Raw genomic sequence first — 57,671 nt, 5'->3', positions numbered from 1 at the left:
AAAGTCATTATCTAATGCAGAAATATGCACTAGCCCATCAATATGGAACTCGGATAAACGCACGAAAAAGCCAAAACTGGTTACCGATGCAATAACGCCATCAAATGTATCTCCAACATGGTCCAGCATAAATTCACATTTGAGCCAATCGGATACATCGCGTGTTGCATCGTCGGCGCGTCGCTCTGTCATAGAACACTGCTCGCCTAATGCATCCACCTCTTCTGCTGTATACGCTTTACCGCCAGTCTTACTTTTGCGCTGTTGCTTTTTATCTATCGTGGCTTTTAAAGCACGATGCACAACTAAATCGGGGTAGCGACGAATGGGTGATGTGAAATGCGCGTAAGCTTCTAATGCTAAACCAAAGTGGCCAATGTTTTCATGGCTGTACACTGCTTGCTTCATAGAACGCAGCAACATGGTTTGAATTAGCTCTTGATCGGCCCTGCCCTGAATTTTGCTGATCACCTCAGTAAATTCTTGTGGCGAAGCATCTTTGCTGATGTGATGGGTAATTCCGACCTCTGCCAAATAAGACAAAAACGCACTTAATCGATCCGAGTCCGGCTCATCATGTATACGGTACAAGGCTTCAGCTTTTTGCTTGCTTAAGGTTTTGGCCGCAGCTACGTTGGCCAAAATCATACACTCTTCTATCAGTTTGTGAGCATCATTACGCGTGACAGGCACAATGGTGTCTATTTTACGCTGCGCATTGAACACGAACTTACTTTCTTGAGTTTCAAATTCAATAGCCCCTCGCTGACTACGTCTGCGTTTCAACGTGCGGTACATGTCGTGTAAATTTTTAAGATGTGGGACCTGCTCTGCGTAGCGATTTTTCAGTTCAGGGTGAGTCTGGCCGTCATCTTTCAATATATCCCATACTTTTGTGTAAGTAAGGCGCGCTTTTGAGTTCATAACAGCTTCATAGAATTGGTGTTCTGCTAGCTCTCCGTTTGCGCTGATGGTCATTTCACAGACCATACATAATCGGTCTACTTGGGGGTTCAATGAACACAATCCGTTGGAGAGTACTTCAGGCAGCATGGGAATAACCTGCTCTGGGAAATAAACCGAGTTACCACGGTTTTGCGCTTCGCTATCAAGCGCCGTACCTGGTCTGACATAATAACTTACATCAGCAATCGCCACCCACAACTGCCAACCACCGTCATCTAGCGGTTCACAAAATACAGCGTCATCGAAATCACGTGCGTCTTCACCATCTATCGTGACTAATGGTAATTGACGTAAATCGATTCTATTTTCTTTCGCTTCTTCGGGTACTTGCTCATTGAGGTCGGCAATCTGTTTGGTAACACCTTTGGGCCAAACGTGAGGAATATCGAAAGTGCGCAGTGCCATGTCGATTTCCATGCCCGGCGCCATATGCTCACCTAGCACTTCTAATACTTTACCAATCGCGTTCACGCGACGTCTTGGGCGTTGAACAATCTCTACAACAACGATGAAGCCTTGACGGGCACCGTTAACATACTCAGCAGGAATACTGATTTCATGATTGATACGGCTGTCATCGGGAATAACGATACCGGCACCATTTTCAAAAAAGTAACGACCAACAATGGGTTCGCTACGCGGCTCGATAATTTTAGCTATGCGTGCTTCTCGGCGGCCTCGATTATCGGTGCCGCTTTCTTTGACCAGCACTATGTCGCCGTGCAGCACCGTCGCCATTTGTGCGTTGTGAATAAACAGGTCTTTTTCGCCGTCATCACGCTTTAAAAATCCAAAACCGTCACGGTGGCCAATCACACGCCCTTGAATTAGCTCTTCTAACTTAAGCTTGGCGTATTTTTTATCACGATTGAATTCGATTTGCCCTTCGCGCTCCATTGCACGCAAGCGACGTTGAATGCCAATTCGGCTATCTTCATCTTCTGCATTTAATAGGTGACAAAATTCAAGAAAGGACAACGGTTTTTTGGCTTTGGTGAGTAATTCAAGTAAATACTCACGGCTCGCTACTGGATTTTCGTATTTTTCTTTCTCGCGCTGGTAAAAGGGATCGTCGCTCATAGAGGTGATGGCGTTTCCAAGTTAGGTAAATGTTGCGCCTAGTATAACGAAGCTGGCGCAATTAAAAACGCTTAATTGACAACGACAAGGCGCAAGTTGTTCTACATAGATAAAACGACCGATTTAATGGGGAAATAAGTTATGAATCCAAAGGACGTTTCGCTTTACGTACCGCTTTAGGATGCATCAGTTTTTCTAGATCAGACAAGCAAGACGCAATTTTTTGATGGGTTTTCTTATCGTTCGTCACGGCGTTATACAACCAATGGTAAGCATCTTCATAATCGTAAGGGCTGCCATAACCATCTATGAACAATTCCACTAACTCTATTTGCGCTTTTTGGTTACCCAACATTGATGCTTCGCGTAAAAACACCACCGCGCGCTCTTTATCTTGCTGCACCAACTTGCCTTGAGCATAATAACGGCCCAGCTGCTCTAGCCCTTCTGGTAAACCTTGGTCGGCAGCTTGACGCATAAAGCTAATACCACGCTCAGGCTCAGCAGTTACGCATACCCCCCAAGCAAGCATGTCACCCCATAAAAACTGATAGGCAGGTATTTTTAAGGTTTGCGCTCTGGCCTCAATGTCTTGCACCAATTGACAATCATCTAGCACAACTTGGCTTAAATGCTCATTACGGTGAATGAGCCGAAGCAACTCATCTTGGGAATAAAGTTGCACCGCTTTGATTTCGTCTGCAGCGAGGCTAGTAGACATACCAGAGGTAGTTAAAATAAGCAGTCCAGCCAGTAGGCCAGCATGAGACAATTTAGGGAGTGAAACTTTCATATGGGATCTATCTGCTGTGGCGTATAACATTTTTATCGGCAGCATCTGGATTTTGTAAACCCCTAACTGCCGAATCTGATCCGTAATTACTCAGACTAGAACAGACAAATATGAATTAACTCGCTAACGCTGACTGAACGACCTGGGCGTGTTCAATTAAATCATGACCAAGGTCTGTCAAGTAACCACCATCTGGCAAGGTCACTATTCCTTTTTCAAACAGGCGCTTGGCGGCATCGATCACAGCTGGCTCTGCGTCATGGTGTATTTTTAAGCCCTGCATCAGGCTTGTGGTAGGGAATTTTAATAACAAATTAAACTCGCTAACCATTTCGTTTGTAAGTGACATAAGCATTCCTCGATGATTATTGTGTAGTAAAGACAATACATTCAGGTTTGCTCAGCTTACTTTCACCAACGACGTTTGCGCACAGAGTTTGAAGATAAAGACCCACTCGATGCGCGACAAAAAGTATGTCGAGCTAACCCGTTAAATTTGCACATCATGCAAGCTCAATAAACCACTAGACGTTAATAAAATCAAGCCAAAAACAACAAAGAGTTTTCATTATCTGGAAATTGGTAAAAGAGAAATAGCTAAAAATAACAAGGTCTAACGATCCATCTCGTAACTTAGCACTGAGCAGTTTATACTCTGACAAAATAGATATTACTTTTAATGCTCTTCACTTATATTGAGACATTAATCGAAGTACACCTAAGCAGTTTGAACCACTCGTTATTCTGCACATTTTCGGAAGGACGCATAAGCGCCAATATGTCGCTGTTAAAGCACCTTCTCTCACATTTTAATTATTTGCGCCAACAGCAGCGCAATTTGATATAGCGCAGAACATTATTATGCATCACACCCCTTGTAAGGTTGATTCCATTGTTGCTCTCAACCCAGTCGTCAGTTTAGTCACCCTGATCCCACAGCAGCCTTTTACACATCAAGCTGGTCAGTATTTGAAAGTCGTCATGGATGAAGGCGATCAGCGTCCATTCAGTATCGCTACAGCACCGCGAGAAGACGGTAAAATTCAATTGCATATTGGCGCGGAGCCAGGCAATAGTTATGCAGGTGAAGTTCTTGAAAAAATGCGAACTGAGGGTGAAATTGCCGTTAATGGCGGTTTAGGAAATGCCTACGTTCAACTGGAAGATAGCATGCCGACCATTTTACTCGCAGGGGGAACAGGGTTTTCCTATACCCAAGCTATCTTGCAAAAAATGCTCGAATCTTCTAGCCAGGTCAAAGGCCACAAGGATCCAATTTTCCTATATTGGGGAACGCGCTCAACCGCTGATATGTACGCATACGATGAACTTGTCGCTCTGGATAAAAAACACGAGCACTTTACCTTTGTTCCCGTGGTGGAACATCCGGGTCATCAATGGTCAGGCAAAACCGGTTGGGTGCATAAAGCAGTACTCGAAGATTTTGTCAGCCTAGAGCCTTATCGGGTTTACGTAGCTGGTCGCTTTGAAATGGCTGGCGTGGCAAGAGAAGACTTTCATCAGCAAGGGTTAATCTTGAAAAACTTGTACGGCGACGCATTCGAATTTATTTAACACCTGAGCACGGTGCATTGTAAAAAGCCTATTGGGTAAACGAAACGCTTACCCAATAGGCTGAATATTTATACGTTTTGCTAGCTCGCAGCTAAACCGCGCCGCTGAAATCCAATTGCCGCCACGCTTCATAAACAAAAACAGATACCGCATTCGATAAATTCATGCTGCGACTGTCAGGTAACATAGGAATGCGTACTCGTTGTTCAGGCGGCAAGCTTTGAATAACGTCATCAGGTAATCCTCGCGTTTCGGGCCCAAACAACAAGGCATCACCCAATTGATATTCAGCTTTGGCAAAAAAAGTAGTGCCTTTAGTGGTGCAAGCAAAAATGCGCTTAGGTTGGCGTGATTCCATATAGGCCTGTAGTGACGCATGCCTTACCACATTGGCAAATTCATGGTAATCAAGGCCTGCGCGACGAACGCGTTTATCGTCCCATTCAAACCCTAAAGGCTCAATTAAATGTAGGGCAAATCCAGTGTTTGCGCATAAACGAATAATGTTGCCAGTATTCGGCGGAATTTCAGGTTGATATAAAACAATGTCTAGCATTTAGGTGATCACGATAAAGTCAGATTAAGCGCAATGCTAACAAATTGCGCTTACTGCAGTAAGGTCTATCTGTCATTTGCCAGTCGCAGAAACGCTAGAATAGCTTCTAAACAGGGGCGACGATATTGGTCTTCTTCAAGCAGCATTTCGTGCCGAGCACCAAAAATTTGTTGTACTTCGCAATGGGGCAATTTGGCTAATACACGGCTTTGCCTTTTGTTGTCCACCACTGTATCCGCCCCTGCTTGAATGGCCCAAACGGGGATCGATATTTGACTCGCTTGAGCTTCGATGGCATCCATCGCTTTTAGGGCTGCTCGCAACCAATGCCCGGTCACACCTCCTAATTGCACTTCTGGTTGCAAATTATACTCGTCTCTGAAGAGGCGATAACGTATTTCGCTGTGGGTGAGCTCATTAAGCGCGAAGTCGGTTTCCTGATAATTTTTTTGGCCAAGAAAATAACTCGCGTCATGACCTAAACCGCGACTAATAAGCAAGTTTGCGCCTATTAAAATACTCGCCAGCCAATTAGGTAACGCGGGGCGAATGCCAAACATGGGGGCACACACAATCAGTTGAGCGAAATCTTGCGGATGCGCTAAAACATACAAAGCCCCAATTGCACACCCCATAGAGTGGCACAATAACTGCGGCTTATGCTGCGTGTTAGGCTCAATGATTTTCTGGTAAAACAGCTTAAAGTCAGCAACGTAATCGGTAAAATCGTCCACAAAACCCATATGGGGGTTGCGGGTCATGCGCCCTGACAAGCCTTGACCACGGTGATCATGAATGAACACCGAATATCCATTTTGATATAAGTCGAACATGACTTCTTGATATTTAACCCAAGACTCAATTCGCCCTGTAGAGATAGCCACGGCACCAATCGCGTGCGGATGACACAAATAGGCATAACTAATGTTTACACCTGAATGCCCCATAAAATCGCCTTTGGTCAGAGAACGCATTAAGGGTTTTATTTTCTCTTGATACGTCCGTTCCAGTTGCTTTTCTGAACTTATTTGGTATTCACTCAACGGTTATTACTCTATTTATCACTCTATGGGATTAGCTTACCAGAGGTTAATAGTGCAGAACACAAAGGTAGACTGTGCAAAAAAACAATGGGGCTCACCAAATTCGAGTGAAAAAGTAATTGGTCAAGGCGCTAAGCCATTATCGGCAATCGAATATGCACGCTCAAGCCACCCTTAACTTGGTTGCGGGCTTCGATTGTGCCCTCATGCGCAGCAATGGCGCGACTGGCAATTGCCAAGCCTAACCCTATTCCACCACTGTCTCGCTCTCTTGCGCTTGAAACACGGTAAAAGGGCTGAAAGATATGCTCTAAATCTGAATCCGGTATGCCTTTGCCGTCATCACAAATAACTAAGTTAACGTCAGGGCCGTCAATTTTCAGGGTGAAAGACACCTGCTGATTTGCGTATTTCACGGCGTTGCGCAGAACATTTTCAATGCCGCTCGTTAACAAATCTTCGTCAGCATTTATTTTCGCATCAGAATCAATATCTACCGTTAACGTTTTGCCTTGTGATTGGGCTTCGAACTCGCAGTCAGCTAATAGCTCTGTTAAAAGTGTATCAAAACTCACCGGCTGCTTTTTCGAATCCCGAGCGTTATTATCTAATCGCGACAGCATCAACACTTGAGCGACCATATGCTCCATCTGATGAGCTTCTTTTTCAATTCTAGCTAATGCTTGCTCGTTACTTTTTGTGTTGCTCGACGGCTCTTGTTGCTGAGCGATACCAATGGCGAGTTGCATCCGCGTTAACGGAGAGCGTAACTCGTGAGATATGTCTGCCAATAGACGCTTTTGCCCATTAAGCAAAGTCTCCACCTGCTCTGCCATATAATTAAAATCTCGCCCTAAGCGCCCTATTTCATCGCCTCTATAGCTGGCAGATCCAACTCGACTGCTAAGTGCACCGCTAGCCATGCGCTTAGTGGCCACTTGCAATTGTTTTAATGGTTTTACAAGTGACCAAGCAATTAATGAGCACAATACCGCACTTATTAACAATACCAGGCAGATAAGCAATAAGGGTGGGCGGTGGCGCATATCGCTAGCGAAACCCATGGGCCGTATTCGTCCCACAAATAACAAATATTCAGTGCCAGCAATATCGGTCGCCATTGGGCCAAACATATCGCCGATAGGTGTTGCAATACGCAATGGATTTGCAGAGCCAATTAAATCGAGAAATGGCTTCTCATTGGGTAAGCGTGGTAACGGCCCCTTGAGTGTGAACGTCTTGGTTTTTGGATTGAGCAAAATCATCATCAACTTACCGCGCTGACTGGTGCGTTCAAGAATATTCTCTAACGGCTCACCATCTGGGCTACGAGAAACTTGCCGCTGCAAAGCTCTAACCGAGTTTTCCAGCATGAAATGCTGCTTGTCATCCATGGGTAAATATTCAACTGGTGGAGCAATATTTTGCATTATCCAGTAAGCACCAACGATCATGACGATAGTTGTGCCCCAGAACCACAAAAAAATACGACCATACAAACTTCGAAATGGGTTCAAATATAGAAGACGCCTCATATTTCACCCAAATAGACGTATCCTACTCCTCGATGGGTTTTGATTTTGTCATGGTCACTAAAATGACTTAATTTCTTACGCAAATTACTCACGTGCATATCAATACTGCGATCAAAAGCGGCTAGCTTTCGACCTAATACCTGCTCACTTATTGCCTGTTTAGGCACGAGATCTGGGCTACAGCTCATCAACAGTTTCAGCACCGCAAATTCGGTGCCGGTCAACTCCACTTGCTGGGCGTTACATGCGACAGTTTGCGCTGCAATATTTAACTCCACATCACCAATTTCGATCGTGTTTTGTTTTTGCTTGTCGCTTTGCAAGCCGGCTTGAATATCTACACGGCGCACAATAGCTTTCACTCTAGCCGATAACTCTCTGTGGTTGAAAGGTTTTGCCAAATAGTCGTCGGCACCGAGTTCCAAGCCTAATATTCGATCAAAATCATCGCCTTTGGCAGTTAACATCAACACAGGGGTAACATGTGTACTACGTAAACGTTTTAATACTTCGAACCCGTCTACTTTAGGAAGCATTACATCCAAAATGATTAAATCATAGTGCTGCCCTGATTTCGCAGCTAACAGGCCGGCCTCCCCATCACTTGCCACATGAATCGTGTATCCTTGCGCGCTTAGGTATTCCTGTAACAACTCGGTGAGTGCTTGATCGTCATCGATCAGCAACAAAGACTTTTCTAGCATGAACACTTTCCTTCAAACTCCAGCGGCCTAACAATAGACGCGCGAAAACCCATAAAATAATACCGAAATTGTCGCTACTCGATTGTCTATTTACTTAATCTTTACACTGGCTTTGCGTTTCTTTGCGCTGGTGGTGCTAACCTTATTTTGTATTTCACTATAGTAAGGCATATTCAGTGCGAACGTTAAAATCATTATTTACCCCCATCGCCGTTGCTTTGGCACTCCTGTTGACTCAGCATGTCGCTATTGCAAAACCGTCGCCGCATAATGGCCCGATATCCTTACGCCCAATTTTAAAAAAGTTAGATTTAACCGGCGCCCAACGTCAAGACGTTCGATTACTGTTAAAACAAAACCGTGCGACAAAAGATACCTATCAGCCTGACCAAAGATCTATGCGTGAGAGCTTACGTAATTTAATACAAAGTGATGTATGGATTCAAAGTGAAATAAGCAGCGCTATTCAAGCTGACCAACACTTACAAAATCAGCTAATGTGGCTGGATATTAAAACTCAGCAGCAAATTTGGCAGATTTTAGACGATGGCCAGAAAGACGCGTTCTTAGTCGAATTACATGCTAAGCAGCAAGAAAAAGGACATGCCACCAAGTTGCAGCAGAGCAAAACACGGGGTAACAGCATACCCAAGATGTCTGAGGCACAACGCCAAACAGCGCACTTAGAAACACTTAACCTAACCGAAGAGCAACAAGCTCTATTTAAAGCACAACGCGCTGCTGAAAAAGCGGATAAAGAAGCAAACAAATTTGCTAGGGAGACATTTAAGGCACAAGTTATTGCGATAGTGACCAGTGAAAGTCTGAGCGAAACTAGTTGGACAGCCTTGCAAGCTCAAACAGAAGTACGGCGCTATGAACATGCTCTTACTAGGGCTAAAAATCAGCACACGTTTTGGAATGCACTGACCAGCGAACAACAGATAACACTCCATAGAATGATGGAAAGTCGGCATAAACGAGAGAGTAAAAAGCGTAATTCACTTGGAAAAGCCGATAGCTAACGTTCAAAATGTGTAATAAGTGTGCTTGCTAGGTTTTTTTCCGCTTATGTACCGCATTTTATAAAACGACTTTGACGCGAATTTTACCCTTACGATTAAAACTGTGACAAAGCAACTCTCCCTGAGTCACTCTACTTTTTGTTTATACCTTAAAACTCCGGCACTGCCCGCTCGTATAATCCCTCGATAAATAGCGGCGAGGTGATCAACATATCCGCTGTAGAAGTGTTACACGCGACCGGCAAATTCCATACTGAGCACAAACGCAACAGCGCTTTTACGTCTGGGTCATGGGGGGCTGGGTTCAAGGGATCCCAAAAGAAAATCAAAGCGTCTAACTTACCTTCGGCGATCAATGCCCCTATTTGTTGGTCGCCGCCTAGTGGGCCGCTCTTATATCGCGTAACGGGCAAGTTTAACGCTTCTTGTAGTAAGCCCCCTGTCGTGCCTGTCGCCACTAAGTTATGTTTTTCTAGCTCTGCTTTATGCTCTAGTGACCAGCGGATAAGCTCTGGCTTTTTATGATCATGCGCGACCAGCGCTAACGTCTTTTGCATACCTTCCTCAATAAATCTTTTAAAAATCGTTTTGTGAAATCACAGTAGCGCTGTAGCGCCCTATAAATCGATGCGATGTACAGCGTTTGATACTTTTTGCTGCTCTATCATTCCACCTAGCGTGACAAAATGCTTATTTTCCCCTACGCCCACGGCCAATAAGCCCCGGTGATCCATAGTAGGCGAGTCCGTGTGGGAGACATTCCAACTCGACTGAGTAAAGTCGTAGCGCCACACCTCATTGCTCGGACTTGATGGTTCACCATCGTAACCCGTGCCGTTATAATTGTATGGGTTATCTGAACCGCCCACGAAGATGGCTGAATTGCTGGCAACATCACCGGTCGCAGCCATACGATAACGTGCACTCGATGTAGGGTGCGCTACTGTGCGCCAATCAATTTTTTTGATATCACTCTTGTCAATCGTTCCGTGGTAGCAAGCTGGTTCTGCGGAAAACGTACGCCGTTTATCTGGTTGAGCATCCACCTTAACGCCATCACAAAGCATAATATTTTCCCCCACAATCGCACCTGCATGACCGAAAACGGGATTACCTAAAAAAGGTGAACCTTGTTGCCATGAATCTGTTTTCACATCGTAAATTTGGACTAAATTGACGTTGCCGTCATTATGCCAACCGCTAATCAGATATACGTAACGCTGCTGAAAAACGAGTGCGACTGCATCGTCCACGGGCACTGGCGTCTGAGCTATGGGGTAGTAGGTATCCGTAACAATGTCATAGCGAAAGTTGTCTGGGCTTGACACTTCATTATGCGCAGCATCAACGGTGTAACCACCAAACAAAAGTGCCATATCGCCTACACCAACGGCAATACTGGCTAAGCGACCAGACTGGGGTAAACTCGACGGCACGGGTGATTTTTGTTGCCAAGCTTTGCTTGGCGTAAATGATTCACCTGCAAGCTCTAGAGCCCACACCTTGTTGTGAACATCTTCATGCGTTTTACCTGCTCCTAGCCCCATGAAAGATAACAAAAAATGACCATTTTCAGTATCGACTTTGACCACCGCATTGTTGGTAACTGGTTCAGGCATTGCTGGGTAGCGTCCCTTTATCTTGGATTCAGCGTTAGCATTTTGTACCCCAATTGCACTTGCCGATAAAATCATTACCGCCGCCCCTAGTGATTTTACGAAAAGGCTTACTGACGTTGCTGAATTAACTCTTTGTGCCATTTCCTGAATCAACTCGGCCATTAAAAGCAGACCTGCTTGATGAAGTTACGCAGTAATGTGACGGTTGGGTCAACATAATGCAGCGAGATGAACTCATCTGGTTGATGGGCCTGATCAATACTGCCAGGGCCTAATACAATGGTGTCGCAGCCTAATTGATTGATAAATGGCGCTTCGGTGGCGTAATTAGCACTGACAGGATCAAAGCCCGTGAGTTTTTTGGCCAATTCAAGAATACCCTGCTCATTTCGACAACCAAAAGCTGGCGCGGTTTCGTACATCGCCTCACGAGTAATGCGCTGTGGGTATTTTTGCATCAGCGGGGCAAGTGCTTCGTCAATCATGGCAATGGCTTCTTCGTCACTTAGTGAGGGAATAGCGCGCAAATCAAAATTTAATTGGCAGTGTCCGCAAATACGGTTTTCCCCATCGCCCCCGTGAATATGCCCGAGATTCATAGTCACCTCTGGCACGCTGAAGGCATCATCTCTATGATTTTCAGACAACTGTTGTTTTAAAGCGATAAGTTTCCCTATGGCTTGGTACATGATCTCAATCGCATTGACCCCTTTTGCTGGATCGCTTGAATGCCCTGCTTTACCTTGAATATTCAGGCTATGCCCCATATGCCCTTTGTGCTTAAAGATCGGCTTAAGCTCTGTGGGCTCACCGATGATCGCCATGTCTGGCTTAATCAATTGTTGCTCCACAAAAAACCGCGCTCCCGCCATGGACGTTTCTTCATCTGCAGTAGCCAAAATATACAAAGGTTTCTTTAAATCTTTTAGAGGAATGTCTTGAATCGCTTCTAAGATAAACGCAAAAAAACCTTTCATATCACAGGTGCCTAAACCGTATAACTTGCCATCGTTTTCTTGTGCCTTAAAAGGGTCAAATTGCCATTTATTGTCGTCAAAGGGCACAGTATCCGAATGGCCGGATAGTAGTAGCCCCCCCTCACCACTGCCAATTTTAGCTAGCATGTTGTACTTATTTCGCGCATTGGGCACTTGTTGAATACTTATGTGGAAATTGTAGTCTTTAAACCAGCCTGCTAGCAGATCGATAATGGCGCGGTTTGATTGGTCTAAATCTGCACTAAAGGCGCTAATAGAGGGAGTATTGATGATATGTGCATAACGTTCTAAAAAAGACAAAGACGGCATAAGCCTCCCTTTAAATAATTATTCATTTTATTTGCATAAATATATAACACATGGCATGCTTATCGCCAACATGATTTAGCCACTTTGCAAATACATATTTGGTCTAGATTATTTAGACATAATATCTTAATTCGGTTTAATTTCGCATATGATTTCAATAACGTCACAATTCGATTCCCTGCCTAGCTTCGCCAGCATGTTGTATCGACGATAAGTCGAGGTCTGTAGCGTTTAGCTCACCCAGACCTTTAGTATTTGCTAAAGGTCTTGGGTGATTTTTTATTTTTGTCACCTTCATTTAGTAACATTAAGTCACACGACTATTAGAGATATACGTTTTATGATCAAAACTTGTATTGTCGGCGCCAGTGGATATACCGGTGCCGAATTAGCCTCTTTAATTCATCGCCACCCACGCTTTGAATTAAACGCCTTATATGTATCAGCCAAAAGCCAAGATGCTGATAAAAAGCTCGGAGACGTACACGGTTATCTATTCGGGCAAATCAATTTGCCACTGATCCCGTTAACCGACGACGTTTTGCATTCGCTTGCAAACGAAATGGACGTGATTTTTCTAGCGACCCCCCATGAGGCAAGTCATGATTGGATGCCAGTATTATCATCGGGCAAAGCCAAAGTGTTTGACTTATCAGGGGCGTTTAGACTCAAAGATCAACAGGTTTTTGCGGACTACTATGGTTTTGCTCATGAGCAAGCGGCCAGCTTAAAGCAAGCCGTCTACGGTCTCGCCGATTGGTTTGCAGAGGATATTAAAAGCGCTGATATTATTGCCGTACCAGGTTGCTACCCAACAGCGTCGCTGAGTGCATTAAAGCCCTTACACGAAGCGGGCTTAATCGCTGATGGTCATTTACCTATTATTAATGCTGTGTCTGGTGTGTCTGGTGCTGGTCGTAAAGCGGCCATGGGCAGTAGTTTCTGCGAAGTTAGCCTGCAAGCTTATGGTGTACTAGGTCATCGTCATCAACCTGAGATCAGCGCCTACTTAGGTCGTGAAGTTATATTCACTCCTCATCTGGGTAATTTCAAACGGGGAATTTTGGCGACCATTACCGTCAAAGTAAACGCTGATGTAGACGCAGATGCCGTTGCAAACGCATTCAGTCATGCCTATCAGAACCACCCCATCGTGCGTATTCGCGATACTTGGCCCAAGTTGGATGATGTTGTAGGCACACCCCACTGCGATTTATTCTGGAAGCTTGATACCCAAAAAGGTTACTTGGTTGTGACCAGTGCCATCGATAACCTACTGAAAGGCGCGGCCTCTCAAGCGGTACAATGTGCCAACCTTCGCTTTGGGTTCGCATCACAACTTGGCTTAGTGCACGAGGTGTCAGCATGAACCCGTTAGTCATAAAGGTCGGTGGCGCTTTCATGCAAGCCACCGCCGAAGCGTTACAATTGCTCACGGTTATTAAGCAACTTCAGCAAAGTCGCCCAGTCGTACTCGTGCATGGCGGCGGTCCTATGGTTGAGCAGTTGTTGCAAGCTCTGCAATTTACCAGTACTAAAGTGAATGGTTTACGCGTCACGCCACCTGAGCATATGCCTTATATTACGGGCGCTTTGGCGGGGACTGCCAATAAGCAACTTTGTGCTTTTGCCATTCGCGCTAACACCACACCAGTCGGGTTATGCTTGGCTGATGGCGCTATGACAAGCTGCTCTGTGCTAGATCCTGCCCTTGGTGCAGTGGGCGTAGCGAAAGCAAATTCACCGACTATGTTGAATTTATTGCTCGAGGCGAATATCCTGCCGATTATCAGCTCCATAGGTGCCGATGAAAAAGGCAATTTACTCAATGTAAATGCTGATCAAGCGGCAACGGTTATTGCTCAGCTGTTAAATGCTGACTTGTTGTTGCTATCGAATGTGCCTGGTGTGCTCGATCACAATAAAAACCTGATTAATCAACTTACGGCTAAAGGCATTGCCGAATTAGTCGAATCAGGCGTGATCATAGATGGGATGCAAGTAAAAGTGGATGCCGCACTCGATGCAGCAACGAGCTTGCAACGCCCCATCACGATTGCCAGTTGGCAAACACCAGAGCAACTCTTAGGATTGCTGGCGGGTGAACCCGTTGGCACTACCATAATCCCAAATATTTAAGGTACCTCCATGAAAAAGGATCTACTGTCGTTCACTGATTGGTCTGCTAAAGACCTCAATGCACTCTTGCAACTGGCCGTCACCATTAAGAATAATCCAGCTGACTACCGCCAAGCCTTGGCAGGTAAATCAATTGTTGCCTTATTTGAGAAACCGTCACTGCGCACCCGAGTGAGCTTTGATATAGGTATCAACAAACTAGGCGGGCACCTTGTTTATTTAGACAGCCAGTCAAATAAATTAGCAGGCCGTGAAGACGTCAAAGACATGGGTAACAACCTTGCCTGTTGGGCTGACGCTATTGTTGCACGGGTTTTTGCGCACTCAACCTTAGAAGAATTAGCCAGTTCGGCCAAAGTACCTGTTATCAACGCACTGTGTGATATGTACCACCCGTGCCAAGCCATGGCCGACTACTTAACCTTAACCGAACGTCTTGGCGATTTGAGCAAAGTTAAACTAGCGTATATCGGTGATGGTAATAACGTCACTCACTCTTTGATGATTGTGGGCGTGACGTTAGGTTGCGAGGTGGTTGTCGTTACCCCTCCTGGCTATGAAGTAGACCCTGCTATTGTCACGCTTGCTCAGCAAAAAGCCGAGCAAAATGGTGGCAAATTAGTTATCAGTCACGACGTAGAAGCGGCTAACGGTGCTCATGCACTTTATACTGACACATGGATTTCGATGGGCGATGACACCCCGCTTGAGACCATCAAGCAAGCGTTTGGCAAATACAAAATCGATGAAGCGATGATGCAATCAACCGGTGCTCAATACGTTATGCACTGCCAACCTGCCCATCGCGACTTAGAAATTAGCGGCACCTTAATTGATTCAGAGCAATCTATTTTGATGCAGCAAGCAGAAAACAGAATGCACGCCCAGAATGCCATTTTAGTGCACCTTCTTGGCGGCGCAGCTTAACCCCATTTAACACTTTTAATTTTTAGGTACAGACAATGAGCAAGAAAAACATCAAAAAAGTAGTATTAGCCTATTCAGGTGGTTTGGATACATCAGCCATCATTCCTTGGTTAAAGGAGAACTATGACTGTGAAGTTATCGCGTTCGCAGCTGATGTAGGTCAAGGGGACGAGGAACTAGAAGGTCTACGTGAAAAAGCCATCAAAACCGGCGCCAGCGAATGCTATATCGTGGACTTAAAAGACGAATTTGTATCTGACTACATCTACCCCACTATTACTACAGGCGCAGTATATGAAGGTCAGTACTTACTTGGTACATCAATGGCGCGCCCTATTATCGCCAAAGCACAAGTTGAAATCGCCCGTAAAGTAGGCGCAGATGCACTTTGCCACGGTTGTACAGGTAAAGGTAATGACCAAGTACGTTTCGAAGGCACCTTTGCTGCACTCGCACCTGAGCTAACCGTTATTGCTCCTTGGCGTGAGTGGGACATGGTATCACGTGAAGATTTATTGGCTTATTTGGCCGAGCGTGACATTAAAACCACAGCGTCAGCCACCAAAATCTACAGCCGTGATGCAAACGCATGGCATATCTCACACGAAGGCGGTGAGCTTGAAGATCCTTGGTGCGAGCCAACCAAAGAAGTATGGACCATGACCGTTTCTCCTGAAGATGCGCCGAATACACCTGAGCGTGTTGAAGTCAGCTTCGAACATGGCCGCATGGTAAAAGTAAACGGTGAAGCCCTTAGCCCTTACCAATGCTTGGTTAAATTGAACGAGCTTGCTGGTGCACACGGCGTGGGGCGTATCGATATCGTAGAAAACCGTTTAGTGGGCATGAAGTCACGTGGTTGTTATGAAACCCCAGGCGGAACAGTTATGCTTGCGGCTTACAAAGCCCTTGAAAGCCTAGTGTTAGACAAAGCTGCGCTTAAGTACCGTGAGCAAATCGGTTTAGAGTTCTCACATGTCATGTATGACGGCCGTTGGTTCACCCCCCTAAACGATGCACTGCTCGCCGGTGCAGCAAGCTTTGCTGACAAAGTAACGGGCGACATAGTCGTTAAACTGTACAAAGGCCAAGCAACGGTAACGCAGCGCCGTTCACCAAACAGCTTGTACTCTGAAGATTTCGCTACCTTTGGTGCGGATGACGTATACGACCAAAGTCATGCAGAAGGTTTCATCCGTCTTTATAGCTTGTCTAGCCGCATCAGCGCGCTAAACAAAGAAGGCATTCCGTTCAAAAACACAGGTATCGAATAATGAGCTTGTGGGGCGGACGTTTTCAAGATGGCAGCAGTGCGATGTTTCGCACTGTTAACGATTCACTGCCATTCGACAGAGTGTTGGCGAGCCAAGATATTCGCGGCTCAATAGCATGGGCACGTGCCATTGCAAAAGCGGGCGTACTGAACCAAGACGAGCACCAACAGCTTGAAGAAGCCCTTAAAGCCTTGTTGGTAAAAGCGGATGCCGGTGAGCTCGATTTTGACGCCAGCAGTGAAGAAGATATTCACAGCTTTGTAGAAGCAACCTTAATCGAGCAACTCGGCGATGTGGCGCGCAAATTACACACTGGCCGCAGCCGTAACGACCAAGTTGCCACGGATTTTCGTTTATGGACCCGTGAACACGTTGATTTACTGGTTGAAGATGTTGAAGCGGTTATTGCGTCATTAGTGGGTAACGCGGATGTCAATCAAGACGTTATTTTACCTGGCTACACCCACTTGCAGCGTGCTCAACCGGTGCGCTACCCGCACTGGTGCTTGGCCTATGTTGAAATGCTAAAACGCGATTTGAGTCGTCTGCATGACTTAAAAGCCCGTTTGAATCAGTGTCCTTTAGGTAGCGGTGCACTTGCTGGCACAACCTACCCTATCGACCGTCAAGCGATTGCCGAAGAGCTTGGTTTTGACAGCCCGTGCGTCAACAGCCTTGATGCGGTATCTGATCGTGATTACGTGCTAGAGCTTCTTTTTGTCGCCAGTACCAGCATGATGCACTTGTCGCGTATGGCGGAGGATTTAATCTTCTACAACTCAGGCGAGGCAGGTTTTATACAGTTAGGTGACGCGGTTACTTCTGGTTCATCCTTGATGCCTCAGAAGAAAAACCCTGATGCATTAGAGCTGATGCGCGGTAAATGTGGGCGAGTGTTCGGTAGCTTACAAGCCTTGCTTGTGACCATGAAAGGTCTGCCCCTTGCGTATAACAAAGATATGCAAGAGGACAAAGAAGGCTTGTTCGACGCGACGAATCAATGGCATATCTGTTTACGCATCGCTTGTGAAGTGGTTGATAGCATCAAACTTGATAGCGAGCGCTGCGCGAAAGCCGCCCGTGAGGGTTATGCTAATGCGACTGAGCTTGCTGATTACCTCGTCGATAAGGGGATTCCGTTTAGAACCGCCCACGATATTTCTGGCCGAGTCGTGCTGGATGCCCTCGAAAAGAAAAAGGCCATTGAAGAGCTCACAATCGCTGAACTTAAAGTGTATTCAGACGTTATCGAAGAGGATGTCTACCCTGTTCTACAACTTGAATATTTGGTCAACAAGCGCGACATCTTGGGTGGAACGGGCATTAAGCCTGTACTCGAAGCGCTGGCTAATGCTAAAGCATCGTTCAAAAAATAGCGATGTAAGTGTAAGGAAAACACGTGGTACTTTCACACAACGACAGCGTAAAGCTATTTCGCAATTCGGCGCCTTACATCAATGCGCACAGGGGTAAAACCTTCGTATTGATGTTTGGTGGTGAAGCAGTTGAAGATGCAAACTTTGCCAACATTATTCAGGATATCGCCTTGCTTAACAGCTTAGGTGTACGCTTGATACTGGTACACGGCGCGCGACCGCAAATTGATCAACGTGCCGTCTGGCGTAAAGTAGAACCGCGTTTTTCAGAAGACGTGCGGATCACCGACAAGCAAACCCTTGAGTGCGTGAAGGATGCTGCGGGCTCTGTGCGCTCACAAATTGAAGCCTTGCTCACCATGGGCTTGGCTAATTCACCTATGCACGGCGCGCAAATTCGTGTGTGCTCCGGTAATTTAGTGGTGGCTATGCCTATCGGCGTGCGTAACGGCGTGGACTTCGAGCATACTGGTTTGGTACGTCGGGTTGATGTAACGGGCATAAATGACCATCTTGACGATGGCTCAATTGTACTACTGCCACCTATGGGCTACTCCCCCACGGGTGAAGTATTTAACTTGAGCCACGAAGATGTAGCGACTAACGCAGTTAAAGCGTTGAATGCTGACAAGCTGATTATCTTTACGGAAAAAGATGGCCTTGTAGATGAAACAGGGCGTTTGCTGCGCAATATTCAGCTCAACTCTTTGTACCCTATGCTAGAGCAAGCACATTTACAGCAAGAAAAGCACAGCATTCAAACGATTATCGACAGTCTGGAGTCAGGCGTCAGCCGTTGCCATTGTGTTAGTTACGGTCAAGACGGCGCGCTATTGCAAGAGCTTTTCACTCGAGATGGCGCAGGCTCGCTTATTTCGCAAAGCTATTACGAGCAGATACGTACGGCGACCATTGAAGATGTGGGCGGTATTTTAAACCTCATCAACCCGCTGGAAGAGAAAGGTATTTTGGTGAAGCGCTCCCGTGAAATATTAGAGCGTGAAATCGAACAATTCACCATCATTGAACGTGACGGCATGACCATAGCCTGTGCGGCGCTGTACCCTTATTTAGAGGAGCAATGCGGCGAGCTAGCGTGCGTAGCAACGCATACTGATTACCGTGGTGGGAATCGTGGTGAGCGCCTTTTAAGCGCCATCTGTGAACAAGCAAAGTTACAGGGGTTAACCTCGATATTTTGCTTGACTACAGTGACCTCTCACTGGTTTCAGGAACAAGGCTTCGTGCGAGCCACACTCGATGATTTACCCGCTAAAAAGAAACAACTATACAATTTTCAGCGTAACTCAAAAGTCTTTGTGTTAACGCTGTAATCCACGCAAAACATGTATCCACACAAGCAGCTTCCTTCGAAGCTGCTTTTCTATTTCTCATTTTATTTAGGACTAATATGACCATTCAAGATCTGATCACCCAAGTGCGTACCCAACCACAAAGTGTAGAGTTCAGCCAAGTGATTAATGCGATCCAACAACACTACCGATACACAGCAACCGCGTTCACCAATGGTGACGTGGTCAATGAAAAAGGCAGCAATGAAGGTTCATGCAAGATTTTTTACTTTGCGCAACTCAATCAATTAACGGAAACTGAAACATTGCACTTATTTGGTACCTTTTACCGTAACGATGTATTGCAGCACCCTGACGCCAACGATCACGGTAATATCAGAAATTTTATGAATACAGGTTGGCAGGGAATTAAATTCGAGTCCGCTGCACTGTCTCCATTAACAGCATAAGTATCATAAAGCTTGCTAAGATTGTTTGTTTCCCCCATTCATCATCAAATAGCGGTTAAGCGAGCATGAAGGAGTGTACCCAGTGCGGAAAGTGTTGCACCCAATACGGTGATGGCGGCTTGTCTGTCACCGACAGCGAAATCGATATGTGGGAGCTGTTTCGACCGGATATCGCTCAGTACGTTAAAAAAGGCTTGATTTGGGCTAGCCCAGACACGGGCAAGTTGCTGAACCATTGCCCCTTCTTACGCGTCGTGCCAGCAGACAAAACCATTGAGAACAGCAAAGATATTTATACTTGCGATATCTATTTCGATCGTCCTGATGATTGTCGGTATTACCCAGTCACCGTAAAACAAATGATCAACGACGAATGTGAAATGCTGGAAGATAACGACTTGGATGATCCAGTAAAGGCTCAGCGAGAGCTCGATATATTGATGAAAGACAGCCGCCCAGCATTTGATAAATAATCCTCAGGGGCAAACCGGCAGACACAAAAAAGACCACTTTCGTGGCCTTCTTAATCATCTAAACGATGAATTAAATACCGGCTGCGCCAGCAACGGCTTGTTTAGCCAGCTCAGTAATACGATCCCAATCACCCGCTTCAACAGCATCGTCAGGTGCTAACCAAGAGCCGCCTGCACAACGCACGTTAGGCAATGATAAATACTCAAGGTAATTAGTTGGGCTTATGCCACCTGTTGGGCAAAACGCGATGTCAGGGAATGGTCCACCGATCGCTTTAATGGCTTTAACGCCACCTGAGGCTTCAGCTGGGAAGAATTTAAAGTGGGTATAACCGAAGTCAATTCCGCGCATTAATTCAGAAATAGAAGAGATACCAGGAATGAGCGCGATACCGCCTCTATTACCTGCATCCAATAAATCAGATGTCATGCCAGGGCTTATTGCGAACATAGCACCCGCCGCTTCAACTTCAGCTAATTGCTTAGCATTCGTTACCGTACCTGCACCTATGATGGCATCTGGCACTTCAGTCGCGATAGCTTTGATTACGTCCAGTGCTGCTTCTGTGCGCAATGTCACTTCCAATACACGAATACCGCCAGCAATTAATGCTTTAGCAAGAGGGACCGCATGCTTTACATCTTTGATCACCAATACAGGAACCACTGGTCCTTGACTGAATACATCTTGAGACGAAACTTTCCAATTTTTTGTCATTGTAGTTAACCTTTATAATGCTGTTGTAGGTATGCCATGGCACCAATCAAACCATGATCGGGCTCGGTAATAATGTATGTAGGTATGCCAGCTACGTAATGACGAAACCGGCCTTTTGCTTCAAAGCGTGCGCGAAATTCACTTTGTTGAATAAACTCAACAAATCGAGAGGCGATCCCGCCACCGATATAAACACCACCGCGTGTACATAAGTTAAGGGCTAAGTTGCCAGCGAAACTTCCCATAATGCGACAGAACTGTTCTAGTGTTTCACGGCACAGTGAACAACTGTTATCAATTGCTCTAGAGGTTATATCTGCTGCGTCGCTATACTCTGACGGCACATTTCTGGCCGCAGCCAACCCCTCATAAATATGAACAATCCCTCGTCCTGACATCACTTCTTCTGCTGAGGCGTGGCCTAGCTTTTTGGTCAAAAAGCGCAGAATCGCAATGTCATTTTCATCGACAGCTGAAAAATCAACGTGTCCACCTTCCCCATCAAGCGCTTTCCATTTGCCATCGGTACAAGTTAGGTGTTCCACACCTAGGCCAGTACCAGGTCCAAAAACGGCTATATTGGCACCGGGTATCGCTGCCCCTTGCCCAATTTGCACTTTTTGGTCGTCGCCTAGCAAAGGCAAAGAATGGGCCACTGAGGTGAAATCATTGATCACGCCCAACCAACTCAAACCCAAATCCCCCTGCACTTCTTTAATCGAAAAAGCCCAGTAGTGATTGGTCATTTTGACGTGGTCACCTTCAACAGGACAGGCAATGGCCAAACAACCAGCAGCGAATTGGGTTGCGGGAAACTCTGAAAAATACTGTTTTATTGCGTCATTCAAAGTGGCAAAATCAGCACACAAGTATTTGCGAATGTCAGCGATTTGTCCGTTAACGACCTGCGCCAAACGAATATTAGTGCCACCAATATCCGCAACAAAATTAGTTGTCACGATTAATCATCCTGTCCGACGAAAAGAGAACAAGCACCTTGCTCGGCACCCGTTAACGTTGAGCGCATACCGGCAAACATTTCGCGGCCCATACCCACCTGATGAGAGGCAACGTCAGTCACTTTCGCTTCTCGAGCGGACAATTCAGCTTCATCTACGTGCAGTGTCATGTGGCCAGTCTCTGTATCCAATTCGATGATATCGCCGCTGTTTACCTTAGCGATTAAGCCACCTTTTACCGCTTCAGGTGTTAAGTGAATCGCCGCTGGCACTTTGCCCGAAGCACCTGACATACGACCGTCAGTCACTAAAGCAACTTTGTAACCTTTGTCTTGCAGTACACCAAGAGGAGGCGTAAGACTGTGAAGCTCTGGCATACCAATAGCTGAAGGCCCCTGGAAGCGCACGACCACGATGCAATCTTTGTCTAAATCACCGGCTTTAAACGCCGCTGCTAGTTCGAATTGATCTTCAAATACAACTGCAGGGGCTTTGATTTTGCAATGAGGCTCACGCAGAGCTGACGTTTTCATTACCGCACGACCTAGGTTACCGGTTAATACCGATAAACCGCCGTCTGGCTTAAATGGCTTTTCAACACTGGCAACCACTTCTTTATCGAATGACTCAGTTGGGCCATCTCGCCAAACCAGTTCACCATTTTCAAGCATTGGCTCTTGGGTATAACGCTCAAGGCCATCGCCACAGATAGTTTTCACGTCGTTGTGTAGCAAGCCTGCATTCAATAATTCTCTGAACAATAACGCCATACCGCCAGCAGCAGTGAAGTGGTTAATATCAGCAGAGCCATTGGGATAAATGCGGGTAAGCAAAGGAACAGCATCTGAAATATCAGAGAAGTCATCCCAGTTAATGGTATAGCCAGCGGCTTTAGCAACGGCAACCAAGTGCATAGTGTGGTTAGTTGAGCCGCCAGTGGCTAGTAACGCAACTAAACCATTAACGATAGCTTTCGCATCAACAATGTGACCGATTGGGCGGTAATCTTCACCTAGGTCAGTGATGCGCGTCACTTGACGTGCAGCTGCATCGGTTAAGGCTTCACGCAATGGCGTGCCTGGGTTAACGAACGATGAGCCAGGTAAATGCAAGCCCATGGTCTCAACCACCAATTGATTACTGTTAGCCGTACCGTAAAAAGTACAAGTGCCCGCAGAGTGATAAGACTGAGACTCAGCCTCAAGCAATTCTTCACGGCCCACTTTGCCCTCAGCGTACATTTGACGCACTCGGGCTTTCTCTTTATTTGGAATACCTGATGGCATAGGGCCAGCAGGGACAAAAATGGTCGGTAGATGACCGAAGCTTAATCCACCGATCAATAATCCGGGCACGATTTTGTCACATATGCCGAGCATCAATGTGCCGTCAAACATGTTATGCGACAATGCCACCGCCGTTGACATGGCAATCACGTCTCGGCTCATTAGGCTTAAATCCATACCAGCGTTACCTTGGGTAACGCCATCACACATTGCAGGTACGCCACCGGCAAATTGCGCCACGCTGCCCACTTGCTGAATGGCCTTCTTAAGAATTTCTGGATAATCGTGGTAAGGCTGATGTGCAGATAACATGTCGTTGTACGATGAAATAATCGCAATGTTCGACTTTGTCATGCTACGCAAGTCGGCCTTGTCTTCAGCACCACATGCTGCAAAACCGTGCGCCAAGTTACCACACGACAACGTGCCACGATGTGGCCCCTGTAAACGGGCTTTTTCAATTTTGTCTAAATACGCCTTGCGCGAGCCTTGGCTGCGCTCAATGATGCGTTGGGTGACTTCTTGAATAATAGAATTCATATTTTTCTCCTAGGGAGCCCACATTAATTCGACATCGGCGTTATTTATCACCGCGCGAATGGGCATTTCGTGCTCATCGCCACCTTTTATCGCTTTGTCCAGTACCTGTTTTTTACTGTCCCCTGTTAAATGCAAAAATACATTTTTACTGTTTAACAGCGCGGGTAAGGTCAACGACATGCGTTGGTTCGGTGCGGTCGTAGGTTGTACAGCAATGTACGTACGACGCGCGCCCTGGTCTAAACCTTGGTGGATCTGATCTGAACATGGGAACAAAGAAGCAGTATGCCCGTCTTCCCCCATGCCCAGGATCAATACATCGAAAGGAGTATGTAATTTGGCAAGATTTGCAGTGCAGGTTTCAACCGCATCTTTAGCATCTTCGTGCTCGGTTTTAAGGCCAACAAAATTGGCAGCTGCTGCGTTGTTTTGCAGTAACTCTCGACGCACCATTTTTTCATTGCTGGCGTCATCGTCTGTTTCTACCCAGCGCTCATCGGCTAAGCTGATGTCTACTTTGTTCCAGTCGAGTTCCACTTTTGATAACGAGTTGAACAACGCTTTAGGTGTTCGTCCACCAGAAACAACCAAGCTCGCTCGGCCATTCTCACTGATGCCATCTTTCAAAATATCGACGATACGCTGCGCGAATGTAGAATTAAGTTCATCAGTTGATTGAAAGTTATTTTCAGTTAGTGACATATTATTTCTTTCCTATTCTGCTTTCGTACCATGCTCGGTTTTCACGGGCGAGTAGAGCAATTGACGCCACTGGTCCCCACGTACCGGCTTGATAAGGCTCAGGCGGCTCATTGGTGTGTTTCCAAGCATCAATAATGCCGTCAACCCACTTCCAAGCAAATTCCACTTCATCACGGCTAACGAACAAGGCTTGATTACCCAGCATCACTTCAAGCAGTAATTTTTCGTAGGCATCAGCGATACGATCATCTTGGAACGCCTCAGAGAAACTCAAGTTCAAACGTGATTTCTGCAAATCCATACCGCTAGTCCCTGTCAAACCAGGAACTTTGTTCATGACTGTGACTTCAACGCCTTCATCCGGCTGCAAGCGAATGGTGAGCTTGTTCGGCGGCAATTGTGCGAAACTGTCTTCAAATAAGTTATGAGGCTGGCGTTTAAAATAAATAACCACTTCACTGGTTTTGTTCGGCAGGCGTTTACCCGTGCGTAAATAGAACGGCACACCGGCCCAACGCCAGTTATCAATGTCCACATTTAGCGCTACAAAAGTTTCTGTTTCACTACGTGGGTTTGCATCCGGTTCGTCCAGATAACCAGGCACTTCTTTGCCCTTCACAAAACCACCAATATACTGTCCACGAACACTTTTCTGATTGATATTGGTTGAGTTGATGGGACGTAACGCTTTTAAGACTTTTAATTTTTCACCGCGAATACTGTCAGCATCCAAGGTTGTTGGCGGTTCCATGGCAATCAATGTCAAAATTTGCAACAAGTGGTTTTGCACCATGTCGCGCATTTGTCCAGCGGTGTCGAAATATCCCCAACGCCCTTCAATCCCCACCGATTCAGCCACACTGATCTGTACATGATCGATACTGTTGTGATCCCAATTGGTCGCGAAAATAGAGTTCGCAAAACGCAGCGCAATCAGGTTTAAAACCGTTTCTTTACCTAGGTAGTGATCGATACGGTAAATTTGTGACTCATCGAAGAACTCAGCGACCTGATCGTTAATCACCTTAGAGGACGCTAAATCGTGGCCAATCGGCTTTTCGAGAACGACGCGCATGCTTTTATCGATAACGTTTGCCGCTTTAAGGCCACGGCAAATATCACCGAAGATAGAAGGAGGCGTAGCGAAGTAGCAGACCATGGTGCGTGAGGCATCAACATGCTCACCGAAGACGCTGTAACTTTCTGCGTTTTTCATATCAACGCACACATAATCTAATTTAGCGGAGAAACGCTCCCATGTTTCATCACAAAGGGTCTCGCCACTAAACTGTTCAATATTTTCTTTTACAAGTGCTACGTAGTCTTGCAAGCTGATGTCGTCTCGGGCTACCCCTAAAATCGATGTTTCAGCGTGCATGAGTTCTGCTTTCTCTAACTGGTAAAGCGACGGAAGTAATTTGCGGCGAGCTAAGTCACCTTTAGTACCAAATAGAACAAAGTCGCACGGGGCGGATGAATTATCTAACGTCATTGTGTTTAACCTGCTAATTAATAAAACTGCGTGATTGGAATTGGGCTAATAATAACACTTCAATCATGACTTATCTTTGCCCACAGTTAACAACAAATGTTGTAATTTTACAACGTTTGTTAAGAAAAGGCGACGCTTTCTGTGCCTCCACTGCCTTAAAAACCGAGTATTTCACCGATTTTTGTCAAAAAGTTACAAGAAGGTTACCAAGTTTGCTGTCGACAATGCTATTCTTGTGCCTACTTCATGATTTTAGTTAAAAATTCTGTGGGCATATGAATATTCTTGAAAAAATAACTCAGCATAAATTAGCGTTCAGCAAGTCAGAACGTAAGGTCGCCGAAGTCATTTTGGCCAACCCTCAAGTCGCTATCCATAGCAGCATCGCCACCTTGGCTAAGATGTCTGATGTCAGCGAGCCCACTGTTAATCGTTTTTGCAGACGCTTGGATACCAAGGGGTATCCTGATTTTAAATTACACCTGGCCCAAAGCCTCGCGAATGGCACCCCTTACGTTAATCGACACGTTGAAGAAGATGATGGCCCTGAGGAATACACCAAAAAGATTTTCGAATCGACCATGGCCTCACTCGAGGTTGCCCGCCAATCGGTTGATATCAATACGATCAACAGAGTGGTAGATTTGTTGACACAGGCGCAAAAAATTTCCTTCTTTGGCCTTGGCGCCTCAGCGTCGGTCGCTCATGATGCCCTCAACAAGTTCTTTCGTTTCAATGTTCCGGTTGTCTATTTTGAAGATATTTTGATGCAACGTATGAGCTGTATGAACTCATCTGAAGACGATGTTGTTGTGCTTATATCTCACACTGGTCGCACAAAAAGCTTAGTGGAAGTCGCACAAATTGCCCGCAGTAATGATGCTACCGTGGTAGGCATTACCTCGCAAAATAGTCCCTTAGCGAAAGAGTGTAATTTAGTTTTGTCATTAGAAGTGCCTGAAGATACAGACATGTATATGCCTATGGCATCACGTATTGCCCAGCTAACGTTAATCGATATATTAGCGACAGGCTTTACTTTACGAAGAGGTACTAAATTCCGCGAAAACTTGAAACGAGTTAAAGATACCTTGCGAGGCTCTCGTTACGATAAGCGGAATGAACAGTAGGTAAATTTTACAAAGAAAGGCGCCTTAATAACCCTGATTGGTCTGACCTCAGCCCATTTAACGCGCTTTAATAGCTTTTTTTGTTAAAAAATTTCACAATAATGACTTATTAATCTAATATTTTCGTAATTAAATTACGAAACAGTAATTAATCTGTCAGATTCACTTGCTATAATCACACACTGATAGCCGTAAGATTAATGTCAAATTCGATGATATGCGACTGAGTATATTATCTGGTCTATCGTTAATCTGCTGACACAAAATTGTTATACCCGTACACAATCTTTATTACCTGCATTCCTGAAACAGTATGCGCCACAACCAGAGCAAATTACCTATGTTAAGACGAACCAAAATTTTAGCTACATTGGGCCCAGCAACAGACACAGTTGAACAAATTGAGGGCATAGTTCAAGCCGGAGCAAACGTTGTTCGCATGAACTTCTCTCATGGCACGGCACAAGACCACATTGACCGTGCGGATAAAGTGCGTCAGGTAGCAAAGAAACTTGGCAAATACATCGCTATTTTGGGTGATTTGCAAGGTCCTAAAATCCGTGTGGCTAAATTTAAAGAAGGTTCGATCATTCTTGCTTTAGGTGACAAATTCATTCTTGATGCCGATATGGGTCGTGATGAAGGTGACCAAGCTGCTGTTGGTATTGATTACAAGGCACTGCCTAAAGACGTGAACACGGGCGACATTCTTTTGTTAGATGATGGCCGTATTCAGCTTAAAGTAATGGAAGTACAAGGTAATAAAGTTCATACGCAAGTCACGGTTGCAGGTAAGTTGTCGAACAACAAAGGGATCAACCGTCTAGGTGGTGGCCTTTCAGCGGAAGCATTAACTGAGAAAGACAAAGAAGACATTAAGACAGCCGCAATTATCGGCGTTGATTACTTAGCTGTATCTTTCCCGCGCTCAGGCGATGATTTACGTTATGCACGCCAGCTAGCGGAAAAAGCGGGTTGTCACGCAATGATTTGCGCCAAAGTGGAACGTGCTGAAGCGGTTGCCACTGACGAAGCCATTGACGACATTATTGAAGCATCAGATGCGGTCATGGTTGCTCGTGGCGACTTAGGTGTAGAAATTGGTGATGCTGAGCTAGTGGGTGTGCAGAAGAAATTGATTGCCCGTTCTCGTCAGCTAAACAAAGTGGTTATCACAGCCACTCAAATGATGGAATCAATGATCACCAGCCCAATGCCTACACGTGCTGAAGTCATGGATGTGGCTAACGCAGTATTAGATGGTACAGATGCCGTGATGTTATCGGCTGAAACCGCTGCCGGTGATTTTCCAGTAGAGACAGTGGCAGCAATGGCCCGTGTTTGTGTGGGTGCAGAAACCCACCCAAGTGTTAAGATTTCTAAGCACCGCATGGACGAAAGCTTTGGCTCTGTGAGCGAAACATTAGCACTGAGTGCCGTGTACGCCGCAAACCATTTAAGCACAGTGAAAGCCATTGTTGCTTTAACAGAGAGTGGTAGCACACCGCGTTTGATGTCTCGTATCACGACTTCATTGCCGATTTACGCTTTGTCACGTCATGAGTCAACGTTAAATATTATGGCGCTTTACCGTGGCGTTAAGCCGGTATTCTTTGACTCTCGTGGCAGTAGCCCGGGCGAGTTAACCAAAGACGTGGTTGCTATCATGAAAGAAAAAGGCATGCTTGAAACAGGCGATCTCTTTATCATGACTTATGGCGATACCATGGAAACCGTAGGCGGCACCAATGCGTGTAAGATTGTAGCGGTTAGCTAAACGGCTCTAGCAGCTATATCAGCAAACTAAATTTGAAGCCGGGACGAATAATATTTGTCCCGGCTTTTTTATGCTCTTTAATTTAGCCAAATATCACCAATCCCCTGCATCAACACATTGCCCACATAAAGCGCTATCCCAGGCATGAATTTCTTCTCCATAAGTAACCTTTTAGACCCATAGTTTATTGATAAGCTGACGTGTAAGAACGCCTGCTGAACCTGCAACATTTCAAATCTCCTTAGCGAGTTGATTAACACCAGTGCCGTCCATTATGAATCACACTCACCTTGTATGAGGTGGATTTTTTTACCTAAAATTGTTGCAAAATCAATATCATGTCGCTTAGGATAGGAATTGTCACTAGGGTAATTAATGCCACATACCCGCCAAGAAAGAAGTGTTCTTACTTCTTATTTAAAACACTAAAAAAATATAATTAATCCAGGAACATACATGAAATTTAATCACTTAAAACTCACGGTGGTAGCCGTTGCTGTCGCATCCAGTTTGCAGGTTCATGCTCAAAGCAATTCCGATACCAGCATTGAAAGAGTAGAAGTAACAGGCTCGCACATTCGCCGAGGCGACTTAGAAGGCCCCTCTCCTGTCACGTCCTTGTCCGCTGAGGAAATTGCTAACACAGGGGTTACTGATTTAATTGGCTTGTTTACTAAGTTACCCATTGCTGGGCAAGGCACGTTTTCAACCCAAGGCAACAGTAGTGACGGCACAGGTAATGGCGGCTCTAGTGTTTCTCTGCGTGGACTCGGAGCCGATTCAACCCTGATATTGGTTAACGGTCGACGAGTCTCTGTATCGCCTTTTGCCAACTCGATCGATACCGCCTTCGTGGATATCAATAACATTCCCTTATCAGCCATTAAGCGAGTAGACATTTTAAAAGACGGAGCCTCAGCTACCTATGGCTCTGACGCCATCGCTGGCGTTATCAATATCATCATGAAAGACGATTTCGACGGTTTAGAATTGTCGGGAAAATATGGTGATACCGCTGATGGGGGAGGTGCAGAATCAAACGCAAGTTTGCTGTTTGGTACTAGCTCTGACAAATCTAGCCACACCTTTGTATTAGATTATTTCGATAGAGAAGAAATACTCTATGCGGATCGTGATTACGCAAGCTCATCTAATCAGTCCGCTCTTAGGCCAAATGATCCCTACGCGACTGATTTCAGAAGCTCAGCTGGCTACCCTGGGACCATTGCCCTTGCCTCGGATTCCACAGTGCGCTTACCTGACACTTTTGGAAATGACGTATGTCCAGCTGACCAAATAGTGGGGGATTTATGTCGTTATGATTATGCACCGTTTAGTTCGTCTATACCGGCATCAGAGCGCGTTAGCTTTATGTACATGGGTAAGTTTGAGATCAATGACGATGTACGCGCATTTATTGACTTAAACGGACAAAACTCAAAAACCACGATCCGTGGTGCTGGTAGCCCAAGCTTCAATGAATTGTTTATGTCAGGGGACAATATTAATCACCCCTTTGCTGACGACCCTACACATCCTTTCTATCAACAAGATTTAACTATGCGCCGACGCACAGTTGAAATAGGCAACCGAGAAAAACGAGTGGATTCTGATTATTATCGCACGGTAATGGGTCTTGAAGGTGGGTTCGGTGACTGGGATTGGGAAGTCGCTTACAGTTATATTAAAAGTGACTCAATTGAGAGAGGTGTCAATGGCTTTCCTAACTCTCGACGCACCCAAGAAGCCATAGACAGTGGTTTGTGGAACCCGTTTGAGCCTTCAAGCAATTCCCAAGAAGCACTCGATTACATTGAAACCCAAACGACTCGCTATGGTAAGTCCACCAGTAAATCGTTTGATGCGCAAGTGTCAGGTCCGATCATGAATATGTCAGCCGGCGAATTGATGTTGGCAGTTGGCGCTGAGTATCGAGAGCAAGAGATCAGTGATAATCCAGATGATCAGTTCATACGAGGCGAAGTGTTTGGTACTGAAGCAACCCAGGCCAACGGCGGACGGGACAACACGGCTGTGTTCGCTGAACTTGCGATCCCTGTTACAGAAACCTTCAATGTTCAGTTAGCCGTGCGCCACGAAGATTATAGCGATTTTGGCACAACGACTGATCCCAAAGTGGCTTTTATCTGGACACCGATGGATGAATTGTCTATCCGAGGCTCTTATGGCACCGCCTTCCGTGCGCCGTCTTTACATCAAATTGGGCTGGGCAGCACGGATGAGTCACCTAACTTAGTTGATAATGTTCGTTGTGATGCAGTGGGCAATGTTAACAAGGCCTGTGAGCCACAAGAGTACACTGCGGTGTTAACTGGCAACCCCGACCTTGGCCCTGAAGAGTCAGAGAGTTATAACTTTGGTGTTATTTATGAAATCACCCAAAGCATTGATTTTTCATTAGATTATTACAATTATGACATTGAAAATGTGATCAATAAAGACACCCAATTTAAGTTTACCACCCAAGGGAGTAATCCAGAGGTGGTGGAGCGATTGCCATCTAATATTCCAGGCGACCCAGGGGAAGTAGTACGTATCTTCGACCAGTTCGAAAATTTAGGGAACATCAAAACCTCAGGTCTTGACCTTGATTTAGGCTATAAAACTGAAACTTCGTTAGGTGACTTTAAGATTAACTACATTTTAAATTATGTATTGAACTATGAAGATATTCGCACTGGAGGTCGCATTGATACCCAAAAAGGACAGTTCGAACAACCCGAAGTGCGCTGGACAACTGCAGGGTCTTGGGTAAAAGACGACTGGAGCGCGAATGTTGCGGTTAACTACATCGGCGAATTTGAACAAGATGCCTCGGTGCGAGTGCAATCCGACGGCACAATATTGCCTGATATTGACTCTATGATCACAGTAGACACAACCGTTAATTTCAGCGGCATAGACAATACAATATTAACCCTTGGGGCAACTAACCTGTTCAATGAAGAGCCTCCCTTTAGCTACCACGATTATATGGGGCATGTAGTGGGCACCCATAACTCGCAAGGTCGCTTCATGTACGTGCAAGCAACTTATAAGTTCTAAATTAGCAAGTGTATCCACTCGCTATCAGCGTGTTTGTTGATAGCGAGTTATTCTCAAAGTCTTCTTGTGCACTCTCCCTTCACACCCTTGCCAACCCATGGTCCTCACTTTTTAGGTGAATTCGTCTTCGCTATAGTTAGGCATCAATCAAATAAAGTGAAGCCACCAGCATCTGGTTTTACTATTAGCCCATCTACACTGAAAAGAGATGAATAAAATGAGCACAAACAAAGAATTCGATATCGTCGTTTATGGCGCTTCAGGCTTCACCGGCCGACTTGTAGCAGAATACTTGGCTAAGCAATATAAAGATGACAATAGCTTTAAATGGGCGATGGCGGGTCGTAGCGCTGATAAGCTCGCTCAAGTACGAGATGAAATAGGCGCACCAAAAGATATCCCTTTGGTAGTGGCGGACGCAGAAGATGCATCCTCTATGCAAGCGATGCTTGATAACACACGCTTAATATTGACCACCGTTGGTCCTTATCAGCTTTATGGCTCTGAGCTAGTCGCCATGTGTGCCCAATCGGGTGTTGATTACGTTGATTTGTGCGGTGAACCAGTATGGATGCGCCACATGATTGATGCGAACGAAGCTGCAGCCAAAGAAAGCGGTGCACGCATCGTCTTCTCATGTGGCTTTGATTCCATCCCGTTCGATTTGGGCGTGTATCACTTGCAGCAATTAGCCAAAGAAAAGTTCGGCCATACATTTAACCGAGTCAAAGGTCGCGTAAAGAAGATGCAGGGGACTTTCTCTGGTGGTACGGCAGCAAGTTTGAAAGCAACGCTAGCGGCTGCCAAGCAAGATCCTAAACAATTCCAGTTATTGCTAAATCCCTTTTCTTTGACTCCAGGGTTTGCAGGTACCGAACAACCTGCAGGAGATAAACCTTATTTTGAAGAGTCACTCAACACCTGGGTCACTCCTTTTATCATGGCTGCCATCAACACCCGTAACGTGCATCGCAGCAACATGTTGCTTAGCCACCAATACGGCAGCGATTTTGTTTATGACGAAATGTTGATGACAGGTCCAGGTGAGAAAGGCGAAAGCATTGCTAAAGCCGTTGCGAGCGATAAAGGCATGATGAAAGACGGCGGCCCTAAACCCGGCGAAGGCCCAAGCAAAGAAGAGCGCGAAAATGGCTTTTATGAAGTTTTGTTTGTGGGTAATGATCAAAATGGTCAAAACCTAACGGTCAGTGTTGGCGCAACTCTTGACCCTGGTTACGGCTCTACGTCACGCATGATTACCGAAGCTGCACTTTGTCTTATTAAAGATGCCGGTGATACCCCAGGGGGCATTTTAACACCCGCCTCAGCCATGGGTGACAAGCTCATTACGCGGTTAGTGGATAATGCTGGCCTGACGTTTAAGCAACTGTAAAAATCGACAGTGAGAAAATCAAAAGCCCAAGCAATGCTTGGGCTTTTTGGTAATTGGATTGTTCGTTAATCTGACAAAAAAGTGGGTTTAGTATTCCCACCAAGATTGCTGCCACCACTCCAAAAACTCTTCGAAGTCGATTGAGCCATCATTGTTCTTGTCAATCAAACCAAAACCTTCTTCGACATGACTCGCCTTGGTTTTTGGCGATATGATAGTTAACAATTCAATGAATTCAGTTAGGCCTATTTCGCCATTTTTATCTGTATCAAAATAATCAAATTCTTTACGAATTTCAGCGACCTTTTCTGGCGCTAATGTCTCTTGATCTGCCATGTTTAAACCACATTAATTAAGTTAGGGTGAGTGTACCCTTTCATATAACCCAATGTCTACGCCGACAAGTAAAAGCGCATGAAGCAAGGTGCCTAACCGTTGCTTTTTCCAGCAGCGGTGCGTTGAGCTCGCCTTTGTGCAGCTTTTTGCTGGCGGCGTAATTTTATGGCCTTAGTGGCGTCTTCGCCCACATGCGCTTCGTTGCGTTCGCGCGCAAGGTTCACCTGTTTCTCACGCTCACGAAAGCGTTTAAGTTGCTCTTCGCTATGCGTACCATGACATTTAGGGCAACTGGCTCCAGCTTCAAAAAGTGAGCTTGCCTTATCTTCTTCGGTAATGGGCAAACGACAGGCATAACACTGGTCGTATTCACTTTTTTGTAAGTCATGATTGACCGCAACCCGGTTATCGAAGACAAAACAATCCCCTTCCCATAAGGTGTCGTCTTTCGGGACTTCTTCCAAGTACTTAAGAATGCCGCCTTCTAAGTGGTAAACCTCGTCAAAACCTTGCTCTTTCAAGTACGCGGTTGATTTTTCGCAACGAATACCCCCCGTGCAGAACATAGCGACCTTCTTATTCTTAGACGGCTCTAAATTGTCTTTAACGTATTGCGGAAACTCACGAAAAGACTCGGTATTAGGATTAATGGCATTTTTGAAGGTGCCGATTTCGATTTCATAATCGTTGCGCGTATCGATTACGGTGACATCAGGGTCTGAGATTAACGCATTCCAATCTTTCGGCTTCACATAGGTACCCACAGTACGAAGAGGGTCTATTCCTTCCACGCCCATGGTGACGATTTCTTTCTTTAACTTTACTTTGGTGCGATGAAAAGGCTGGGTTTCGTCCAACGATTCTTTATGAGAAATAGGCGCAATGCGCGGGTCTTTATTCAGGTAGTTTAATAACGCATTGATACCCTCGCGAGAACCAGAAACGGTGCCATTGATCCCCTCTTCCGCTAACAACAACGTCCCTTTAATGCCGTTATCTTGCATAAACGTTAACAGGGGTTGGCGCATTTCTTCAAAGTTTTCGAGGGTCACGAATTTGTATAAAGCGCACACGACAATCGGCGCAGATGTTTGATTTTGCATTGTAGTTCCTTGCGATTTGGACCGTAAATCCAGAGCAGTTAATGGGATGCTTAAAAAAGCGCCGGAAATATAGCAAAACCGCATCAAGATTAAAAGTGTAAGCGCAACTGGCCAGCATTTTACCGACCTAAATCAACCTTTTTTCACGCTTACTACAAAAGCGTACTCTGACTCAGTCACCGCATTGGTCAAAAAAACCACTTTTTAGTCATTTAACAAAGTATACGTTTATATTTCACAACCAAAAAACAGAGGAAAACCATAACTAATTGTTTTTATTGCATTTTAAAATTGGCACTCGGGTTGCAATCACTAAATTAACAAGACGACACATTGCAAACACTTATTAGAATACTGATTAAAACATTGATTAAAATACTGATTAACGAAAGGAAATACACCATGAAAACATTGACTAAAACGATTGCCGCTTCTCTACTTTCTTTTGCTGTTTTAGGTGCTACACATGCAAACCAAGAATTGATACCTACTGATAACGAAGCTGGCACTAAGTTATGTATTGCAGCGACGACAGGTAGCGTTATCAAAATGAATAAGGCCATGAAATCCAGCAAGGTCACCAAACGTTATGTGACGGAAAAAATGACCTGTAATGGTCAAAACATGGTGGCATTTGTCGAGCAATACGGCGAGAAAGCAGAAAAAATGAATAACTTTCTAACCAACGGTAAGTACAGTGAAGAGCGAAACGTCATCGCCAGTGTAAACGCACACTAATCGTTTGGCCGCTAGGAGGCCGAGCGATAACGCCCCGAAAGCCAAATAAAAAATCCGCCTTGAGCGGATTTTTAATGTGTAGCGTTTACCCAGCGATGCTGAGCTCTCGATGTAACCAAGCCTTACCAAACTGCCCATCGCGCTCTATGGTCCTCGGCGACACCGCATAAAACTGTGCGATGTCACTCACTGTTGAGCCAGCGAAAAACTGCAACTCTAAGATTTCAGCTTTTCGTTTATCAAATTTTGCTAAAGCCGATAACGCCGCGTCTAATTCAACAACATCATGGCTAACGGGTTGCTCTGCATATTTATAATCAACGAGAGTGACATGCCTCACCCCTGCCCCACGTTTTTGACTACTGTGTGCCCGAGCGTGATCAACCAAAATACGGCGCATCATATTACTGGCTAGTCGATAGAAATGGGCGCGATCGGCAAAGTCTAATTGGGCGTGTAGTAAATCGATAAAGACTTCATTCACCAACGCTGTAGCTTGCAATGTATGCCCAGCGCGCTCGTAAGACATGTGCTTTTGTGCTCTGCGGTGCAATTCAGAGTAAACCAACTGACTTAAATCCGTAAATGCCTGTTCGCTTCCTGATTGCCAGTCTCGAAGTAGCTGCGTGATATCGCGATCGTTGTTCATATCTTTACACATTGAATAATGGAATAGAGTTGCATAATTCTAGCACAGGAATAGACTATTTTTTAACCGCTCGATATGTATAAACCCTGCCGTTAATACATTTTGCGTAAAGGATTAAGGCAAATGAACCACAATGAATGGCAAACAGTACAAGACATCTTTCATCACGCAATTTCTCTGCCCGCAGAGCAACGCAGCGCGTACGTTCAGCAGCAATGCAAAAATGACTCATCCCTCTATCAAGAGATCATATCCTTATTAGACCATCATGAGAAAAGCACTGAAATTGACGCCATCGTAGATTACGCAGCCCATTGCGTTGTTAACCAGACACCACAGAAGATCGGTGATCTGGTAGACCGTTATCGCTTAGTTGAAATGATTGGACAAGGAGGAATGGGCGATATCTACCTGGCCGAAAGAGCTGATGAACACTACACCCAACGTGTGGCAATAAAAATTAATCGAAATGCACTTGCCAATGCTGACCGTGCATTACGCTTTAAAACCGAGCGACAAATCTTAGCCAACTTAGAACACCCAAACATTGCGCGCTTGCTAGATGGCGGAACCACGCTTACAAATCAGCCCTATCTGGTAATGGAATTCATAGAAGGCACACCTATCGACCAGTACTGCCAAGAAAATAACCTGAACCTTAATCAACGCCTTAGACTGTTTCAAAAAGTCTGCGACGCAGTGCAGTATGCTCATCAGCACTTGGTGGTGCATTGTGACTTAAAGCCATCAAACATACTCATTACCTCACAAGGGGAGCCTAAATTACTCGATTTCGGTATTTCTAGATTACTCGACCCACAACAGCCCAGCGAACAACATCCAGTTGATGCCAATGCTGATCGCATGCTTAGCCTTCATTATTCAAGCCCAGAGCAAATTTGCGGCGATCCTCTGTCCACCAGCACAGACATTTATTCTCTGGGTGTGATCCTATACAAGCTACTGACCCAACAGCTCCCCTACGAGAACGCACCCGGCAGTTTACATGACGCCATTCTAAAATTTACGCCAGAACCCCCAAGCAAATTGCTGCTGCATGATAAATCTCCGCTGGGAAGTGCCAGCAATACTCAGCACACCATGATAAAGGCAAAGGACGTCGCTGGAGATTTAGACGCTATCACTTTAAAAGCGCTGCACAACAGAGCATCCTTGCGCTATAAAAACGTTACTCAGTTTTCTAACGACCTTGATTATTACCTGAACCATTTTCCCGTCATGGCGCACCGTAACACTTGGCTTGTTCGTAGTAGAAAATTTCTGCGGCGCAATCGACTTTCTAGCGCGCTGGCTGCTTTATTCTTGATTACGATGACCACAACAAGCAGCGCTATTTTCATCCAGTCTCAACGCATTGCTCAAGAGCGTGACACCGCTGAGCAAGAGCGCGGTAAAGCAGTTGCGATCACTGACTTTTTGCACAACATGTTTTTTTCTATTCAGCCTGATAAAGCCCAAGGTGAAGTTATCACAGTAAGGGAAATATTGGATAAAGCCAGTGAAGAACTTAATGAGAGTGACGACCACACACTTTTAGCACAACCTATGGTACAGGCTGCGGTACGGCGCACCATTGGCGATATATATTATCGATTGGGCGTTATTCAACCAGCAATTGAGCACTTAGAAAAAGCCTTAGCACTGCACAGAAAGCATCAAGGGGATGACGCAGGATTCTATCGAGTGCTCAGGGCCTTAGCTAATTCTTATAATCGCGCTGATAAATTTGATTTGCAGCGGCCAATTTTGGAAGAATCAATAGATGTCGCCAAGCGTATTTTTGGTGAAAATGATGAAAAAACATTGGGCGTCATGTCTAATCTTGCCGGCCTTTACAATGATACAGGCAATTCATTTCTGGCAATTAAGCTGCACAATGAAATTTACGACAAAAGCTTACGCGCTTTAGGCCCGTCCAACATTGTCACTATCCTTGCCATCACCAGTCTTGGGGCTGACTACTATGCGTTGGGTGACTATCAAAAAGCCGAAGAATATTTTACCCAAGGTTTAGAAGCATGCTTAAAAGAATGGAACGAGAACCATGGATTGGCTTTGTATAATTTGGCTGGTGTTGGGTATGTACTGGAGCGCTTGGGGCAGTTTGAAGCGGGGTTCATTCCTACAAAAAAACGCTTAGAGCGCGCGCTACATGTACTAGGTGAGCAACACCAAGACACCCTAGATGCCAAGCTGAGTATGGGCCGTATTCAGCTCGGGTTAGGCGAACTCGCTCAAGCGGAGGCTCTGTTCAATGATATTCTACTGGCTTTAACGCACCGTACCGGTAGCCATCACGCCCTCAACTATTCGACGCGCTTTGCCTTAGCACAGCTATATATAAAAACAGATCGCGCCGCTTTAGCATTACCCTTAGCCCAGCAAACCTTAGTTAAAGCCAAAGCCGTATGGGCAGAAGATAACCTGAAGGTACTGTTTGGCACCCAGATATTGGCCGATGCACTCGTCGCTGAGCAACAATACCAAAAAGCTATTACGCATTATCAACAAATTTTGAACAGTCGCCAACGCAGTATCGAAAAGGAGCAAATGCAAAATAAACAATTTGAAATTGACCACCAGCAGGTCAAATACGTCGAAGCATATAATGCCCACTTAGGGTTGGCCAAGGCGTATACAAAGCTAGAGCAAAATGCCGACAGCATCGAACACTTGCGCGGTGCATTGAGATTGAATCAAGCCCATCCATCCATGGTAGCGACTGACCTGCCATGGGTGTTGGCCTCCTTACTTAACGAATACGAAGACTCAGGAAACACAAAACAAGCTTCAAACATACGTGCCCAGCTTATCGCACTAGAACCGCGCTCTCCCTAATTATCCGCATTTAATTTAAAAGGTATACTTAACCGATGCCCACCACCGTGAAGCGTCTTTGAATTGCCCGAACTGACCATTGGGATCTCCAAACGCCCAATCAATTCCGGTTTGTAGTTTCAAGTTGTCACTGTAATCATAAGAAATACTCGGTCTTAGTGCGCCATCACCTTGGTTAACACTTCCCATAAGTTCCATTTTAAATAGCAGCCTAGCGTTAAAAAAACTGCGCTGGGCGCGCAATGTGAGCAAGGTATCCGTACTTGGACGCACCAATTCAAATTGCTTTTTGTCCAGATAGTCCACGACTAACTGGGCATTTACAAACCAGTTGTTAGGTGCGCTCCAGTCAAGTCCCCCCCCTATTAGCAGCCGCTTGCTGCGAGCTTGCGCTAATGGCACTTCAGCAAGCACATTTAACGGCTGGTCGGGAATGTAAGCCAGCTCCATTCGCCACACTAGCGTATCTTGAGTAACATCATAAGTGGCGCCTATCACAGTGCGGCGCAAGTAATCGAAGCTGACGTTTATCGGTGCATTTGCAGTAATTGCCGTGGCGAGCCTAAGGACAGGGTCGGTATCAGGGCCTCGATATAACATAAACGACATATCACCTTCGCCCAGTGCATGGCCGACTTTTACTCCTAGGGTACTATGAGCGATTATATGTTCTCGTTTTGATGTGTTTATCATCAAGACTTGCTCTAAACGGCTATGGCTTTCTTGACCCAAAAGACCTAAATCAGTAATTGATAATCCACCAGTAAAGCGGGTCGAGGTTAAAAAAAAGGTATCACCAACTTTGGCCTGTTGCGTGCTCGTTCCATCGAATGCAAAAGAGGTATCTACTCGCCAGCCATCAAATTTACTACGCCAACGTACACCCCACCGTGCGATCCGTTCTGGGCGAGTATCAGTGAAAACAAAGTCACGGCGGCGCACAGGATCGAATCGATCCGTCACTTGCACGCCATCCAGTACGCCCCAAGGCGTAACTTGCTTGCCGATAACGAAACTGGTGGCACGTTTACGCCACATTAAAAATGCCCGAGTTAGCTCCACACGCGTCTCTGAATTATCGACAATGGGGCGATTAAACGAAGCGTAATTGTCTGTGCTTCCCAGACCAGTTTCTTCAAAAGCGACTTGAGACAGGGTGTCTATCTGAGCGCTCCATTGCGGGCTCAATCTCAACTTATGCTTGGACGATAAACTCACTCTAGACAGATCCAACTCACTATCTCTTAAATTAATCGCCCCGCGATATTCCAAAGAAACTTGGCTTGACTGCAACGTCACTTCTGCTTTGACTTGAAGAGCAAACACCCCAGCAACTGCGAGCAACAAGCACACGGCTGCATTATTCAATCCTTTTCGCGGGATCTGACGCTTATAAACAAACGAATGACTGTTCATGTTATTCCCTTCATTCTTTAACGGCGTTTCGCTGCCACCATACCCAACCATCTACAACCCTGCGATATTGGGCACGCCGTAACTGAGCTCATCAGCGCTCAAAATACTTTCAGGTAAGTCTGGAATGTGTTTCACATCACTTAGCACAACGTCCGTTCTATGCGCGAGTTGCGCATTCATCACAGTGAAGTTGGTTGCCACCCACGCATCGGCTATGCGCTCTAATCGTTTTACCGATATGGTTTTTAGGGGCAATCCGTCGGTATCTGTGTAATCAATTTTCAAAGGGAAATAAGTCTCAGGGTCGATCAGCGCTATAAAACTGCTGTACCCGAGTTCTACTTTTTTGGCGGTCGTTTTCGTTGTCCCTTTTAAGACGTAATATTCCTTTTGCTCAATCACTTGCTTCTCGCCTACAGTGAAGTCCCAATCTGTTAGGGTAAATTTGAAGTTATCTTTAATATCTCCGTAGGTCAGGTCCGTTCCCATAAAATAGTTACCTTTGCTTGACGCGGGTAACTTACGCACGCGATCTGTCGCTGGTAAATACAGCCAATTTTCATCACTGCCCGATACCTTGTCATAACTTAAAAAACCGGTGTTTTGCAGCGCCGCTGGTGCGGTAAAATATATTCCTATTTTGGTATCGCCTTGATCAACAGAATGAACAAATAACGCTGAGCGTTTTCGTACCCCCCCAGCATCATTATGCAACGTAAAGTGCATATTCCCCGCGCGACCGTCATTCGCCGCTCTGGCTACCACATTATTCGCTAATTCTAAGGCGCTCAACTGGGTATTGGCCTGTGCTGAAACCGCATGCATAGCGAGTAAACAGCATCCCCAAAGACACATGAAAATACGGCTCATACGGTCTTCTTTTTGGCTCACGGTTGGCAATTTTTTTGCGTTAAAGAGTTTCATTACACACTCCCTCTTACATCGATAACAAATGGCGTGGGTGCACACAGGGCGTAACACGCCGGAATAACAATAATTGCCCCTGCTAAGCTACCAATAGACGCAGACGCCACGAGTGCACCAAACCACTGCAATGGCGGTGCTGAACTTAAGCAGATAACCCCCAACGCAAACGCCAAGGCCACAGCTGAAAATACGCACGCTCTGGCAATGACCACATAATGTCCGCTAAAAGCGGCACGAGGACTCGAGCCTTTTTGTAGTGACTGGCGAACACCAGAGATAAGATGAATGGCAAAGTCGACCCCCAAGCCAGTTGAAATGGCCGCCGTCATGGAGGTAGCAGGGGCTATATCTATCTTTAAAAGCCCCATCATTGCATAGGTAAACAGGACCCCTGTAAGTATCGGAACCAGGCTCAATAATGCGGCCCAAAATGAGCGAAAGGCGAGAAGCGAAGCACAAAAAACAAAGGCAATAGCCAAACCGAGTCCGGCAAAATGAGAAGCTCCGAGTAGCTTCATCCACCCTGAATTAACCGCCACTCGTCCGCTCACGTTGGCCTCTAGATCATATTCCTGAGACCAAATTTCAGCAATTCTCTCAAATTCAGACACCACAGGACTCACCTGACTAAATCGATCTGTCGTTAGTTGTGCGCGAATAAGGGTATGCTGATAGGTAAAGTCAATTTCCTCTTTGAAATCACCTGGGTCTCCTGCCGCCTCATATAAAAACATGTACTGTGCCGGCGCATGCTCAGCGCTAGGTAACTCACCAACAGATGCGTTAGTCAATGCCCGATGCATTAACCCCATGTAATCGCTGATGGAGGTGCTTTTAACCACGAGTGGTAGCTTATTAATACGTTGCTGCAATATGGCTATGGCATGCATCGCATCTGGTGTCATTAAATCGCCAGCTTGTTTACCTGACACCACCACATCTAAAAAATTGAGCCCTTGCAAATGGGTATTTAAGGTCACGTCAGCCAAACGGACCTCTTCATCCGCTTGAAAATAACGTTGGCGCTCATAATCGAATCGCGCTTGAGTAGCAAAATAAATAAAGACGCAAAGTACCAGTATTAAGCTGGAAGAGGTTGTCCAAGGGTGATTAAACGCGTTTTGCGTTAGGCGATAAACCAACGCATCCACTAGGCTGTCTTGTACATATTGTGGCTGTTTTTTGCTGCCCAGCCCAATCAATAACATAACCGCAGGCAAGGCGCTTAAACTCAAGATCCACGCGGCGATCACCCCGGATGCTGCAAACCAGCCAAATTCGGCAATGGGCTGCATTGACGAGCCTATTGCCAGACCCACAAACCCGGCAACGGTCGTTACCGTCGTCAGAGTAACGGGCAAGAAAGTTTGATTGAGCGTGGCCAATAGCAAGTCGGCCTTGCTTTTACTTGGCTCAACACGGCATTTTTCCATAAAGATAGTAGATACATGCAAACTATCAGCTATTGATATCGCCATAATGATCACAGGCAACGCCGTGGTGATTAAGTAATATCTGGCATCCAACCACCCCATCAAGCCTACTGTCATCGCCGCCGAGCCAGCAATAACCAATAATGGGCCGGGTAATCCACGCCATTCACGCAAAGCAATAAAGATCACCAACAGTGCAGTGATAATCGCCATAGGAATGAATATGCGCGTATCTTGATTGACCATCTGCGCCAAACGCCCATTCATTGATGCCACACCGGTCACGTGCACCTCTGCATTCTCAGGCCGGTGCGTTTGGCCAATTGCCAGCACCTGTTGGTAGGTTTGCGTCGCGTGGTTGGCGTCTTGAACCGGTATGATTAAGGTCAGTGTGTCACCGTTTTTGGATGCAAGCAGGCCGTCCATCATAGGCATGCTGCGCAACCTCTCTAACGCTATCACCGCTTTGTTATGTGTCACCTCCCCCGTCGGTAGAATTGGCTCTACGAGCAAATCCCCCTCATCCCCATAGATAGCATTCTCGGTCAAAATACTGATCAGAGCATTTTTTTTAACATTATCTAGCCCGCGTACGTCCTGTTGGATCAAGCCTAACGCTTGAATAATATCGGCGCTAAAGGCAGATTGGTTATCGTTAGCCACAATGCCCAGTACGATGGGATCTTCAATGCCAAACAGTTCACTTGCTCTATCTCTGGCAAGCGCAGCAGGATGATCGTTAGGAACAAACGCATCCACAGAGGGGTCTTTGTGAACATGTTTAAGCCCAACTCCCATGGCGACAATCAGCAGCGTGGCGATCAGTAAGATCCATTTTGGGTTATGGATAACGAAGGTAAAATAACGTTCTTTATAGGTTTTTCTGGCTATTTTCATGGTCATGATTGCTGTCCTTGTTTTAGCTGGGAAACACGCGACAAACTGTTCACTGCCCAAGCTAGCTGCCAATTGAAGAACTTTGCGACCCAGCTACAATGGCTTAACCAGTCATTAATAGCGGATCCCAAGACGTCACATCTTCCATTCTCATCAAGATAAAAGCAGGGCTTCTGCTCTCTTTATCTTGTCGCTTTTCTTATCAGCGAAATTCCCACTACAAATCCGCCAATTTATTTTCATTTTCGATAAATTAATTTATTAAGTGCACTGTAAACGGTGTTATCTAGCCACTTAGTTTTGCGCTTTTTACAGCGCGAAACCTCTGACCAACAGAGCACTGTAGTTGACGCGCAGTACGTCGAGCTAGCCGACGAAACAGACATGCGAAGCTTAGAAAAAGACAACTAACGAAAGCTATTTTGGGCACATCCATCAGCGCCAAGCGCATCACTTCATGTTGTTTATCGCTCAATAGTCGCTTAGCAGACTGTTTACTGCTTATGGCTTGTCTGGGGCGCGCTTTGGCAGGTAATGAAATTGACGTTAATTGGTTGTCCATTGCATTTGCAGATGAGTAAAGTAATGCCGTTGTATCAGAATTAGGGTCTGATTTATTCAGTGAGGCATCACGTAAAATATTCTCAGGGCTGGCCTGAATCGCTATCGCTGGCCAACTAATCAGCCAAGCCGAAAAAAACAAGGCTTTAGTGCCAAACGCTATTGGTTGGTGAAACGCTCTTGAGCACATATCACACTCCTGTTTGTTAAGTCTCACTTCCTATAAGCGCAATTTTTAGAAGGGAACCGCCACATCGTTTGTTATTTCTGCACGTGACGCTTTATTCAGTAGGTCCTGTTTGCCCGTCAATCGGGTTATAATCTGTTTATCAGCAATACACAGGATGAAATATGTGTGAGTTATTAGGCATGTCTGCGAATGTTCCAACTGACATTTGCTTTAGTTTCAAGGGTCTTCGGGAAAGGGGCGGCCGCGTCGGCCCCCACAGAGACGGTTGGGGCGTGGCATTCTACGAACAAAAAGGGGTGTGTATTTTTAAGGATCGCCTGCCTAGTTACGAATCTGAAATAGCACGCTTAGTTTCTGACTATCCGATTAAAAGCACGGCCGTTATTGCCCACGTGCGCCAGGCCAATCGTGGCCGTATCGGCATGGAAAACACGCATCCGTTTAGCCGAGAGCTATGGGGCAGAAACTGGACCTACGCCCACAATGGGCAGTTAAGTGGTTACGCTGATTTACCTATCGACAGGTTTACCCCAGTAGGCACCACCGATAGCGAGCGGGCTTTTTGCTATTTGATGAGTGCATTAGATAATCGCTTCCCTAAGCGCCCAAGTAAACGCATATCCGCATTCAATTTTCTGCAGCGTGAAGCCAAAAAACTGAATAAGCTCGGCGTATTTAATATGCTAATCACAGATGGTGAGTACTTACTTGCATTTTGCTCGACGAAATTGCAATGGATCACTCGCCGCGCTCCTTTTGGCAAGGCACACTTATCAGATATTGATGTAGATATCGACTTCGCTAAAGAAACCACACCGAATGACATTGTGACCGTTATTGCCACCGAGCCACTCACGGGAAACGAAGATTGGCATAAAATGCAGCCCGGCGAAGGGCAGATTTTTCGTTTTGGTGAGCCACTAAAAAAGCAGGTTAAGTGAAATGGCTATCGTAGAGTTACGTGAATACAAAATAAAGCCGAATATGAAACAAGCTTGGCTGGCATGGATGAACGCAGAATTGCTGCCTTATCAAATATCTCAAGGTATGCGCGTCCTGCAAACTTATATTTATAAAGATGAAAACGGTGATGAATGGTTTGTGTGGTTAAGAGAGTTTGACGACGAACAAGCTCGTCAGGCCTTATATAAGAAAACCTATAACCAGTGGTGGAAGGATGAAATTCGCCCTAGGGTGTTTACTATGATTGAGCAGGACGACATAAGAGTGCGCTTGCTCAATCCAGTAAAACTCGTCTGATTAACCAGACTTTTTCAAAAATAAATTCATCAGAGTATTCTGATCTGGCACGCCGGTTTGGGCCAAACCACGATCACGTTGAAAGTGCTTAAAGGCATCTAATGTCTCCTGATCGAAATCATCGCTTCCCAACGCGTTTAAATAGTCCATTTTGATCAATCTTTGTTTCGCGCGCTTGAGAATTTCTACGTAAAAATAGCTTTTAGCGTCATTCACATCTATCGCGACCAGTGCTGACTCAGCAGACAAACGAATAGGAAACAATGCTTTAAGCAAGCCATTGGTAACGGTTAAAAAGTGCGTGTCTTTAGCGTTCTCACAATCTTGTTGCAACAGCGCTAGCAGTAACTCTGTTGTTTGCCACGGCGTTGCATCATAGTTCTGGGGCTGAAATCGGTTATAGGCACTGATATAACCCTCAAGCCATCCGCCATACAAATAATAATCAGTGCTCTTTTGCGCTGACGCTAATAAAAAGTTACTACATAAGCGCTTTCCTGCACCTTTAACCGCAAATTTGCCGTCTTCATCTGCCGCACTAGCAACGCCAACGTGTGTGCTTAGTAACATTGCCAGTGCAATCGCTTTAAAACTGTTCATGCTTTACTACTTACCCTATAAAACCAAAAAACCCAGTTCAATACATCGAACTGGGTGACTTTATACCAATTTCGATAAATTTTTACTAAATGGCAAATTATTTAATGAAGTTGGTATTAATCTCTTAAAAAGTAATTAAAACCTCTTTCGACGCAAACCACATAAACCAATCAGTGATAAGGCAAAGATTGCCAATGTACCCGGTGCTGAAACCGCGACACTGTCATCAACAAATTGTGTGATAGGTGATTGCACCACACCAAACTGACCGCCTTCACTAAATGCCACACCGGTAACGAACGCTAACGGATCAGTCGGATCTAAGGCGAGTTCAACGTTAATACTAGAGATCGTGAATTCAGGCACTGGCATGTCAAATTCAAACGTTTGACCACTGGTTAACGCCACCACTTGTTCAACTCCATTGACTAAATAACTGAGTAAATACCCATCACTGTCATTCACGCTGAGCAAGGTCGGGGCGGTTACGCTAGCAAACATGCCACCGTCTGTTGCTGTATAGGTATAACCAGTGGCAACATCAGGATCGAACCAGATCGTTTCCCCTGCATCGACTTCAGGTAATGTGAATACGAAGTCTCCATTATCGCTAGTTTCATCAGGCATAATAGGGGTGAATTCAGATTCCCCTCCCTCTGAGTCAAAGTTACCAAAGCTGCTTAGAAATATAGTGGTATCTAGTGCCGCATCCGACGCATCCGCCAATAGAAGAGTAAAGGTGTTGCCTGTACTGCCTGGTTCAACAGGGATATCAAACTGCAAAATCGGAATACCATTAGGCGCTAGCATGCCGTTTAACTCTGTTCCTTCGACTGGGGCAAAATCAGGGTGATTAATATTGATCAGCGCCGGCGCACCATCGGTTGAACCATCTGTCACTTCAGCACGGGCTAAATTTACACCATTGAGGAACATGCCAAAGCCATCGACAAATTCAGAATTAACCCAGTCAGGGAACTCTTCAGAGCCAAAGGCACCGACAAATGAGATTACTGAAACACTGTCGTCTACATCGAAGGTAATGCTAAGTTCGATGGGGTCGAAATGTTCAGCCTGTCCTGTTATCTGGGTTAAAAGCGCATTTTGCTCATCAGTGGCAGAATTGGTCTGTCCAAAATCGAGAGCATCAGGTACATCTTGATCTTGTGTATTGGTGCCACTTTCTGGGCCTAAATCAGTGCTGCTTGGTTCTACAGTCGATGTTTGCCCTTCACTTTGAGTTGAAAAAGACGGTCCTGAGCTAGCTGAAAATTGAGAAAAACTTTGCTGTTCTACGCAACCACCTTCGCAATCCCCGCCGCCCTCGCCGTCTCCAGGACCATCGTCGTTGCCAGGGAGCTCGCCATTGCCTTCACCGCCTGAGTTATTATTTGGCCCATCTTCATAGTCATTAACATTACCGGTACTAAACACCACACCGCCAGCACTAGGCAACCCGTAAGTACCAGAGTGATTAGTGTATGTTCCCGCTTGGGTACTGAAATCAACATCGTTCATGCCACCGCTTAATACCGCACTGGTAACAGTGACGCCGCTATTAGGAATGATTAATGTATCTGAAAGAACAGAGGCATCGTCCGTGGATGTGATTTCGATACCGTGAACAACTGACGAGCTAAGTGCTAGTGACACCGCACAGAATGATAAAGACAACTTTTTACTTACGAACATTTCTTATTTCCTATAAATTTCGTATTAACGTCAAAAAATAATATTTCCTAGGAAAACGCTTGAGCAAGAATCAAACCAAAACAGTGAAATATAACCCGTTGATTTTAAAGAACAAAAAAGGAAACAAAACTTACCTACAGATAAATAGTAAAGAAAACTGACAAATTATAAGCTTAAAATAAGGGAGTGTGATTTATTTATATAAATCATAATGATAGGGATTGAAAAATAGGCAAACGCAGGATTCAACCTAAAATAGTCACCAAGCACATGCAAATCAATGCAAAGTGTAAAGACACGTACCTAATATGCTTAGATACGTGTTTGTTGCAGGTAGAATAACCCGCGGTTAAACGCGAGTACCGCCATCTAGTTCAATGGTGCGCCCAGTGAAGTAATCATTTTCAAAAATGTACCTCGCCGTATGCGCAAGTTCCTCTACTTCCGCTAAGCGGCGCATCGGGACGGTATTTAAAAATGCTTGGCGCATCTCAGGGCGCATCTGTGCCGCCATGGCGGTTTCAACTAAACCTGGTGCGATACACCCTGTACGAATACCAAAGCGCGCCAGCTCCTTCGCCCATGAGACTGTCATGGTAGCCACCGCCGCTTTCGACGCTGAATAGTTGGTTTGTCCCATGTTACCGGCACGAGACACTGACGAAACGTTAATGATCACCCCATCGCTTTTGCTCTCAATCATTTGCTTCGCCGCTTCACGCCCGCACAAAAAGGTGCCTGTTACGTTAACATCGAGTACTGATTGAAACTGTTCTTTGGACATCTTGCTGACAACCTTGCCCTCTTTCACCTTAAGCAGCATGCCGTCGCGCATAATACCGGCGCTGTTAATCAAACCATTTAGCTGACCAAAGTCCATGCCGATGTCAGCAAACGCGACTTCTACTTCGGCCTCATTTGTAACGTTAACCACGTAATATTCAACTTTAACGCCAAGGCCGCGCAGCTCCTTGGCTGCCTGCTGCAACGCGGCCTCTTGCATATCAATCAAGGCGACACTAGCACCTTGTTGCGCGACTTCTTGTGCCATCGCACGACCTAACCCTTGAGCAGCGCCGGTAATGGCAATAACTGAACCTTCTAATTGCATAATTCTACTATCCTAATGTTGATCAATTTGAATCTAGCTTACCAGTGGATCTCCACATGCTATTTATTTGGTGCTGAAAATAACTCGAAAATACTTGAGAAATCACGTTGCCCGCTGCCCTGCATGCTGTGCATGTTGTATAGGTTTTGCGCCATCGCGCCCATGGGCGTGCTGGAATGACTTTTAAGGGCAGTGTCCAACGCTAGGCCTAAATCTTTACGCATCAAATCCACCATAAAACCACCTTTATAATCATTTGATGACGGTACGTTTGGCATCACATCTGGACATGGGTTATATAGCTCTAGTGTCCAGTTTCGCCCTGAGCTTTGTAGCATAATATCCGACATGACTTTTGGATCTAAACCGTTATCAATGGCCATTTGTAAGGCTTCTGACGTGCCCACCATCAATACCGACAACAACATGTTATTGCAGATTTTTGCAATTTGCCCTGCGCCATTTTGTCCTGCATGAAAAATGTTCTTACCCATAGCACTCAGTACAGGTAAAGCCTTCTCATAAGCGGTTTTCTCACCGCCTACAATAAAAGTGAGCGTGCCCGCAGCAGCACCCGCTGTTCCACCGGACACAGGCGCATCAGCAAACACGATCCCCCTTTCAGCCAGCGTTTTGGCAACCAAAATAGAGGTTGCTGCGTCAATGGTACTGGAGTCAATCACTAACGTATTTTGCCCAAGCACGCCAATCAAACCTGCAGTGCCGCGCTCGCTGTCTCCTAAATATAAACTTTGCACGTGTTTACCCGCAGGCAGCATGGAAATAACGATATCTGCACCTTTCACGGCATCCTCGGCGCTCTGCGCTGCTCGTGCACCTTGGCTTTCTAATTCCGCAACCGCTTGGGGTACTAAGTCAAAAACACAGACCTTGGCGTGAGCTTTAAGTAAATTGCTCGCCATAGGCCCGCCCATATTACCCAAACCAATAAAGGCGATACTGTAATTTGATAATGACATGATTACTCCTTGGCTAAATCTTGAAGAGGGTGTGCATTTGCTTGCCATGGACTATCAAAAAACCACACCATGGTCTCATTTGGCACCTGGTCAATGCTTGTGTAACGCCACTTTGGCTGATGGTCTTTATCCACCAATAATGCCCTAACCCCTTCTTGGAATTCCCCAAACTCACCACAGCGGCATGACATGGTTAATTCCATTTCAAAACATTGGGCTAAGGTCAGGCTTTGCCCATGTTGAAGCTGCTTGAAAACTAAACTGGCGCTAATAGGCGAGCCCGTTTGCAAGGTCTTTTGTGCTTTACTTAGCCACTTATCGCCTTGTGCATCAAGCCCCATGATCTGATCTGCCACGTCAGCGGCGCTGGTTTTCATAGCAAGTTCATCAAGTGTGCTTTGTAAAGGCTGTACCTTTGCTTCTGGCAGCAATGCCTGATGTTGTTGATGCTGCTTGGCGCATAACACACTCAACTGATCGCTGTTGGCTGCGCTATTATTGCCCCACGGCACGTGCTTCAAACTATCAAGCCATTGGTTTTTCATATCATTTGGCATGAAGTAGTCGGCCATATTGACGTACAAGGCATCAGTGGCATTCATGCTGGCACCTGTCATGCCTAAAAATAGGCCGCAGCCTGGTGGCATATTATTTAAGAACCAACTGCCGCCCACATCTGGGTATAGCCCAATGCTGATTTCGGGCATGGCAAGACGCGATGTATCGGTCACAATGCGATGACTGCCACCATTCATCAAACCCATACCGCCCCCCATCACGATCCCCGCTCCCCATACAGCGAACGGTTTAGTGTAGGTATGGATCAAGTAATCAAGTTGATATTCTTGGGTGAAAAAGGCCTGCAAAGATTCAGGCATACTATTAGGCTGGCTTGCCATGGCGTTGTGCATGGCCACTACGTCACCACCGGCACACAACGCTTTCTCGCCGCTGCCATCTAAAAGCACCATGCAGATATTTTCGTCTTGTTGCCACGCTAGCAGTTGCGGCATCAGTAGCTGAATCATGTCCATGTTTAGCGCATTGTGGGCGCTAGGCCGATTAAGCGTAGCATGCCCTATTTTCATGCCGCTGTTGGTAGTAAGCTCTTGAAATATAACGCTGTCAGACACTGTCTACTCCTTTTGTAAGATGCAAATGCAAGCCTTAAAGTACAGACTCTGATATGCAAAAAATCCCGATAGCTCAGGATGTTTATACTCGCTCTACAGTATGCTCCCGGCGTCGTCCGCCAAAAGACGTCGACCCACAATCATGCGCATAATCTCATTAGTTCCTTCCAGAATTTGATGTACCCGCACATCACGTACATGACGCTCTAATGGGTATTCTTGAATGTAGCCGTAGCCACCATGAATTTGCAGGGCTTGATTACACACTTCAAAGCCAATATCGGTGGCAAAACGTTTTGCCATGGCACAATAAGCACTGCGCTCAGGGTCTTTATTGTCCAATTTAAACGCAGCTAGGCGCACCATCTGACGGGCTGCGACCAATTCGGTCGCCATATCAGCGAGCTTAAATTGCAATGCTTGAAAGGCAGCGAGTGGCTTACCGAATTGCGTACGCTCTTTCATGTAAGCGGTAGCGGTATTCAGAGCCTGCTGAGCAGTACCGATGGAGCATGTCGCAATGTTGACTCGGCCACCATCTAAACCTTGCATAGCGAAGCTAAAGCCTTGGCCTTCATCCCCAAGCAAATTGATGTGACTGACGCGCACATTATCAAACGTAATTAAGCGCGTGGGCTGCGCATTCCAGCCCATTTTTTCTTCCGCTTTGCCATAAGTGATACCTTGTGCATCGGCTGGGACTAAAAACGCCGATATACCTTTAGGACCATCCCCGCCGGTGCGAGCCATCACGACTAACACATCGGTTTCACCCGCGCCTGAGATAAACATTTTCGAGCCGTTAAGCACATAATCATCGCCGTCCAACTTGGCACTGGTTCGAAGTGCTGCGGCATCAGAGCCAGAACCCGGCTCTGTTAAGCAATATGACGCCAGTAATTTACCTGTGACCAAATCGGGGCACCACTTGGCTTTTAATGCTGGTTTGCCCCATTTTGCGATCATCCAGGTCGCCATATTGTGAATAGTCATCATGGCCGTGGTGGCAGTGCACCCCATGGATAACTGTTCGAAAATAATTGATGAGTCCAAACGACTTAAGCCTAAACCACCGTCTTCTTCACTGGTGTACAAGCCGCAGAAACCTAACTCCCCAGCTTGTTGAATAACGTCTTTCGGGAAATGGTGCTCTTTGTCCCACTTGGCTGCATTAGGGGCTAGGGCTTGCTCTGCAAATTGACGAGCTGTATCCGCAAATGCTTGCTGATCTTCGCTTAAATCAAAGTTCATAATGGGCTCCTTTACTTCAATTCGATAGTCATGTTTGGACCACTGGGAATATCGTTCTCAAACCAACGGGCTGTCACAGTTTTGGTCTCAGTGTAAAAACGTACTGCTTGCTTACCGTAGGCGTGTAAGTCCCCGTAGAAAGAATTCTTCCAACCGGTAAACGAAAAAAACGGTAAAGGAACAGGAATAGGTACGTTGATTCCCACTTGGCCAACTTCTATTTCGTGCTGGTATTTGCGCGCTGCAGCGCCGCTAGCGGTGAAAATTGATGTGCCGTTACCAAAGGGATTGCGATTAACCAGCGCGATCGCTTCTTCGAGTGTATCCACTACCATGCAACATAAAACAGGGCCAAAAATTTCCTGTTTATATATTTCCATGTCCGTAGTCACATCGCTAAAAACAGTGGGCCCAACCCAATTACCCTCTTCGTAGCCAGGTAATGTGAAATCGCTACCATCCAATAAACATTTCGCACCTTCATCTTTACCTTGCTGAATAAGTGATAACACGCGGGCTTTTGCCTGCGGGCTAATAAGTGGGCCGTAAGCCGCATCTTTGTCATCCCATAAGCCTGGTTTGACTTGGCCAATCATCTGGGCGAGTTCGTCAATCCACTGACTTGATGCGCCAACAAATACAGCCACAGAAATCGCCATACAACGCTGACCAGCAGCGCCAACTGAAACCCCGACTAGGTTGTTTAGTACTTGCTTTACGTTGGCATCAGGCATGATCACAGAATGATTTTTAGCACCCGCAAAACACTGTGCCCGTTTCATATTATCGGTTGCTGTTTTATATACATGCTGGCCTACAGGGACTGAGCCCACGAATGACACTGCGCGCACATCATCATGGTTAAGCAATTTATTGACTTGATCTTTACCACCGTGAACAACATTTAATACCCCTTTGGGCGCGCCAGCTTCAATAAACAATTCAGCCAAGCGTGTGGGCGTAAGCGGGTCTTGCTCTGACGGTTTAAGAATAAATGTATTGCCACAAGCAACAGCCATCGGGAACATCCACAGCGGGATCATCGCAGGGAAGTTAAATGGCGTGATCCCTAGGCACACACCCAGCGGTTGAATATAGCTGTAGGTGTCTATACCACGAGCCACATTTTCTGCGGTCTCCCCCATCATCATGGAGGGCGCGTTCATGGCTTGCTCAACGACTTCAATCCCCCGCCACACGTCACCTTTTGCATCATCAAAGGTCTTGCCGGTTTCACTGCTCAGTAACGTGGCAATTTCATCATGATGCTCTTTTAACAATTGCTGGTAGCGCATCATCACGCGAGCACGCTCAGGCACAGGTACTTCTCGCCACGTTAAAAAGGCTTCTTTGGCACTGGCCACCGCGGCTTCTAGTTCAGCGTCAGTGGCAATGGGCGCCTTGGCGATGACAGAATTATTCGCAGGATTGGTAACGTCGATAAATTGCTGCGATTGAGATGAAAAAAACTCACCGTTGATAAGTAAAGGAACGTGTTGCATAAGTAGCCCTATTTAAAGCGCTTTGATTTTAACGGCAAACCAAAACTGTTAACAAAGTGTTATCAAGATTACCAAACAATTTACCTTTACGTTAACGTCAGTTCAATAATTTATTCTATTAACTGACAACTTCTGTATACATAGCTATGGTATTTCAGCAAACTAGGCCTCTAATGTTTCCCTTAAGCAAATAACTACACGTATTCTTTTTCCTTGCTATGCTACTGATTATGATGAAAAAAGATTTTAAAATCCGAAAGGCCCTTCATGTCACTAAGTGATATCAAAGTCGCTATTGTTGAAGACAATGGCATGGCTCGTATCAACCTGCGCAATCATTTAATGGAAATGGGCTTTAGCGAAATCGGCTGTTTTAGCAACGGTCGGGAGTTAAAAGCCCACGCACGCCTGCGTCGCATCGATTTGTTAATAATGGATTATCATTTAGGCCAAAACAAAAATGGCGTAGAAGTGGTGCAGGAATTACAAGAGCTGGGATTATTAAAAAGCTCTACCAGTATTATTTTTATCACCTCAGATCGCTTACCTATGATAGTGGGTCAAATCGTCGATGTGCACCCTGACGCACTTGTCATCAAACCGTATACCATTCGCAGTATCGAAAAAAACATTTCCGCATGTTTGAATTTCCACCACTATTTAATGCCCGTTTTCAAACTCATGGACGAAGACGAATTCGCTCACGCGTTAGATAAGTTAAATTACATGCTTGAGCGCAACAGCCGTCCTCGTATGCGCAGCCAAATGGTTAAGCTGCAGGCGCGTTTACTAATAAAAGTAAAGCGCTTCAAAGAAGCCGCAAGCGTGTACAACGATGTACTTCGCGGCTCAAACAAAATCATTTGGGCCAAGTGGGGACTGATCCAGAGCCTGTATTTAGATGGTCAAATAAAGCAAAGTGAAGACATGCTTTTGGCACTCACGGGGACTCAGCTCACCAGTGATAAAGCCCGGGAGTGGCTAGCGCGAATTTGTATCGACGCCAACCAATATGCTCAAGCAGAAGATCACATTAACGCAATTCGCGAAGGTGAGATGTCGGTCTCTGCTGCTCGCCTCAAAGCTTATATATATCAAGCCCAAGAGCGCAATGACGAAGCGATTCAATTACTTGAGAAAAAGCGAGAGTCGAATCGTGGTATCCGAGAACGTTACGATGAGCTATCTCTAGATTTAGCCCGATGTTATTTGCAAGAAGCTGAGGGTAAAAAAGCCAATGAGCGAGAGAAAACCCTGCAAGTCGCTAAATTTTTGATTGGCTCGGCTGGACGTAAAAACTTGGATCAAAAATTAATCATTAAAAAAGATTTTTTGTATGCGGCAGCAGCTGTCATGGCGGGAAATATAGATAAAGCCTCAGAGCTTCTCAATCGTGAGGGCATGGATGACATGACTGATAGCGACGTCCTGCAGATGACAGATGCTATTTCCGCGTGGAAAGGCGTAGGTAACGATGAAAAAGCCTCAGAAATATTAGCCTTGTGCAAGATGCGCCTTTCTCAACTAGACGATGGCAATGAGACTACCGTTGCCAACATGCAGGTGGTGAAACGTGAAGAGAGCATTGGCGAACGCCGGCCTGAAGCAATGAAGTTAAACAAAACAGGCTTAGAACATTACATAAAGCAGGACTATCAAAAAGCCACACGGGATTTTTACCAAGCTTATTTACTCTTTCCTCGAGAGGTGGCCTTTAGTTTAAATCTGCTTCAAAGCTTAGTTGAAGCTGAACAAGGGGCTTATAAAACGATTAATACACGGCAGTTTTTATCTGAACTTTCCCGTCGCCAAATGGCCCCCAACAATCAAAAACGTTTGGAAGATATCGCTAAAAAAGTCGAAAAGTCCCCGAAAATTTTTAGCTAATTATTTTAGGCTACTGTGTTTTATCCGTCAGCGGAATAGACAGATAACGCAGCCCGTTACTCTGCTTTTGAGGTAACTTCCCTGCTTGCAAGTTAACTTGCAGGGAGGGATACAGCAGTTTCGGCACCGCCAGCGTAGCATCTCGTTTGTTGCGAAGCGCCACGTACTGCGCCTTATCTATTTGATTATTCACATGAATATTCGCCGCTTGGCTTTGCGCCACTGTCGTTTGATATTGTAGCTCTCTGTTGTCGGGCTGGTAATCATGACATACCCAAATTTTGTAATGTGCCGGTAAGTGATGAAGGCGGTTTATGCTGTCCCATAACAACCCTGCATCACCCCCAGGGAAATCACATCTTGCCGTGCCACCGTCAGGCATAAATAGCGTGTCGCCGACGAAGACATTGTCATCAATAATGTAACTAAGGCTGTCACTTGTGTGACCTGGCGTACTCATGCACACCAGCGTGGCTGAGCCAAACTGCAATGACTCACCGTCTTGTAATAATTTGTCGAACGCGTCAAAGCGATGACCTTCCTCAGGTGCAAAATTGAATGTCTTAGCAAAGCGTGCTTCCACCGCCTTAATCCCTTCCCCTATACACGTTTTAATGCCTGTTTTTGAGTGTAAATAATGGGCAGCACTTAAGTGATCTGCGTGGGCATGGGTGTCTAATATCCAGTCCAACGTTAGCTGATTTTCGTGCAGAAATGCCAATTGCTTATCAGCAAAAGTAGAGGACACTTCCCCTGAAAAGAGATCAAAGTCTAAAACGCTGTCGATGATCACTGCGTGCTTGCGTTCACTGTCTGACACTATATAACTGACTGTGCCCGTTGCATCATGATAAAAACCATTTACTTGAACTGTCATAAATTACCTCTTGCTAATTTGCACAACAATATCGTATATTGTAAATATACAATATTAATCAAAGTTTGTACAAGTTTATGTTTCTGATGTTGCTATTAAGCGCAGGGTTAATCGGGCTAAGTTTAGGGCTGTTAGGTGCGGGAGGCTCCATTTTAACTGTGCCTGCCCTGACCTTATTTTTGGGGCTAGATGAAAAAAGCGCTATTACCAGCTCGATGCTAATAGTGGGCCTTATCTCAGCAGTAGGCGGTATCAAAGCCTATCGAAATCGGCAGTTAGATTTATCGATCCTTGTTAGCTTCGGCATTGTTAGCTTGCCTTTTGCTGCAGTGGGCGCGCGTCTAGGCATATGGCTCCCTCAAGGTAGTCAAACCCTGTTGTTGGTGGCCATTATGTGCATTGCTGCTTATAAAATGTTTGCCGGGACTGTCCGCGCTGCCTCAGACAATTCTTCATCTTCCCATACCGCTTCAATGGCTACGTCTGTTTCTGCGCCCCCACCGAGCAAGCGCAATCTACTCATCGCCGCAGCCTCTATGGGGTTGATAACAGGTGTGGTCGGTGTGGGCGGTGGTTTTTTAATTGTTCCCGCTTTGGTGTTTTTTACCGGTGTAAACATGCAAAAAGCAGTCGCAAATAGTTTAGTGCTTATCGTGATCAACGCCTTTACCGCTTTTACCACCATTGCGGCAGGTGGGCACGGTGTTGAGCTAAACGGCATCATCATTATCACCATGGCCAGTATCGGCTCTATTTGTGTGCTGGCTGGGCAAAGCATTTCATCTCATTTGGACCAGCGAATACTCAAACGAGGATTTTCCACTTTGATCGTACTTGTTGCCATTTGGCTGTTAATCAACTTACTTTACTGAGGTATCAATGATGCAAAACCGTGTATTAGATTATTCCCAATATATCCAACAAGTGCGACAAATCATCAAAGAAGTGACGTGCGAAGAATACGCCAAAGATCCCAGCGTTTATCCCGTACTGATTGATGTGCGCGAGGATGAAGAATGTCAGTTGGGTGTGCTGCCGGGTGCGCATATAAT

At 45.7% G+C, this 57,671-nt stretch carries 52 protein-coding genes (2 of these 52 only partly in view); 21 read left to right on the top strand and 31 right to left on the bottom strand.

Going from position 1 to position 57,671, the window contains the following annotated elements:
• From rnr to AC0L6N_RS02830, 3 genes are all read right to left on the bottom strand, one after another.
• Nucleotides 1-2,046 carry the 5' portion of a ribonuclease R gene (gene rnr, locus AC0L6N_RS02840; RefSeq protein ID WP_473478701.1) on the bottom strand. 387 nt of this gene lie to the left of the window's left edge, so 2,046 of the gene's 2,433 nt are visible here — the first part of the coding sequence; its start codon is at nucleotides 2,044-2,046; the stop codon falls past the left edge of the window.
• 139 nt (nucleotides 2,047-2,185) lie between these two features.
• On the bottom strand, nucleotides 2,186-2,839 hold the full coding sequence (locus AC0L6N_RS02835) for a tetratricopeptide repeat protein (protein WP_473478699.1): 654 nt from the start codon (nucleotides 2,837-2,839) through the stop codon (nucleotides 2,186-2,188).
• 115 nt (nucleotides 2,840-2,954) lie between these two features.
• The gene (locus AC0L6N_RS02830; protein ID WP_011573875.1) at nucleotides 2,955-3,188 is read right to left on the bottom strand and encodes a TIGR02647 family protein; all 234 of its coding nucleotides are present in this window, start codon (nucleotides 3,186-3,188) and stop codon (nucleotides 2,955-2,957) included.
• Nucleotides 3,189-3,700: 512 nt separating this feature from the next.
• On the opposite strand from AC0L6N_RS02830, the gene fre reads away from it, so the two are divergent.
• On the top strand, nucleotides 3,701-4,414 hold the full coding sequence (gene fre, locus AC0L6N_RS02825; protein ID WP_473478696.1) for an NAD(P)H-flavin reductase: 714 nt from the start codon (nucleotides 3,701-3,703) through the stop codon (nucleotides 4,412-4,414).
• Between the two features lie 91 nt (nucleotides 4,415-4,505).
• On the opposite strand, the gene trmL is transcribed toward fre, so the two are convergent.
• The 4 genes from trmL to AC0L6N_RS02805 all read right to left on the bottom strand — a co-directional run bounded on the left by trmL (nucleotide 4,506) and on the right by AC0L6N_RS02805 (nucleotide 8,252).
• On the bottom strand, nucleotides 4,506-4,970 hold the full coding sequence (gene trmL, locus AC0L6N_RS02820) for a tRNA (uridine(34)/cytosine(34)/5-carboxymethylaminomethyluridine(34)-2'-O)-methyltransferase TrmL (RefSeq protein WP_011573873.1): 465 nt from the start codon (nucleotides 4,968-4,970) through the stop codon (nucleotides 4,506-4,508).
• A gap of 65 nt (nucleotides 4,971-5,035) precedes the next feature.
• A complete protein-coding gene (locus tag AC0L6N_RS02815; RefSeq protein WP_473481229.1) occupies nucleotides 5,036-5,944 on the bottom strand; it encodes an alpha/beta fold hydrolase in 909 nt (302 codons plus the stop codon).
• Nucleotides 5,945-6,144: 200 nt separating this feature from the next.
• Nucleotides 6,145-7,530 carry an ATP-binding protein gene (locus AC0L6N_RS02810; protein ID WP_473478693.1) on the bottom strand — a complete coding sequence of 462 codons (1,386 nt, stop codon included), beginning with the start codon at nucleotides 7,528-7,530 and terminating at the stop codon, nucleotides 6,145-6,147.
• A 14-nt stretch (nucleotides 7,531-7,544) separates the two neighbouring features.
• On the bottom strand, nucleotides 7,545-8,252 hold the full coding sequence (locus tag AC0L6N_RS02805) for a response regulator transcription factor (protein ID WP_011573870.1): 708 nt from the start codon (nucleotides 8,250-8,252) through the stop codon (nucleotides 7,545-7,547).
• Nucleotides 8,253-8,428: 176 nt separating this feature from the next.
• Here AC0L6N_RS02805 and AC0L6N_RS02800 point away from each other — a divergent pair, with 176 nt between their 5' ends.
• Nucleotides 8,429-9,277, top strand: coding sequence for a Spy/CpxP family protein refolding chaperone (locus AC0L6N_RS02800; protein WP_473478691.1), 849 nt, complete (start codon nucleotides 8,429-8,431; stop codon nucleotides 9,275-9,277).
• 149 nt (nucleotides 9,278-9,426) lie between these two features.
• Here the strand turns inward: AC0L6N_RS02800 and AC0L6N_RS02795 are convergent, their stop codons facing one another.
• The 3 genes from AC0L6N_RS02795 to argE form a co-directional block, all read right to left on the bottom strand.
• Entirely contained in the window at nucleotides 9,427-9,834 is a 408-nt protein-coding gene (locus AC0L6N_RS02795; RefSeq protein ID WP_011573868.1) for a methylglyoxal synthase, read from the bottom strand.
• Nucleotides 9,835-9,894: 60 nt separating this feature from the next.
• Nucleotides 9,895-10,971 carry a Kelch repeat-containing protein gene (locus AC0L6N_RS02790; protein WP_473481227.1) on the bottom strand — a complete coding sequence of 359 codons (1,077 nt, stop codon included), beginning with the start codon at nucleotides 10,969-10,971 and terminating at the stop codon, nucleotides 9,895-9,897.
• A gap of 86 nt (nucleotides 10,972-11,057) precedes the next feature.
• Nucleotides 11,058-12,203 carry an acetylornithine deacetylase gene (gene argE / locus AC0L6N_RS02785; RefSeq protein WP_011573866.1) on the bottom strand — a complete coding sequence of 382 codons (1,146 nt, stop codon included), beginning with the start codon at nucleotides 12,201-12,203 and terminating at the stop codon, nucleotides 11,058-11,060.
• 340 nt (nucleotides 12,204-12,543) lie between these two features.
• Here argE and argC point away from each other — a divergent pair, with 340 nt between their 5' ends.
• The 8 genes from argC (at nucleotide 12,544) to AC0L6N_RS02745 (ending at nucleotide 20,154) form a co-directional block, all read left to right on the top strand.
• Nucleotides 12,544-13,572 carry an N-acetyl-gamma-glutamyl-phosphate reductase gene (gene argC / locus AC0L6N_RS02780; protein WP_473478689.1) on the top strand — a complete coding sequence of 343 codons (1,029 nt, stop codon included), beginning with the start codon at nucleotides 12,544-12,546 and terminating at the stop codon, nucleotides 13,570-13,572.
• Nucleotides 13,569-14,342, top strand: a complete 774-nt coding sequence (gene argB, locus AC0L6N_RS02775) for an acetylglutamate kinase (RefSeq protein ID WP_011573864.1) — start codon at nucleotides 13,569-13,571, stop codon at nucleotides 14,340-14,342. Before argC ends, argB begins: the two co-directional genes overlap by 4 nt.
• A gap of 9 nt (nucleotides 14,343-14,351) precedes the next feature.
• Nucleotides 14,352-15,269 (top strand): ornithine carbamoyltransferase, encoded by a 918-nt coding sequence (locus AC0L6N_RS02770; protein ID WP_473478686.1) that lies wholly within the window; start codon nucleotides 14,352-14,354, stop codon nucleotides 15,267-15,269.
• Between the two features lie 35 nt (nucleotides 15,270-15,304).
• Complete coding sequence (locus tag AC0L6N_RS02765) at nucleotides 15,305-16,543, top strand: argininosuccinate synthase (RefSeq protein ID WP_011573862.1); 1,239 nt, start codon at nucleotides 15,305-15,307, stop codon at nucleotides 16,541-16,543.
• Complete coding sequence (gene argH, locus AC0L6N_RS02760; protein ID WP_473478684.1) at nucleotides 16,543-17,919, top strand: argininosuccinate lyase; 1,377 nt, start codon at nucleotides 16,543-16,545, stop codon at nucleotides 17,917-17,919. Before AC0L6N_RS02765 ends, argH begins: the two co-directional genes overlap by 1 nt.
• Before the next feature lie 23 nt (nucleotides 17,920-17,942).
• Nucleotides 17,943-19,253, top strand: a complete 1,311-nt coding sequence (gene argA, locus AC0L6N_RS02755; protein ID WP_011573860.1) for an amino-acid N-acetyltransferase — start codon at nucleotides 17,943-17,945, stop codon at nucleotides 19,251-19,253.
• Nucleotides 19,254-19,330: 77 nt separating this feature from the next.
• Nucleotides 19,331-19,681 (top strand): HopJ type III effector protein, encoded by a 351-nt coding sequence (locus AC0L6N_RS02750; RefSeq protein WP_473478682.1) that lies wholly within the window; start codon nucleotides 19,331-19,333, stop codon nucleotides 19,679-19,681.
• Nucleotides 19,682-19,746: 65 nt separating this feature from the next.
• Nucleotides 19,747-20,154, top strand: a complete 408-nt coding sequence (locus tag AC0L6N_RS02745; protein WP_011573858.1) for a YkgJ family cysteine cluster protein — start codon at nucleotides 19,747-19,749, stop codon at nucleotides 20,152-20,154.
• Between the two features lie 70 nt (nucleotides 20,155-20,224).
• On the opposite strand, the gene AC0L6N_RS02740 is transcribed toward AC0L6N_RS02745, so the two are convergent.
• The 5 genes from AC0L6N_RS02740 to zwf are packed head-to-tail and all read right to left on the bottom strand — an operon-like array spanning nucleotide 20,225 to nucleotide 25,851.
• On the bottom strand, nucleotides 20,225-20,872 hold the full coding sequence (locus AC0L6N_RS02740; RefSeq protein ID WP_473478679.1) for a bifunctional 4-hydroxy-2-oxoglutarate aldolase/2-dehydro-3-deoxy-phosphogluconate aldolase: 648 nt from the start codon (nucleotides 20,870-20,872) through the stop codon (nucleotides 20,225-20,227).
• Nucleotides 20,873-20,877: 5 nt separating this feature from the next.
• Nucleotides 20,878-21,831 carry a glucokinase gene (locus AC0L6N_RS02735; protein ID WP_473478676.1) on the bottom strand — a complete coding sequence of 318 codons (954 nt, stop codon included), beginning with the start codon at nucleotides 21,829-21,831 and terminating at the stop codon, nucleotides 20,878-20,880.
• Between the two features lie 2 nt (nucleotides 21,832-21,833).
• Complete coding sequence (gene edd / locus AC0L6N_RS02730) at nucleotides 21,834-23,657, bottom strand: phosphogluconate dehydratase (protein WP_011573856.1); 1,824 nt, start codon at nucleotides 23,655-23,657, stop codon at nucleotides 21,834-21,836.
• A gap of 9 nt (nucleotides 23,658-23,666) precedes the next feature.
• Entirely contained in the window at nucleotides 23,667-24,359 is a 693-nt protein-coding gene (pgl, locus tag AC0L6N_RS02725; RefSeq protein WP_473478673.1) for a 6-phosphogluconolactonase, read from the bottom strand.
• A gap of 1 nt (nucleotide 24,360) precedes the next feature.
• Entirely contained in the window at nucleotides 24,361-25,851 is a 1,491-nt protein-coding gene (gene zwf, locus AC0L6N_RS02720; protein ID WP_011573854.1) for a glucose-6-phosphate dehydrogenase, read from the bottom strand.
• Between the two features lie 275 nt (nucleotides 25,852-26,126).
• On the opposite strand from zwf, the gene AC0L6N_RS02715 reads away from it, so the two are divergent.
• Nucleotides 26,127-26,981 (top strand): MurR/RpiR family transcriptional regulator, encoded by an 855-nt coding sequence (locus tag AC0L6N_RS02715; RefSeq protein ID WP_006990603.1) that lies wholly within the window; start codon nucleotides 26,127-26,129, stop codon nucleotides 26,979-26,981.
• Nucleotides 26,982-27,321: 340 nt separating this feature from the next.
• Nucleotides 27,322-28,758: a pyruvate kinase gene (gene pyk / locus AC0L6N_RS02710; protein WP_041713364.1), complete on the top strand. Its 1,437-nt coding sequence runs from the start codon at nucleotides 27,322-27,324 to the stop codon at nucleotides 28,756-28,758.
• 77 nt (nucleotides 28,759-28,835) lie between these two features.
• Here pyk and AC0L6N_RS02705 read toward each other — a convergent pair whose 3' ends face one another.
• On the bottom strand, nucleotides 28,836-28,988 hold the full coding sequence (locus tag AC0L6N_RS02705) for a hypothetical protein (protein ID WP_157043394.1): 153 nt from the start codon (nucleotides 28,986-28,988) through the stop codon (nucleotides 28,836-28,838).
• Nucleotides 28,989-29,214: 226 nt separating this feature from the next.
• Between AC0L6N_RS02705 and AC0L6N_RS02700 the strand changes: the two genes are divergently transcribed.
• Together AC0L6N_RS02700 and AC0L6N_RS02695 are read left to right on the top strand one after the other, a co-directional pair.
• Nucleotides 29,215-31,824: a TonB-dependent receptor plug domain-containing protein gene (locus AC0L6N_RS02700; RefSeq protein ID WP_473478668.1), complete on the top strand. Its 2,610-nt coding sequence runs from the start codon at nucleotides 29,215-29,217 to the stop codon at nucleotides 31,822-31,824.
• Nucleotides 31,825-32,041: 217 nt separating this feature from the next.
• On the top strand, nucleotides 32,042-33,217 hold the full coding sequence (locus AC0L6N_RS02695) for a saccharopine dehydrogenase family protein (RefSeq protein ID WP_473478665.1): 1,176 nt from the start codon (nucleotides 32,042-32,044) through the stop codon (nucleotides 33,215-33,217).
• An 87-nt stretch (nucleotides 33,218-33,304) separates the two neighbouring features.
• On the opposite strand, the gene AC0L6N_RS02690 is transcribed toward AC0L6N_RS02695, so the two are convergent.
• Both AC0L6N_RS02690 and trhO read right to left on the bottom strand, forming a co-directional pair.
• Entirely contained in the window at nucleotides 33,305-33,553 is a 249-nt protein-coding gene (locus AC0L6N_RS02690; protein WP_006990608.1) for an EF-hand domain-containing protein, read from the bottom strand.
• A 92-nt stretch (nucleotides 33,554-33,645) separates the two neighbouring features.
• On the bottom strand, nucleotides 33,646-34,656 hold the full coding sequence (gene trhO, locus AC0L6N_RS02685; RefSeq protein WP_473478662.1) for an oxygen-dependent tRNA uridine(34) hydroxylase TrhO: 1,011 nt from the start codon (nucleotides 34,654-34,656) through the stop codon (nucleotides 33,646-33,648).
• A 402-nt stretch (nucleotides 34,657-35,058) separates the two neighbouring features.
• On the opposite strand from trhO, the gene AC0L6N_RS02680 reads away from it, so the two are divergent.
• Nucleotides 35,059-35,394: a DUF3718 domain-containing protein gene (locus AC0L6N_RS02680; protein WP_473478659.1), complete on the top strand. Its 336-nt coding sequence runs from the start codon at nucleotides 35,059-35,061 to the stop codon at nucleotides 35,392-35,394.
• Nucleotides 35,395-35,479: 85 nt separating this feature from the next.
• On the opposite strand, the gene AC0L6N_RS02675 is transcribed toward AC0L6N_RS02680, so the two are convergent.
• Nucleotides 35,480-36,043, bottom strand: coding sequence for an ECF-type sigma factor (locus tag AC0L6N_RS02675; RefSeq protein WP_473478656.1), 564 nt, complete (start codon nucleotides 36,041-36,043; stop codon nucleotides 35,480-35,482).
• 123 nt (nucleotides 36,044-36,166) lie between these two features.
• On the opposite strand from AC0L6N_RS02675, the gene AC0L6N_RS02670 reads away from it, so the two are divergent.
• Complete coding sequence (locus AC0L6N_RS02670) at nucleotides 36,167-38,902, top strand: protein kinase domain-containing protein (protein WP_473478654.1); 2,736 nt, start codon at nucleotides 36,167-36,169, stop codon at nucleotides 38,900-38,902.
• 15 nt (nucleotides 38,903-38,917) lie between these two features.
• Here the strand turns inward: AC0L6N_RS02670 and AC0L6N_RS02665 are convergent, their stop codons facing one another.
• The 4 genes from AC0L6N_RS02665 to AC0L6N_RS02650 form a co-directional block, all read right to left on the bottom strand.
• Entirely contained in the window at nucleotides 38,918-40,318 is a 1,401-nt protein-coding gene (locus tag AC0L6N_RS02665) for a DUF1302 family protein (protein ID WP_473478651.1), read from the bottom strand.
• Nucleotides 40,319-40,369: 51 nt separating this feature from the next.
• The gene (locus tag AC0L6N_RS02660) at nucleotides 40,370-41,242 is read right to left on the bottom strand and encodes an outer membrane lipoprotein-sorting protein (protein WP_473478648.1); all 873 of its coding nucleotides are present in this window, start codon (nucleotides 41,240-41,242) and stop codon (nucleotides 40,370-40,372) included.
• Nucleotides 41,242-43,581: an efflux RND transporter permease subunit gene (locus AC0L6N_RS02655; protein WP_011573844.1), complete on the bottom strand. Its 2,340-nt coding sequence runs from the start codon at nucleotides 43,579-43,581 to the stop codon at nucleotides 41,242-41,244. The genes AC0L6N_RS02660 and AC0L6N_RS02655 overlap by 1 nt, the downstream gene beginning before the upstream one ends.
• Before the next feature lie 280 nt (nucleotides 43,582-43,861).
• Nucleotides 43,862-44,326 carry a hypothetical protein gene (locus tag AC0L6N_RS02650; RefSeq protein ID WP_041713354.1) on the bottom strand — a complete coding sequence of 155 codons (465 nt, stop codon included), beginning with the start codon at nucleotides 44,324-44,326 and terminating at the stop codon, nucleotides 43,862-43,864.
• Nucleotides 44,327-44,487: 161 nt separating this feature from the next.
• Between AC0L6N_RS02650 and AC0L6N_RS02645 the strand changes: the two genes are divergently transcribed.
• Nucleotides 44,488-45,267 carry a class II glutamine amidotransferase gene (locus tag AC0L6N_RS02645; RefSeq protein ID WP_473478645.1) on the top strand — a complete coding sequence of 260 codons (780 nt, stop codon included), beginning with the start codon at nucleotides 44,488-44,490 and terminating at the stop codon, nucleotides 45,265-45,267.
• Nucleotide 45,268: 1 nt separating this feature from the next.
• A complete protein-coding gene (locus tag AC0L6N_RS02640; protein ID WP_473478644.1) occupies nucleotides 45,269-45,586 on the top strand; it encodes a hypothetical protein in 318 nt (105 codons plus the stop codon).
• Here AC0L6N_RS02640 and AC0L6N_RS02635 read toward each other — a convergent pair whose 3' ends face one another.
• The 7 genes from AC0L6N_RS02635 to AC0L6N_RS02605 all read right to left on the bottom strand — a co-directional run bounded on the left by AC0L6N_RS02635 (nucleotide 45,587) and on the right by AC0L6N_RS02605 (nucleotide 53,855).
• Complete coding sequence (locus AC0L6N_RS02635; protein WP_473478642.1) at nucleotides 45,587-46,186, bottom strand: peptidoglycan-binding domain-containing protein; 600 nt, start codon at nucleotides 46,184-46,186, stop codon at nucleotides 45,587-45,589.
• A 135-nt stretch (nucleotides 46,187-46,321) separates the two neighbouring features.
• Nucleotides 46,322-47,878 carry a choice-of-anchor L domain-containing protein gene (locus tag AC0L6N_RS02630; protein WP_473478640.1) on the bottom strand — a complete coding sequence of 519 codons (1,557 nt, stop codon included), beginning with the start codon at nucleotides 47,876-47,878 and terminating at the stop codon, nucleotides 46,322-46,324.
• 349 nt (nucleotides 47,879-48,227) lie between these two features.
• A complete protein-coding gene (locus AC0L6N_RS02625) occupies nucleotides 48,228-48,989 on the bottom strand; it encodes an SDR family oxidoreductase (RefSeq protein WP_473478638.1) in 762 nt (253 codons plus the stop codon).
• Nucleotides 48,990-49,048: 59 nt separating this feature from the next.
• Nucleotides 49,049-49,969, bottom strand: coding sequence for a 3-hydroxyisobutyrate dehydrogenase (mmsB, locus tag AC0L6N_RS02620; protein WP_473478637.1), 921 nt, complete (start codon nucleotides 49,967-49,969; stop codon nucleotides 49,049-49,051).
• A gap of 2 nt (nucleotides 49,970-49,971) precedes the next feature.
• Nucleotides 49,972-51,102 carry an enoyl-CoA hydratase/isomerase family protein gene (locus AC0L6N_RS02615; protein ID WP_473478635.1) on the bottom strand — a complete coding sequence of 377 codons (1,131 nt, stop codon included), beginning with the start codon at nucleotides 51,100-51,102 and terminating at the stop codon, nucleotides 49,972-49,974.
• Between the two features lie 93 nt (nucleotides 51,103-51,195).
• On the bottom strand, nucleotides 51,196-52,353 hold the full coding sequence (locus AC0L6N_RS02610) for an acyl-CoA dehydrogenase family protein (RefSeq protein ID WP_473478633.1): 1,158 nt from the start codon (nucleotides 52,351-52,353) through the stop codon (nucleotides 51,196-51,198).
• A gap of 11 nt (nucleotides 52,354-52,364) precedes the next feature.
• A complete protein-coding gene (locus AC0L6N_RS02605; protein WP_473478631.1) occupies nucleotides 52,365-53,855 on the bottom strand; it encodes a CoA-acylating methylmalonate-semialdehyde dehydrogenase in 1,491 nt (496 codons plus the stop codon).
• A gap of 267 nt (nucleotides 53,856-54,122) precedes the next feature.
• On the opposite strand from AC0L6N_RS02605, the gene AC0L6N_RS02600 reads away from it, so the two are divergent.
• Nucleotides 54,123-55,742, top strand: a complete 1,620-nt coding sequence (locus tag AC0L6N_RS02600) for a response regulator (protein WP_473478629.1) — start codon at nucleotides 54,123-54,125, stop codon at nucleotides 55,740-55,742.
• A gap of 10 nt (nucleotides 55,743-55,752) precedes the next feature.
• Here the strand turns inward: AC0L6N_RS02600 and AC0L6N_RS02595 are convergent, their stop codons facing one another.
• Nucleotides 55,753-56,619, bottom strand: coding sequence for an MBL fold metallo-hydrolase (locus AC0L6N_RS02595; protein ID WP_473478627.1), 867 nt, complete (start codon nucleotides 56,617-56,619; stop codon nucleotides 55,753-55,755).
• A gap of 86 nt (nucleotides 56,620-56,705) precedes the next feature.
• On the opposite strand from AC0L6N_RS02595, the gene AC0L6N_RS02590 reads away from it, so the two are divergent.
• Complete coding sequence (locus AC0L6N_RS02590) at nucleotides 56,706-57,491, top strand: sulfite exporter TauE/SafE family protein (RefSeq protein WP_473478625.1); 786 nt, start codon at nucleotides 56,706-56,708, stop codon at nucleotides 57,489-57,491.
• A 7-nt stretch (nucleotides 57,492-57,498) separates the two neighbouring features.
• Nucleotides 57,499-57,671, top strand: partial view of a rhodanese-like domain-containing protein gene (locus tag AC0L6N_RS02585; protein WP_473478622.1) — the 5' end (the start) only. Its footprint extends 229 nt past the window's final position; 173 of the gene's 402 nt are visible here — the first part of the coding sequence; it begins with the start codon at nucleotides 57,499-57,501; its stop codon lies off the right edge, out of view.

It is taken from the genome of Paraglaciecola sp. G1-13 (genome assembly GCF_055809255.1).
Note: the sequence above shows the minus strand (reverse complement) of the source record. Positions and strands in the feature narration are given on the sequence as shown.

Excerpts from the sequence above, each read along its gene's own strand:
- AC0L6N_RS02630 (WP_473478640.1), bottom strand. The coding sequence starts at position 47,878 with ATGTTCGTAAGTAAAAAGTTGTCTTTATCATTCTGTGCGGTGTCACTA.
- argB (WP_011573864.1), top strand. The coding sequence starts at position 13,569 with ATGAACCCGTTAGTCATAAAGGTCGGTGGCGCTTTCATGCAAGCCACC.
- trhO (WP_473478662.1), bottom strand. The coding sequence starts at position 34,656 with ATGCAAAATCAAACATCTGCGCCGATTGTCGTGTGCGCTTTATACAAA.
- AC0L6N_RS02605 (WP_473478631.1), bottom strand. The coding sequence starts at position 53,855 with ATGCAACACGTTCCTTTACTTATCAACGGTGAGTTTTTTTCATCTCAA.
- AC0L6N_RS02770 (WP_473478686.1), top strand. The coding sequence starts at position 14,352 with ATGAAAAAGGATCTACTGTCGTTCACTGATTGGTCTGCTAAAGACCTC.
- fre (WP_473478696.1), top strand. The coding sequence starts at position 3,701 with ATGCATCACACCCCTTGTAAGGTTGATTCCATTGTTGCTCTCAACCCA.
- AC0L6N_RS02750 (WP_473478682.1), top strand. The coding sequence starts at position 19,331 with ATGACCATTCAAGATCTGATCACCCAAGTGCGTACCCAACCACAAAGT.
- AC0L6N_RS02695 (WP_473478665.1), top strand. The coding sequence starts at position 32,042 with ATGAGCACAAACAAAGAATTCGATATCGTCGTTTATGGCGCTTCAGGC.
- AC0L6N_RS02790 (WP_473481227.1), bottom strand. The coding sequence starts at position 10,971 with ATGATTTTATCGGCAAGTGCAATTGGGGTACAAAATGCTAACGCTGAA.
- AC0L6N_RS02655 (WP_011573844.1), bottom strand. The coding sequence starts at position 43,581 with ATGACCATGAAAATAGCCAGAAAAACCTATAAAGAACGTTATTTTACC.
- AC0L6N_RS02700 (WP_473478668.1), top strand. The coding sequence starts at position 29,215 with ATGAAATTTAATCACTTAAAACTCACGGTGGTAGCCGTTGCTGTCGCA.
- zwf (WP_011573854.1), bottom strand. The coding sequence starts at position 25,851 with ATGACGTTAGATAATTCATCCGCCCCGTGCGACTTTGTTCTATTTGGT.
- AC0L6N_RS02715 (WP_006990603.1), top strand. The coding sequence starts at position 26,127 with ATGAATATTCTTGAAAAAATAACTCAGCATAAATTAGCGTTCAGCAAG.
- AC0L6N_RS02835 (WP_473478699.1), bottom strand. The coding sequence starts at position 2,839 with ATGAAAGTTTCACTCCCTAAATTGTCTCATGCTGGCCTACTGGCTGGA.
- AC0L6N_RS02645 (WP_473478645.1), top strand. The coding sequence starts at position 44,488 with ATGTGTGAGTTATTAGGCATGTCTGCGAATGTTCCAACTGACATTTGC.
- AC0L6N_RS02815 (WP_473481229.1), bottom strand. The coding sequence starts at position 5,944 with ATGCGTTCTCTGACCAAAGGCGATTTTATGGGGCATTCAGGTGTAAAC.
- AC0L6N_RS02590 (WP_473478625.1), top strand. The coding sequence starts at position 56,706 with ATGTTGCTATTAAGCGCAGGGTTAATCGGGCTAAGTTTAGGGCTGTTA.
- pgl (WP_473478673.1), bottom strand. The coding sequence starts at position 24,359 with ATGTCACTAACTGAAAATAACTTTCAATCAACTGATGAACTTAATTCT.
- AC0L6N_RS02690 (WP_006990608.1), bottom strand. The coding sequence starts at position 33,553 with ATGGCAGATCAAGAGACATTAGCGCCAGAAAAGGTCGCTGAAATTCGT.
- AC0L6N_RS02635 (WP_473478642.1), bottom strand. The coding sequence starts at position 46,186 with ATGAACAGTTTTAAAGCGATTGCACTGGCAATGTTACTAAGCACACAC.
- AC0L6N_RS02740 (WP_473478679.1), bottom strand. The coding sequence starts at position 20,872 with ATGACAAAAAATTGGAAAGTTTCGTCTCAAGATGTATTCAGTCAAGGA.
- argH (WP_473478684.1), top strand. The coding sequence starts at position 16,543 with ATGAGCTTGTGGGGCGGACGTTTTCAAGATGGCAGCAGTGCGATGTTT.
- AC0L6N_RS02795 (WP_011573868.1), bottom strand. The coding sequence starts at position 9,834 with ATGCAAAAGACGTTAGCGCTGGTCGCGCATGATCATAAAAAGCCAGAG.
- pyk (WP_041713364.1), top strand. The coding sequence starts at position 27,322 with ATGTTAAGACGAACCAAAATTTTAGCTACATTGGGCCCAGCAACAGAC.
- AC0L6N_RS02765 (WP_011573862.1), top strand. The coding sequence starts at position 15,305 with ATGAGCAAGAAAAACATCAAAAAAGTAGTATTAGCCTATTCAGGTGGT.
- AC0L6N_RS02675 (WP_473478656.1), bottom strand. The coding sequence starts at position 36,043 with ATGAACAACGATCGCGATATCACGCAGCTACTTCGAGACTGGCAATCA.
- trmL (WP_011573873.1), bottom strand. The coding sequence starts at position 4,970 with ATGCTAGACATTGTTTTATATCAACCTGAAATTCCGCCGAATACTGGC.
- AC0L6N_RS02600 (WP_473478629.1), top strand. The coding sequence starts at position 54,123 with ATGTCACTAAGTGATATCAAAGTCGCTATTGTTGAAGACAATGGCATG.
- AC0L6N_RS02665 (WP_473478651.1), bottom strand. The coding sequence starts at position 40,318 with ATGAACAGTCATTCGTTTGTTTATAAGCGTCAGATCCCGCGAAAAGGA.
- AC0L6N_RS02625 (WP_473478638.1), bottom strand. The coding sequence starts at position 48,989 with ATGCAATTAGAAGGTTCAGTTATTGCCATTACCGGCGCTGCTCAAGGG.
- AC0L6N_RS02745 (WP_011573858.1), top strand. The coding sequence starts at position 19,747 with ATGAAGGAGTGTACCCAGTGCGGAAAGTGTTGCACCCAATACGGTGAT.
- AC0L6N_RS02650 (WP_041713354.1), bottom strand. The coding sequence starts at position 44,326 with ATGTGCTCAAGAGCGTTTCACCAACCAATAGCGTTTGGCACTAAAGCC.
- AC0L6N_RS02660 (WP_473478648.1), bottom strand. The coding sequence starts at position 41,242 with ATGAAACTCTTTAACGCAAAAAAATTGCCAACCGTGAGCCAAAAAGAA.
- AC0L6N_RS02705 (WP_157043394.1), bottom strand. The coding sequence starts at position 28,988 with ATGTTGCAGGTTCAGCAGGCGTTCTTACACGTCAGCTTATCAATAAAC.
- AC0L6N_RS02610 (WP_473478633.1), bottom strand. The coding sequence starts at position 52,353 with ATGAACTTTGATTTAAGCGAAGATCAGCAAGCATTTGCGGATACAGCT.
- AC0L6N_RS02830 (WP_011573875.1), bottom strand. The coding sequence starts at position 3,188 with ATGTCACTTACAAACGAAATGGTTAGCGAGTTTAATTTGTTATTAAAA.
- argC (WP_473478689.1), top strand. The coding sequence starts at position 12,544 with ATGATCAAAACTTGTATTGTCGGCGCCAGTGGATATACCGGTGCCGAA.
- edd (WP_011573856.1), bottom strand. The coding sequence starts at position 23,657 with ATGAATTCTATTATTCAAGAAGTCACCCAACGCATCATTGAGCGCAGC.
- AC0L6N_RS02805 (WP_011573870.1), bottom strand. The coding sequence starts at position 8,252 with ATGCTAGAAAAGTCTTTGTTGCTGATCGATGACGATCAAGCACTCACC.
- AC0L6N_RS02670 (WP_473478654.1), top strand. The coding sequence starts at position 36,167 with ATGAACCACAATGAATGGCAAACAGTACAAGACATCTTTCATCACGCA.
- mmsB (WP_473478637.1), bottom strand. The coding sequence starts at position 49,969 with ATGTCATTATCAAATTACAGTATCGCCTTTATTGGTTTGGGTAATATG.
- AC0L6N_RS02595 (WP_473478627.1), bottom strand. The coding sequence starts at position 56,619 with ATGACAGTTCAAGTAAATGGTTTTTATCATGATGCAACGGGCACAGTC.
- AC0L6N_RS02680 (WP_473478659.1), top strand. The coding sequence starts at position 35,059 with ATGAAAACATTGACTAAAACGATTGCCGCTTCTCTACTTTCTTTTGCT.
- argE (WP_011573866.1), bottom strand. The coding sequence starts at position 12,203 with ATGCCGTCTTTGTCTTTTTTAGAACGTTATGCACATATCATCAATACT.
- AC0L6N_RS02640 (WP_473478644.1), top strand. The coding sequence starts at position 45,269 with ATGGCTATCGTAGAGTTACGTGAATACAAAATAAAGCCGAATATGAAA.